Consider the following 57,671-nt stretch of genomic DNA (forward strand, 5'->3'; position numbering starts at 1 on the left):
CGTTGCGGGAAGGAGTCAACGAAATCGTCGTTCGTGCCGAAGATTATAGCCGCGATATGATGTTGCCTCGCGGAAAGCAGTATTGGAAAGAAAAAAGCGAAATTATCTTCTATACAAGAACGACGGGCATTTGGCAATCGGTTTGGTTGGAAGCGGTGGCGGCAACTTATTTGGAACGAGTGAAGTTCGATCCGGACATTGATCGCAACGAAATTAAAATGCATTATTTTATTGCCGGCTTAGATGCAATGAAGGATAACGTGACGCAACTTACGAGAATTACGTTCGGCGAAGAGGTGGTCGCGGAAGAGGAGCATCGGGTCACTCATTCTAACTTCACGAGAACGATCGCTTTACATGATTACAATGATCACGGACTTGGCCGCTGGTGGTCACCGGAACATCCCAACCTGTATAACGTCGAGTTTATGCTGAAAGTGGATGGGCAAATCGTCGATCGCGTAACAAGCTATTTCGGCATGCGTAAAATATCCGTCGAACACGGTAAGCTATGTCTGAACAATAGGCCCTATTATATGAGACTCGTGCTGGATCAAGGCTATTTTCCTGAAGGGATACTGACAGCTCCAAGCTTCGAATCCTTGAAGGCGGACGTAGAGTTGACCAAAGCGATGGGCTTTAATGGCACGCGTAAACATCAGAAGATCGAAGATCCGCTCTTTCTCTATTTGTGCGATACGCTAGGATTGCTCGTATGGGGCGAAATGGCCAATGCCTATGCGTATTCCGAACAGTATGTAGAAAGGATTACGCAGGAATGGCAGGAAGCCATCCGCCGCGACTATAATCATCCTTGCGTCGTTGTCTGGGTGCCGATCAACGAGAGCTGGGGCGTTCCCAATATTTTAATAGATAAGCAGCAACAACATCACGCAATGTCTATGTATCATTTGACAAAATCGCTGGATGCGAGCAGACCCGTCATTTCGAACGACGGATGGGAGCATGTCAAATCCGATCTCTATACCGTTCATGATTACGAGTGGAGAGAAAGCGTTCTTCTGCAACGGTATGCCGCAATCGAAGGGGCAATAGATGCTCCCCAAAAAAGGGAAATGCATGTTGGAGGTTATGCTTACGACGGAGAACCCGTTCTCGTAACCGAATTTGGCGGCATTGCCTTTAGGCGCAGCGAATGGGAAGGCTGGGGGTATTCCGGGGCAACCAGCGAGGAAGATTTCGAGAAGCGGCTTAGGGCTGTCTTCGGCGCGCTGCAAAGTTCGCCGCTCGTACAGGGCTTCTGTTATACGCAGATCACGGACGTGGAACAAGAAATTAATGGCTTGTTAACCTATGACCGAAAGCCGAAGCTACCGTTGGAGACGATTCGTTCGATTGTGCTCGGGCAATAAGCCATTCCATAGGTTGTCCTGGTATATAAAATCAGGACAACCTTCTATTTAAGGGAGGCATCTAAAGGTAAGAAACGCCATCCGCATCGCGTAGATCCCTTGGAAGCGGGTAGGTGACGTCCTCGACAAGACGAACCGGCACGGTGACGCGCTCTACTTGGTAGGTAGACTCCATCTGACGAATCAAGATATCGACGGCATGATTCGCAATGCTTTCAATATTCTGCTTGATGAAGGGGACGAACGGCAATTTCGGATCATCGTAAGAAACGAGTTTTATTTTGTCCGGGATCGTACGGCCGATTTGCTGTAAAACGCCATAGGCAAGCGTAGCGATAACGGCATCTATGGCGACGACGGCATCCATCTCGGGATGCGTTTCGAAGAACCGTTTCAACCGAGCAATCGTTTCTTTATCGTTTCTGCCTTTACCCGCGAAAAACCAAAATTTTTTGTCGATGGGGAGCTCGCGATCCGTGAAAGCTTTCTCGAATCCGGCGATGCGTTCATGCGCATTAGAGTTCGTAGCTTGCTGCGTTAGAAATCCGATATTTTTGTGCCCTGCATCGAGCAATCCGTGAATCATCTTCACCGTACCCACAATATTATCCGAAGCGACGCTACTGCTCGTTATACTCGGAAAATAACGATCCACGAGCACGTGCGGAAACTTATTTAACGACAGTCTCAAAATTTCCTCGTTGTAACTTTCATCGATAGCCGGAAAAATAAGATATCCTCTGACGCCAAAAAGCCCGAACATCCGAATGGCTTCCATTTCCTTTTGCATAGTGTCGTCCGTTACGCGTATGAGCGTTTGATACCCTCTTTCGTGGAGCAACGTTTGAATGAAGTAGAACAGCAAACTTTCTATCGGCATATGAATCGAGGGGAAAATGATGCCAACGATTCCCTTTAAGCCGGATTGTATGGAGTGGAGCAGATCGGTGTCGCTTCGTCCGGCAACGAATGTTCCTTTTCCTTTAATACGAATAACCATATTCGCATCGGCCAAAGCGGCGAGAGCCTGTTTCGAGGTAATTTGGCTGACTTTGAAATATTGAGACAATTCTTTCTCCGATGGAACTCTGTCGCCCGGGCGAAGCTTTCCGGATAAGATTTGTTCCTGAAGATATTGCTGTATTTGCCTATATAAAGGCTTGGCGCTCATGAAACGATTCCTCCAAATTTATGTACTAAGATATACTAATTATAACATGACACTAATAGATGTGGTTATGCTTAGTTAAAGTGATCTTAAAGGGATAACAACAATTTTCATACTAAGCTTATTATAGAATGAGGCTACCCTGCGCTTTATACTTAAAGTGTAAGTAAGCGATTACAATAAATAAACAGGAGGGTTAATTTCATGCAAAAATGGAAACGAGGCAGTTGGCTAGTTGCAATGTGCGCCACGCTGCTGCTAGCATCCGCGTGCGGTAACAACGGCAATTCTACCAATAATGCTAGTCAATCGGCCGGCAACGCGGAATCGAGTGCGCCAAGCAGCGCAAGCGCGTCGACGCAAACGGAGTCCGAAGCACCTGAAGGTAAGGTCACCATTACGTACTGGAACGGATTTTCCGGCTCTGATCGCCCGGTTTTAGAAGCGCTTATCAAGAAGTTTAACAGCTCGCAGGACCAGGTTGAAGTGAAGATGGAGATCATGAGCTGGGACGTTCTTTATCAAAAGCTAACGACCTCGTCCGCTTCCGGGCAAGGGCCCGACTTTATCGCGTTCGGTCCGGAAAATATCGCCAAATACTATGATCTTGGCGTAATCGCTCCCGTAGACGACTTCTACTCTAATAGTATGATCGATACCACGTTGCTACCGAAAGGGTACGATCAACTGTTGCATTATAAAGACCACTTCGTCGGATTTCCGATGAACTACTTCGCTCACGCGCTGTATTACAACAAAGACATGGTGAAAAACGCCGGACTTGATCCGGAAAAACCGCCGACCACTTGGGATGAAATGGCAGACTGGGCGGTTAAAATGACGGATTCGAAAAAAGGGCAGTACGGCATGACTCTTCCGTCCGGATGGGTATATATTCCGCAGCTGATGTGGGCTAACGGAGGCGACGTGATCGATTACCAAACCAAAACTTCCATGATTAATAAGCCTGAAGCCGTAGCGGCGGTCAAATATTGGACGGATCTTGTGCTGAACAAAAAAGTCGCGCCGGCACCGAACAGCGATAATCTGAAGATGTTTGCTTCCGGTAAACTGGGCATGATGTTCGATGGTCCTTGGATGTCTCCGCAGTTCAAGGCGGCTAAGGTTAATTACGGCGTGGCTCTTATGCCTGCCGGTCCTGCAAGACAAGTGACTTTCGGTGCCGGGTTGTCGATGCATTTGACGAGCAAAGGCGCGAAAGACGAGAAAATCAAAAACGCCGTCTATAAATTCGCGCAATGGTGGTTCGAAAAGGATACGCAAAAAGAATGGGCGATCAAAATCGGATTCCCGCCGATCCGTACGGATCTTGCGAGCGATCCTGAAATTATCGAAGAAAATCCGGATTTGAAAATATTCATGGAATCGGCCAACATCGGTCAACCGTGGCTGGTCGGCATCGTGAATTCCGGTAAAATTCTATCCGAAGTATTCCAGAAGTATTTCGATCAAATTTTAATGAAGAAAGCGGATATTCAAAGCACGCTTGATCAGGCATCGGCCGATCTCGATAAAATACTGGCTACGGAACGATAATCGACTCGCAATTGAAGGAAGGGAAGTCCGAGAGTCAATCTCGGATTTCCCGCTTCCTTATTTGAGAAAGGAGACATCTATGAAATGGAAGGCATTGGCTTGGAATAAGTCTGCCGTCGGTTATTTGTTCATCTTGCCTAGCGTGGCCGTCATGACTCTTTTTGTCATTGTGCCGCTTTTGTTTTCACTGCTCTCGAGCCTATACAGCTTCGATATCATGCTTCAAAACTTCAAGTTTATCGGCTTGGATAACTTCCATACGGTTCTTGACGACGATCGTTTTTGGAACAGTCTAAAGAATACGGTCTACTTCGTTTGCGGAAACGTTCCTTTGCAAATCGTGATCAGTATTTTGGTTGCCGTTGCGATCAATAAGAAATCCCGGCTTAATATCGTTTTTCGTACCGTCTACTTTCTTCCCGTGGTTTGCTCGATGACGATCGTAGCCATGGCGATTCAAATGATGTTCGATTTCAACATCGGTATCGTTCCGGCGCTTTTGCGCGAGTGGGGACTGCCGGTCGTCGACGTGTTTAACGATCCGACATGGGCGATGCCGGCAATCATTCTAATCAGCGTCTACAAAAGCTTTGGATTTACGATGATTATTTTGCTTGCTGCGCTACAAGGCGTACCGGAAAGCTTATACGAGGCGGCTGAGATCGACGGGGCAGGCAGAGCGGCCACCTTCTTCCGCATTACGCTTCCGTCCATCGCGCCATCCATCGCGTTCGTCGTCATCACCTCCATCATCGGCTCGTTTCAGGTGTTTGATCAGGTCTATGTCACGACTAAGGGCGGACCCATGTTTAAGACGGAAACGATCGTACAGTATGTCTACGATAAAGCTTTCGTAACGAACGAGATGGGGCCGGCCATTGCAAGCGCCATTTTGCTTTTCATCATTATCCTTATTGTCACGTTGGCTAACCTGCGTATTGGACGGAAGTCCGAGCAAAATTTCTGATGATGGAGGTAACAATGAAGTGGAATCCGCGATGAATCGACGACAAAGCGTCGACCTTGGCCGTTGGATAATCGGGTTGCTCTTGATTGTTCTTGCGGTGGCCACGATATTTCCGTTTATTTGGATGGCGAGCACATCAGTCAAGCCAATGGGGGAAGTTCTGGGATCGCCGGAACGCTTGCTGCCCGTAACTTATGATTTCAGCACTTACACGAAAATATGGTCGGAAGTTCCTTTCGGCCGGTATTTCCTGAATTCTCTGGTGTTCTCATGCTCCGTGGTTGCCATTGCCCTATTTCTGAATTCAATGGCCGGTTACGCTTTTGCCAGACTGCAATTTAAGGGAAGAAATTTGCTGTTTATTCTCATCCTTTGCACCATGATGATCCCGTTCCAAGTTACGATGACGCCGTTGTTCCTGATCATCTATAAGCTGGGGATGATCGACACTTACCAAGGGTTAATTATTCCCAGGGCAGCGGATGCTTTCGGAATCTTCATGATGCGTCAATTTTTCCTCACGCTTCCCAAAGATCTGGAGGAGTCGGGAAGAATAGATGGCGCTAGCGAATTTCGGATTTATTTTAGAATCATGTTGCCGCTTTGCAAGCCGGCTTTCGTTACGCTCGGCGTATTTATATTCATGGGTAACTGGAACGATTTGCTGTACCCTCTGTTGCTGACGAATTCAGAGCAGTTTCGGCCGATTCAGGCGGCAATCGCCTTGTTCGCCGGAAAGTACGGAACCGATTACAGTTTTGTGCTTACAGGGTTGTTGCTTGCGTCCGTTCCAACGCTTGCGGCTTATTTATTCGCGCAACGATTCTTTGTCAGCGGAATCGCCATGACCGGCATCAAGTAGTATATCGGAGGGATTAGTTTGGCGGACATTTGGTCCAGAGAAAGAGCTTGGAACTGGTATCGGGAACGCGGATGGATCGTAGGATGCAACTACATTCCGAGTAATTGCTTGGGAATCCTTGAGATTTGGCAAGCCTATAACCACGATAAAGTTCGGAAAACAATGGAGAAAGAATTAGCGCTCGCCGCATATACCGGCATCAACAGCGTGCGTATGCTTCTTCCGTACGAGGTATGGAAGTACGAGCATGAGGGCTTTATGGCGCGTTTTGACGCCTTTCTGGATCTGATCGAAGCATATGGCATCTCGTTGATGCCGATTTTTTTCGACGACTGCGGAAGAAGGCCAATCGAGCATGCATCCGTTAAACCGCGTTTCGGTAAGCAACCCGAGCCGGTGCCTGGCTATCACGGAGGTTTTCCGCCGAGAAGTCAAGAACAGTCAATCGACCCGAGTTATCATATGGCGGACAATCGGGACAATTGGCCGGATATGGAGCGGTTCGTTAAAGAACTGGTAGGCAAGTATCGTAACGACAAAAGAATTCTTGCGTGGGACATCTGGAATGAGCCGGGCAATTCCGGGTCGGACGGACATGGCAATGTGAACAAGAGTATGGATGCGATGGAAGCGGCCTTCGCTTGGGCACGCGAAATGGACCCTGTTCAGCCATTGACGGCAGGGCCGTGGGACTTTTACCACGATTACTTTGATCGATGCCGTCCGGGCGAATTGACTCCTATCGAGGAGCGGGCAGTAGCGTTGTCAGATGTCGTATCCTTCCATTATTACGGTCCGATCGAGCTCTCCGTACAACTGATCGAGGCTTTCAAAGTATACGGACGGCCTCTGTTCATAACCGAATGGCTGCATCGGCCGTTTAAAAACGAAGTAAAAGACCATTTGCCACTTTATCGCAAGGAAGGTATCGCATGCTTCCATTGGGGGCTTGTCAACGGAAAAACGCAGACGCATGAGCCTTGGGATTGGATCCAGCATATGGATTTGGATTTTAGCTCCTGGCAACACGATCTCTATCATCGGGACGGAAGCCCTTATCGGCATGATGAAATCGAGATATTTCGAATTTTGACCGGCAAACATAACCATTTGAATGGAGATGACGCTATGAGTGCAAAAGGAACGATTTCTGCAAAATGGGAAAAGCCCGTGCTGATTCATGAGCTTCCTGCCTTTGAAGATCTGGGTCTTGACGCACGTTATTCGCATCCCGGAAAATTCGGTTCCCAGTATGGGCGAATGGTCTTATTACGGGATGGATCATGGCTGACCGTATATACGATTTACGACAATAACGGTTATACGTATGAAGCAAGCGGCGGCAACAAGCTGGAGTTTGCAATCAGTCATGATAAAGGAAATTCGTGGGAGCGACTGTCCGAACTCGGTCATCCTTCGAGGGATTTAGATAATGGACAGCTTATCGAACTCGACAATGGAGACTTATTGCTGAGCTGCCGTTCCGTGCGATGGCATGAATCTTATCAATTGCACGTGTATAAAAGCACGGATGGAGGCCGTACTTGGGCATTCTGGTCGACGATCGACGAAATGAACGGTTCGCCGGGGAGTCTAGGCAATCCGGATAAAGGAGTCTATGAACCGCATTTCTATCGCTTAGACGATGGTCGCCTTTCCGTTATGTACGCCAACGAGAAACACGTCATTGAGCCGCCCTACTACAGCCAAATCATTTCGCAAAAAATATCCGAAGACGACGGTAGAACTTGGGGCGAAGAAATTTGGGTGGCATGGGATCCCACGAGTCCTCATCTCCGCCCGGGGATGTCCGTATGGACAAGATTGCAAGACGGCCGCTATATCGTCGTCTTCGAAGTGGTACATCTTGTCATGTATCAATGCGTGTCTGCGGCTATCTTCTATAAAATTTCGAACGATGGCATTCACTGGGAAGCAGGTAACGGTACGATCATTCCCGCGCAGCACGGCGGGCCTTATTTTGAACAATTACAAGACGGCACCTGGATGGTGACTTCGAATTCGGGACAAATTTCCGTCAGCCGGGACGAAGGGGAGTCCTGGTACACGGTTGAATCGTTGCCTTTTACAAGTCATCTATGGCCAAGCCTTTATGCGTTGGACGACAATCGGTTCCTCTTGTTGAATTCGGCAGCCCGCCCTAATGAAGGACATAACATTCAGATGTGTATCGGACAACTTGAATAAGAGAAGCAACGAGCCCGCAACCGATCGAGGTTGCGGGCTCGTTTTTTGTTGTACGGATTTACGGGGAGTCATCCAATTAACCTAAGCTTAGTCTATATCCTGTATGTAAGCGTAACTAAAATAATAAATGTAAGCGAATATAAAAGGAGGATTCAATGATGAGGAAACTTGCAATGACAATGCTGACGTTGGCGATATGGCTAGTGCTTTGTTCCGGAATGGTTTCGGCGGCTGGCGGACCGGCAACCTCTACTAGCACCGTTACGGTAAATAACATATCCGCGTTCACGGATGCCGGAACCGATGCCAGAGGAATATCTCCGGGCACCTTCGGTTCCCAGTATGGTCGAATGCTACGTTTAACAAACGGCGATTGGTTGGCAGCCTATACGATTTACGACAATAACGGCTATACGCGCGATGCTAACGGAGGCACGAGACTACGCGTTTCGAAAAGCACGAATAATGGCGCAACTTGGACCGTTGTATCCAATATCTCGGATCCCGGAAGGGATCTCGATAACGCGCAAATGGTGCAAATGCCGAACGGCGATGTTTTGTTGGCCGCCCGATCGGTACGTTGGCAGGAATCCTATAAATTATATGTATACAAAAGTACAAATCTTGGAGCAAACTGGTCCTATTTGAGCACCATCGATCAGAATAACGGAACGCCTGGAAGTCTCGGTAATCCGGACAAAGGCGTATACGAACCTCATATGGGCTTTCTTGCGGACGGGCGTCTAGCCGTATTTTACGCTAACGAAAAGCACGTTACGGAATCGCCATCGTACAGCCAAATCATATCGGAAAAAATTTCCTCGGATGGGGGCGCAACCTGGGGAAGTGAAATATACGCTGCCTGGGATCCGTCCAACTCGTCGGCCCGTCCGGGGATGCCGGTGTGGACCAAGATGGCAAACGGAAAATATATTTTAGCTTTGGAAGTGTGCGGTACGCAGGGCTGCAACATTTTTAGTAAAACTTCAAATGACGGTTACACATGGTCAAGCGGAATCGGAACTCAGGTCCCGGATCAATTAGGCGCTCCGTATGTCCTTTCCATGAGTGATGGCAGACTAGCGATCGTATCTAATGTAAACACCCTCTCTTTTAGCAATGATTACGGAACGACTTGGTATAAAAACGATACCTTCCCGTGGGCAAGCAGCTTGTGGGCTAGCGTATATCAGACGGGACCCAACGAAATCGCGATTATGAACTCCGCTTCGCGGGCAGGGGGCGGAAATAACATTCAACTCGCCTTTATGAACGTGAAGAGTACGTTCTCGTATGACTTCAATGATGGCAACGATGCCGGTTGGAGCAAATACGGCGGTACTTGGACGGTTTCCGGCGGTGCCTACACCGTTTCTTCAAGCAGCGGAGATAAGTCGATCGTGGACCCTTACGTATCGCTCGTTAATTACAGCGTTGAAGCCGACGTGAAGCTAAATAACGCGGGGCAAGCGAGTATCATTTTTAGCGCAGCCTCGCCGAGCGCCGGAGCGGACAATTTTATCGGATATGCGGCAGGCATTGATTCCGGCGGTTCGGTATGGCTCGGTAAGTTTAACAATAACTTTACTTCCCTTGGCAGCGCGTCCGCCACGATTTCAACGGGAACCAATTATAAGCTCAAAATCGTAAAAACAAACGGACGAATTCAAGTTTTCCGCGACGGGGTGCTGAAGTTGGATCAGACCGACACCTCTTATTCCAAAGGAACAATCGGTCTTCGCGGGGGATTCGGGAATAGCGCGACTTTCGATAACGTTGTCGTAACGCCTTTCCTTTACGCGAACGATTTCAGCAGCGCGACGAATCCCGGTTGGACGAATTACGAAGGAACATGGAGCTTTTCCGGGGGAACGTACAACATGACGTCCGGCAGCGCCCCTAAATCCATACTTAGTCCGCTGGTTAATAACGAGTCCTATACGCTTCAAGCCGATGTTCGAATTAACGGGACCGGACAAGGAAGCCTGCTTTGGAACGTACAAAATCCGGGAAATGGTGCAGATACATTCAAAGGATACGGCGCGGGAATCGATACGGGAGGCACCGTATTGCTTGGAAGGTTCAATAACTCTTATACGCAACTAGGCAGCGCTTCGAATACGATTGCGTCTAACGTTTGGTACAACTTAAAGGTCGTCATTACAGGAAATCGAATGCAAGTTTACGTCAACAATGCATTGAAGATCGATGTGTCTGACTCCACTTACAAAAATGGCGCGATCGGTGTTCGTGGAGGATTCAGTAATAATGTAAGTTTCGATAACCTAATCGCTTATTAATGTGCTAGTGCTTGTTTACGGGTATTATCCGTCGTCACTCTAGAATAAGCTGACTTTTACTGCGGAGTAAGGATATGGGAAATATCGAAACGCGGCTAACCTCTTCGGGGGCAGTGCCGCGTTTTTGCGTTGATAAAAGTGCTTATTCCTTTCCTTAGTGCCATGTAATCGTCATTTTGAAGCGTTTACAATTAGTGAGCACGCTTATTGAAGTTAGCTTACATAAAGATTCTATGAACAGAGGAGAGTTGATGAAATGAGAGGGTATCGCAGACTTCTATTGTCGTTTCTATCTTTAACCCTTGTAATAAGTTTGATATCGAGCGTATTTTCCGCGGGTGTTCACCAAGCTGCGGCGGCCGCATCCGATCCGGGGACCTTCATTAAGGGAGCCGATATTTCGACGCTGCAAGCGATCGAGGATGCCGGCGGCAAATACTTCGACAACGGCGTCGAGAAGGATTTGCTGGACATTCTCAAGGATCACGGCGTGAACTATATCCGACTGCGGGTATGGAATAACCCGGTTCAAGCCGGAGCCGACCCGAACGGGGTTTATTATAACGATAAAACCCATCTTGTCGCCTTGGCTCAGCGGGTGAAATCCAAAGGTCTGAAGCTTCTGGTAGATTTCCATTATTCCGACTTCTGGGCGGATCCCGGCGCTCAGGTCAAACCGGCGGAATGGGTTCAATATACGACGATCGCCGACCTGAAAGGCGCGCTGTACAATTACACGGCGGATGTCATGCAGACGCTGGAGGCGGTTAACGCTTACCCGGATATGGTGCAGATCGGCAACGAGATCAACCCGGGCATGCTGCTTAAGAACAATGCCGGCGACAGCTCGAACGCGTCGCTAAACGGTACGGGAGCGAACCTGGTCGAATTGATTAAGGAAGGGGTCCGCGCGGTACGCGAGACGACTCCAGCAGGAGCCGACCGAGTCAAGATCATGATCCATGTCGCGCATAGCTGGAGCTCTACGGATACGACTACGAATAGTTCCTACACGACTTTTTACGATAGGCTGAATAACAACAACGTCGATTTCGATGTCATCGGCCTCTCTTATTATCCTTACTGGCACGGTTCTTACAAAGCGTTCAAGAACGATATGAATTTCTTGTCCGCGAAATACAACAAAGAAGTGGTCATCGCCGAGACGGCTCATCCTTTCACTTTGGAAGACGGAGACGGATGGGAAAATATCGCGAAACAGACGGAAGGGGATACCAATGGGTTCCCGATTACGCCTGCCGGGCAAAAAGCGTTCTTAGAAACGGTTATGAATATGGTAGCCACGGTGAATAACGGCAAGGGATTAGGCGTTTTCTATTGGGAACCGGCGTGGATCCCGGTACCGAAGAAAGCGGGAGTCTATCAAGCCGGCTGGAAAGTTAACGAAGGCAACGCCTGGGATAATCAAGCCTTTTTCGACTTTCAGGGCAATGCGCTTCCTTCGCTTGACGCGTTCCGTTATTTACCTGGAAGTTTCCCGACGAAAGAGATCGCTACGATTATGCCGCTGGCGGGCGTAACGACCAACGTGAAGGTCAAGCCTACCCTCCCGGCTTCGGTGTCTCTTGTCTATAACGATGGAGATATGGGAAGCGTTGCCGTGACCTGGGATTGGAACGAGGCAGCGTTAGACAAGCTGAAGCAAGTGGGCACGTTTAAGTTATACGGTTCGGTTGCGGGATCTCCTATTCAAGCTTCTGTAAACATTACGACGAATCCGTCCGGTTCCGCTAATCTAGCGCTTAATCCGGGATTCGAGACAAGCAGCGGATCGGGTTCCAATGCGACGTTCGCAAGCTGGACGCCAACGAATACGACTGGAACGGTTTCCGCCGGAAACGGTAACGGTAATATCCATGGAGGCGCGAAATCGGTCAGCTACTACACGACGAAAGTAACCTCCTTCTCCTTAAAGCAAACGATATCCAACTTGACGCCGGGCAAAACCTACGTGCTTAAAGCGTGGAGCTCGGGAGATTCTTGGATTCCCGCGGGCGCCGACAAGCTGCAGCTTTTCGCGGATGACGCGGGCACCCGGATCAATAAGGACATGATTAACTACGCATGGAACGATTGGCGCCAGTATTCCTTGGAGATCGTTCCGACTAGCACATCGATTACGATCGGTCTGGACGTCACGACTCCGGCCGGCAACAAATGGGGCGTCTTCGACGACGTTGAATTCTACGAGGCGGTTTCGATTGCGAAATGGGGATCCGCGAAGACGTTGACCGCATCGCAAGTAGATCCGACCGGAATGAGCCTGAACTGGTCCGGGATCGACGATCCTGCCAGCGTGACGGGATATAAGGTGTATCAGAACGGCAAGCTGATCGCCTCCGACATTACGTCGACCAACTATCGCGTGACCGGGTTGTCGCAAGATACGTCTTATACCTTTAAGGTAGAAGCAAGCTACGGTTCGGACATTTGGACGTCAACCGGGCCTTCTGTCACCGTCAAGACGGAACCTTTCATGAAAGGCGTGGATATATCGACGCTTCAGGAGCTGGAGTCGCTTAACGTAAAGTTTTACGACAATGGCGTTCAGAAGGATCTGCTGGATATTCTGAAAGATAACGGAGTTAACTATATCCGCTTAAGAATATGGAACAATCCCGGCAGTAACGCGAGGTATTTCAACGATAAGGACAAAACCATTGCGATGGCGCAAAGAATTAAAGCCAAAGGGATGCGTTTCCTGCTTGATTTCCATTATTCCGATTTCTGGGCGGATCCTGGACAACAGAACAAACCCGCCGCTTGGAAAGATTTAAGCTTTACGGATTTGAAGAAGGCGCTATACGACTACACCGCGGATATTCTGAATTCGTTAAAGGCAAAGAACGCTTATCCGGACATGGTGCAGATCGGTAATGAAATCAATAACGGAATTTTGTGGGATACGGGCAAGACCCCTAACTTCGATAATTTAGCGGATTTGTTGAAGGAAGGAATTAAAGCCGTTCACGACACGAACCCGGCAAACCATGACACTAAGATCATGCTGCATCTTGCCGAGGGCGGAAACAACGAAATCTACGAAAATTTCTTCGACAATATGAAAAGCCGGAACGTCGAATACGATGTGATCGGGATGTCTTATTATCCGTACTGGCATGGCACTTTCGATCAATTGCAGCACAATATGGACGATATGGCCGAGCGTTACGGCAAGCAGGTTGTCGTAGCGGAAGCCGCCTACCCGTACAAGGTGTCCGCTTCCGGAGGTTTGGTCGGACAACCGCAGGTAGATATCGCCGGGTTCCCCGCTACGGTGGAAGGACAGAAAACGTACTTGCTCGCAACGATGAATGCGGTGTCCAAGGTCAAGAACGGCAAAGGAGCCGGCGTCTTCTATTGGGAGCCTGCCTGGATTACGGGTCCGGCGAACAACTGGGCGAATTTGGCGCTGTTCGACACTTCGGGCAATGCTCTGGATTCCCTAAAGGCTTATCAATATTTACCGGGAGATTCGATCCCGTTAAATAGAGTCAATGTGTTCGCATCTTTGGATTGCACGGTACCTAAACATACGACTCCGACGCTACCGGCAACGGTTAAAGTTCTATATAGCGACGGGTCGATCAAGGACGAGGCCGTTGTATGGGATTCCTACGATGCGACCAAACTCGGGATCGTAGGCAGCTTTACCCTTAACGGAACGATAGCGAATACGAATCTACGAGCGGCGATCAAGATCGTGGTCGTCCCTTATCAGAATTTGGTCAAAAACCCGGGATTCGAAACGGGAACGATGAGCGATTGGACGGTAACGGGAAGTAATCCGGAAGCGACCAGCATCGAGATTAATGCCGGAAACGCGCATACCGGCCAAGCGGCATTCCATTACGCAATGGGCAATAGCGGCGGAGATTTCAAGGTCCTTCAGCAATATACCGGTTTGGCGAACGGAACTTACAAGCTAACGGCATGGGTTTCGGGAGGCGGGGGCGACAACAAGCTTCAGCTGTATGCGGAAGGATTCGGCGACGTGAAGAAAACGGTTAACATCGCCAATACCGGCTGGGCTGCATGGAAGAAATATACAGTAGCCGATATTGTCGTCACGAACGGAACGGCTACGATCGGAGTGGACGCGCAATCGGCAAGCTCCGTATGGGGACAAATAGACGACATTGAATTTTATCAGGTCGTAGATGCTTCCGAAATTAAGGTGAGCGCCGTCGGAGGAGTAACGGAATTGAACGGCTCGCGTACCCTGCGGATGGTTGCCGAAGTAACACCTACTAACGCAACGGATGATACCGTTGCTTGGAGCGTGACTTCAGCGAACGGTTCGGCTACGAACGTGGCGGTCATCGATGCGAATAGCGGCGTGTTGTTCGCCAAAGCGAACGGAGTCGTGAAGGTAAAGGCGACTTCCAACGGTTCTCCCGGCGTATCGGGAGAGACGCTGATCACGATTTCCAATGTTGCGCCATTAACGTTAGTAACGGGCAGCAATTTCAGTTCCGTTACGGGAGGACAGGCGGCAACGCAAGCGGCAGCTCCGTTTGACGGAAATACGACGACGTATTTCAATACCGGTGCGAATAACGCATACGTCGGCAAGGATCTCGGAGCGGGCAATGACAAACAAGTAACGACGGTGAGATTTTATCCGCGCACGGGCTTTGAGAATCTAATGGCAGGAGCAATTATTCAAGGTTCTAACTCGGGCACGAACACAGGGTACGATAATCTGTATACGATCTCCGGAACTCCTGCCGCCGGATGGAACGTAGTTTCCCTAAGCAACAATAAATCGTACAGATACTATCGGTTGGCGCCAGTCAACGGACAATCTGGCTCTAACGTAGCGGAGCTAGAATTCTACTACGGGGTAAGCAAAGCAACGTTGGTCGATAAAATTACAACCGCGCTTGCGTTAAGCGAAGCGCAGTATACAACGGAGACGTGGGCTACGCTTCAAACCGCATTGACGGCCGCAATCGGCGTGAATGCGAATATCGAAGCCGCGCAGGCGGAAGTTAATGCTGCGGCAACGGCATTGCATTCGGCGATTGCCGGTCTAGTCGAACAAGAGACCGAAACTGGCGAACCGGGAGTTAGCAAGACGATCCTAGTCGCTAAAATCACGGCGGCTCAAGCACTAGATAGCACGCAGTATACGACGGAGACATGGGCTACGCTGCAAACCGCGTTGACGGCCGCAGTAAGCGTAAATACGAACACCGATGCCACGCAGTCGGAGGTTAATGCTGCGGCAGCGGCCTTGCAAACGGCGATTGCCGGGCTAGTCGAGAGCGAGCCTGAAGTAGGCGAGCCGGAAGTCAGCAAGACGGCTCTAGTCGAAGTAATCACGACTGCGCAGGCATTGGATAGCACGAAGTTTACCGCGGAGACGTGGGCTACGTTGCTAACCGCGTTAACGGCCGCAGTCGACGCGAATGAGAATACGGAAGCCGCGCAGTCGGAGGTAGATGCCGCGGCGGCAGCCTTGCAGGCGGCGATTGCCGGGTTAATCCGGGTTTCGGATAACAATAATCCATTGCCGCAAACGCCGGTCACACCGGTAAGCCCGGGAACGATAGCGTTAACTTCCGCAGAGCTTATTCCCGATGCCAAAGGAAACGTAGCGGTCAAGCTTTCATCGGAATCCAAGGAAGTGAAGATTCCATTGTCGGCTATCCGGAACGAAGCAATCAAGAATATCAACCTGCAAGGAGAAAACGTCTCGTTCGGTATTCCTTCCGCGCTGTTTAAGCAGCTTGAGGCTCTCGTCTCAAAGAATGATGCGGCCGGAAGCTCAATATCCTTGACATGGTCTCCGCTTTCTCCTTCGGCGACCGAACAGTTGTTGAACCAAGCTAGCACGCGAATGGCGGCGCAGGTTAAGGCAGTCGGAGAAGTATACGAGTTCAATTTCTCGATTACGACGAATAACGGCGCTACGCAGCTTCTCGGTAAGTTTAACGAACCGATGACGCTACGTCTGAAGGTTGCTGCCGGAGCGGATCCTAATGTTACCGGCGTTTACTACATCGGTAATGATGGCAAGCTTGAATATGTCGAAGGGTATTTCGACAATGGAGAGTTAGTCGTTCAAGTCAATCATTTCAGCAAATATGCGGCGCTTGAATTGAAAAAGACGTTTAAGGATGTCCAACCTAACCATTGGGCAGCGCAAGTCATTGCCGCATTGGCAGCCAAACAAATCGTTAACGGCGTCGATGCCGCAAGCTTTGAACCGAATCGTAACATTACGCGGGCAGAATTCACGGCATTGCTCGTTCATGTCCTGAAGCTGACCGACAAGGGAACGAAATCGTTTACCGACGTTCCGGAAAACGCATGGTATGCCGATGCGGTAGCATTAGCTTATCAAGCGGGGATCGTAAATGGCCGTAACTCGAATGCCTTCGATCCGGAGGGGCTGATCTCTAGGGAGGAAATGGTTACCATGCTTATGAAAGCTTACGCATGGAAACACTCCGCTCCGATAGGAAATACGACTAGCCAGACTCCTTTCACGGATACGAGTTCGATTTCCTCATGGGCGAGAGAATATGCGCGTTTAGCGCACGATTTATCGCTGATCAACGGTAAAGGCGCGGGAGTGTTCGCTCCCAAAGCGTTGACTACCAGAGCGGAAGCGGCGCAGGTGATCTACAATCTGATTACTCACTAGAAGTAAAATCGGAGGCACTCCCGCGACAATTGCGGGAGTGCCTTTTTATCGAATTCCAATATTGACTAAATTCGTCATGCCCACTAGGCTATAGTTATTCTGCCGATAGGAGCGAGTCATATGTCTACGCATACTTTGCCAAGATGCACGCCGGAGGAGCAAGGTGTGTCCTCCGAAGCTCTAATTGAGTTCGTGGACTCCTTGGAGCAAAGCGGACAGGAGATTCACACGTTCATGCTCATTAGGGCCGGCCACGTCATCGCCGAAGGGGGATGGAAGCCGTATACGCCGCAATCGTTACGTCTTAGCAACTCCGTCAGCAAGAGCTTTACGTCGGCGGCCGTCGGATTTGCCGTGTCCGAAGGAAAACTGTCGGTCGACGATCGGGTGCTTTCCTTCTTTCCGGAACGAACGCCTTCCGAGCCTTCGCCAGGTTGGTCCGATATGACAGTCAAGCATTTGCTGACGATGTCGACCGGACAGACCGAGGATCCGGTGTATCGTTTTATGGAGCGCGAGGACGGAGATTGGGTACGCGTATTCATGGATACCCCGGTCCTAGAAGCGCCGGGTTCCCGGTTTCTCTATAATAGCGGCGCAAGCTATATGCTTTCCGCGATCGTTCAACAAGCGACGGGACAAACCGTAATGGATTACTTGACGCCTCGATTATTCGAGCCTTTGGGCATTCGCGACATCCATTGGGAAGCTTGCCCAAGGGGCGTTACGGTAGGCGGTTGGGGTCTGAGCGTCTCCACCGAGCATATCGCGAAGTTCGGGCAATTGTACTTGAACAAAGGCATTTGGAATGGGAAGAAACTGTTGCCGGAGGCATGGATCGAGGAATCCTCGCGTAGCCATATTGCCAATGGAGACGATCCGAATAACGATTGGTCCCAAGGGTATGGTTATCAATTCTGGATGTGCAGACATGGCGCGTACAGAGCGGACGGAGCGTTCGGACAAGTCGCGATCGTGATGCCCGAGCAGGATGCCGTTCTGGCTTTCACCGCGGCCGTCACCGACTTGGCACCGGTGATGGACCGTGTGTGGGAGACGCTGCTTCCCGCTCTTAACGAGCGCAAAGAAGCGATGCCCGCCAACGCAGCAGGACATGCGGCGCTTGCCGATAAGCTCGTCGCGCTTGCCTTGAAGACGGAGGGAAATCGGGTCAGCCCCGACAACCGGAAAATCGCGAGGCATTTCATCATGGAACAGAACGAAGCTTGTATCCAAGAGTTGACGATACGTATCGATTCTCTAACGTATAAGCTCGACATCGTCCAATCGGGAGTCGTTCGCCGCGTCGAACTCGGGCAGAACGACTGGGCAATCAACGAGTGGAATACCCGAAACAGGAAAATACGATTCTCGGCATCCGCAGCCTGGGAGGACGAGAACACGTTCGTAATGACGGTAAGACAATTGGAGACGGCTTACAAAGAGCGCTTCGAGTTTCGTATTGACGGCGATAAGCTAGCGGTAACGCATAAGAAAGAATTCGATGTGTTCCCCTCTCGCATATTTGCCTTGTCTGGGGAAGCGAGAGCGGCGTCCAAGATTTATAACGAAGTAAAAACCGAAGACAAGCTTCTTGCGATCACCTTCGACGATGGACCGAACCCGGAGTGGACTCCTCTATTTCTAGAAGTATTCCGGAAGCATGGCGCTAAAGCGACTTTCTACGTGTTAGGAACGAACATGGAACAATACCCCGATCTCGCGAAGCGAATCTACGAGGAAGGGCATGAACTGGGCAATCATAGTTACTCCCATCCCCATCTTCCCGAGCTCGGGAGGGAAGAGCAATTCGAGGAGCTGTTAAGAGCGGAGAAACTCATCGTCGAAGCGATCGGAACAAAACCGAACACGTTCCGGCCTCCTTTCCTGGATGTCAGCGACGATTTGCTTTCGGTGGCCGAACAATTCGGTTATCCCATCATTCATGCTCTGAACACGGATTCGCGCGATTGGGAAACTCCGGGCGTCGAGTATATTCTGGAATCGTCGCGCGCCGGGGTTCGTAAGGGGGCCATCCTGTTATTCCATGACGGGTTCGGGGACCGTTCCCAATCGTTGGAGGCGATTTCGATTCTGGTTCCGGAGCTGATCGAACAGGGCTATAGCCTCGTGACGGTAAGCGAATTGCTGGGAATCGCGTAAGATTGGGCGTAAACGGGACGAAGCGGGGAGTTACCTCTGCTTCGTCCCGTTTTTTGAACCGATGCTCATTCGGATTCTTGGTCGCGGCCAGAACCGAATCCAAAAATATCGGACGCGATTCTATGAAATTAGAACTATTTTTTCCTTTCACGATTCGTTAAAATTATACAATTAAGTACTTACAGTGGCCTGATCTTGTAAGTCAAGTCAGGCAGAATTTGATTTCAAAGGCGGGCGTTGGACTCATGAGATGGTCATCGATGCTGTTATCCCCGTTCCGATTCCGCAAAGTCAGAAGTCGATTCATGGTCGCCATGATTCTGTTGTCCGTATCTCCTCTGTTTCTCCTCGGTTATATTTCCTTCAATATCGCGAAAGATACCCTAACGCTTAACAATGAACAGACGAATATCGACCACTTGCAAACGTCCAGCGAAGTGGCCGATTTGATTTTCCGTAACATCGTGAGCCTGAACCGCTCTATCGTCTTGAACGACGAAATTCGCAACGACCTGCGAGACAGCAAGGTCAATTCTAGCATGCAACAGATCGAGATGAACGCAACGACCATCGATAGGCTGCAAAAGCTGATCAATAGCAATTCCTACGACACGCGTTACGTCGATTCGCTTTGCGTAATCGATCTCTATTATCAAACCTATTGCATGGGAAGATCCGACGACGCGGGTATCTATGAGACGCCGACTAAGAAGCATGACATAGAAGAAACGGATTGGTACAAAGAAGCCGTCGATGCCAAAGGCAGAGTCGTATTTTTCAGCAATAACGTACTCGGAGACAAGTCCGATGTTTTCTCGACGGTTAAGCTGTTCCGCGACTCCGAGGATCCGCACGGCAGACCGATCGGCCTGTTAATCGTGAATCTATCGAAGTCCATGTTCAGCCGGGTATTCATCGGAGTTCATAATAACGGCACTTTCATGGCGGTGGATTCCGCGCAAGGCGCGCTTAAGGTGGTCTATAAGGATGCCAAGTCCATCGCATTGCCTGTCATGGAAGGCAGCTTATCCGATACGGTGAACAAATTGCGCGGCCAAGGTTATTTGGTTAGCGAGTATCGGAACCAGACGACGGGATGGACGTTAATGCATCTTATTCAGAAGAAGGAGCTGCTGAAGCAGTCTAATCGAATCGGCACGGCGACCGCCCTGATCGCAACAGCAATCGCGTTAGTGGCGTTGCTGCTGTCGGTCATTATCTCGGGCACGATCACGAAGCCGCTCATTCAGATCAAGAAAATGATGGTGGACTGGAACAAAGGAATAAGAGAATTCGACGGCAAATTCTCGAAGGACGAGGTCGGTACGATCGGCGAGACGTTCAAGCGCATTTCTTCGGAGAACGAGGAGCTGACCGAGAGGCTTATCCACTCGGAGTTGAAGGAGAGGGAGGCCGAGTTGCGTTCTCTTCAGGCGCAAATCAAGCCCCATTTCCTCTATAACACGCTGGATTCGATCTATTGGATGGCCCGATTGAAGAAGCATGAGGAAGCTGCCCAGATGGCGCTATCCTTGTCCGAGAGCTTCAAGCTCAGCCTCAATAAAGGCAAAGAGACGATTCCCGTCTTCAAGGAGCTTCAGCATATCCAACATTACATGACGATCCAGAACATTCGGTACAACAATCGCTTTACCTATCGCGCGAATATTGAAGAATCGATCATGAATACCGAAATTCTGAAGCTGATCGTTCAACCTCTTGTGGAAAACGCGATCTACCATGGTCTCGAGCCCAAGCTTGGAGACGGGAAAATCGAGGTGTCGGGGAGAAAAGACGGAGATTATTTCGTGTTCGTCGTCGAGGACGATGGGGTAGGCATCGAAGATATGTCGGTTACCCAACAAGGTTACGGACTTACCAATGTGAGAGAACGAATAGTGCTTTACTACGGGGCGTCCAGCTCTTTCAGAATTACGAGCGGCGCCGGCGTAGGCACGAAGGTTGAAGTGAGATTCAAACCCTATAACGAGGAGGCGTAAGCCATGCTTAAAGCCGTTGTATTCGACGATGAATATATCGTGATCGAAGCGTTGCGGACGCTCATTGATTGGACGGGTTTAGAGGTTGAACTGGTCGGGACGGCGGGCGACGGCGTCGCCGCCCTTGAGATTTTCAGACAAGAGAAGCCCGATATTGTGCTGACCGACATCCGGATGCCGGGGATGGATGGCCTGCAGCTGATTCAGGAAATCATGCGCGAAGCCGAAGATACCTGCTGCATCGTATTCAGCGGCTTCAACGAATTCGAATACGTGAAACAGGCGATCCAGCTAGGCGTTATCGATTATTTGGAGAAGCCGATTACGGATGAGAGCGTGGAAAGGTCCTTGCGCAAGGCGGCGGGCAGAATCCTTAGCCAACGCGAGACGAAGGAGATTCGCAGGAAGTGGGAGGATAGTCAGCGCGAATTGATGGAGAAAGCGCTCTTGGACGGTCAAGCGTTGGACGAGGGTCAACAGCCTAAGAGCTCCGCGGTCGAACGGGCTCGCGCTTATATCGTGCAGCACGTGAACCGCGACTTATCGCTGCAGGAGGTAGCCGAGCACGTGGGCATGAATGCCGCATACTTGAGCGTTCTGTTCAAGGAGGAAACGGGCGAGACGTATATCAAATTTCTGACCCGTTACCGGATGGAACTGGCCAAAATGCTGCTGCGCAAGGGACTGAAAGTGAATGAAGTAAGCGAGCGGATCGGCTATCATACGTACCGGCATTTCTCGGAAGTATTCAAGAAATCCACCGGCACTACCCCCGGACAATTCCGGGACGACATCTAAAAAAATCGGACGCTTAACAATGAAATGACCCACTGATCGTTGCCCGGGGCGGGATTTATAATGAGGGTATGGGAACCCGGGCCCTGTTTCTATCATGATTTGCCGATCGATAATCATTCAGGGGGACACTGATCATGGGAATGTCGAATACAGGAAAATCGAAAAAATACGTAACCGTTTTATCGAGCGCATTGTTGTTTGCCGGATTACTGGCCGGTTGCGGAGGCTCGAATAACAACGACAATGCTTCGCCATCCGTTAGCGCATCGCAGTCCGAGAGCGCTTCGCCGGCGGAGACCGAATCCAGCAAACCGCAGGAGAAGGTTACGATCTCTTTGCTCGTCGATAATTCGCAAGATGCGGTTAGCGTAGCCAAGGCTTTGGTAGATGCCTTCCAAGCGAAAAACCCGAACATCACGGTCGAGACGGAAACTCGTCCGGCCGGCAGCGAAGGCGACAACTTCGTGAAGACGCGTTTATCGACCGGAGATATGAATGACGTCTTTTTCTACAACTCCGGTTCGCTTATGCAAGCGCTTAATCCGGAGCAGAATATCCTGGATGTCACGAACGAGCCTTGGGAGGCCGACGTCATCGACTCCTTCAAGCAAACCGTGACCTTTAACGGCAAACAATATGGAGCTCCGACGAACGCAACGATGGGCGGCGGTTGGTTCTACAATAAGAAAATCTACGCGCAACTCGGACTTTCCGTACCGAAGACTTGGGCCGAATTGATGGAGAACAACAAGAAGATCAAGGAAGCGGGCATTACCGCAATTATCGGAACCTACAAGGATACGTGGACTTCGCAGCTCATCATGTTGGCGGATTATTATAACGTGCAAGCGGAAGCTCCGAACTTCGCGGCCGACTATACGGCGAATAAAGCGAAATATGCGACAACGCCCGCCGCATTAAGAAGCTTCCAGAAGCTTGAAGAGACGGTAGGCTACATGAACAAGGATTACTTGGCCGCAACTTTGGATTCGGGTATCAAGATGCTAGCCGAAGGCAAGGGCGCACACTATCCGATGCTCACCTTTATCATCCCGACCATCGCGCAGAACAATCCCGAGGCGATCAACGATATCGGATTTTTCGCCCAGCCCGGCGATGACGCGGACAAGAACGGAGTCACGGTATGGATGTCCCCGGCGGCTTATATTTACAAAAACTCTCAACACGTCGAAGAGGCGAAGAAGTTCCTAGCCTTCATCGCCTCCCCGGAGGGGATGGCCGCGGTCGGAACGGTGTCCCAACCGACTGGCCCTTACGTCGTCAAAGGCGCTGCGATGCCGGACAATGTCCCGCAAGTCGTCAAAGACATGCTCCCTTATTTCGATTCCGGCAAAACGGCTCCGGCGCTCGAATACGTCTCTCCGATCAAGGGACCAAGCCTTGAACAGATTACGGTCGAGGTAGGTGCAGGGAAACGGAAGGCGGCGGACGCGGCTGCCATGTACGACAAAGACGTAGAGAAGCAAGCGCAACAACTCGGACTCGCCGGCTGGTAAAAGCCACAAACGTCAAAAGGACATCTTGCTGTTGTCCTTTTGACGTTTATAGGGTCGGTTTCCAATAAACATTTGCAAGGGGAATCGAAATGAACAAGGTATGGAAAAGAACCTACACCTACTACTTCCTGCTGCCTGCGGCGATTATCTACCTCGTCATTTTCATATTGCCGACGTTCATGTCCTTTTTCTTCAGCATGACCCGTTGGACGCTACAGGATTGGACCTTTACCGGGCTCCAGAACTTCAAGACGTTCTTCTACGAGTCGTCGCTCAATATCGGCTTCAAGAACACGTTCGTCTACGCCGTCGTTACCTGCGGCTTAAAGGTCGTATTCGGGCTGCTTCTGGGCGTCTTCCTTACTTCGAAAATACGGACCAAAAACTATCTCAGATCCGTCGTGTTTTTCCCCACCTTGGTAAGCACGATTGCCGTCGGCATCGCCTTCAGCACGCTTATGCATCCGACGGAGGGTTTGATCAACACCACGCTGGCTTCCCTAGGAATATCCGGTCCGGATTGGCTGGGGGATACGCGAATCGCGTTGCTGTCGGTTGCCTTCGTAGACGTCTGGAAAGGCGTCGGCTTCGCAACGGTTATCTATATCGCGGGCATCATGTCCATTCCCGAGGATTATTACGAAGCTTTGCAGATTGACGGAGGAAATTCCTGGAACAAGTTCTGGAACATCATCCTTCCGTTGAGCCGATCGGCTACAAATACGGTCATCATCCTTGCGTTCATCGGCGGCTTGCGCAGCTTCGACATTCTATGGCCGATGACCCGCGGGGGTCCCGGCTTTGCAACGGACGTTATTGCCTCCATCATCTATAAACAATATCAAGCCGGCTTCTATGGCTTGGCAACGGCAGGTAACGTCATCTTGTTCCTTTTCGTGTCCTTGCTCGCCTTCCCGCTGTCGCTCTACCTGAACCGAAAAGAGGTGGACCTGTGATTCGCAAACTCAATCGTTTCAGCGTAGAAGCCGGAGCGGTTCTGGCTTCGGTCGTTATTTTCTGGATTCCGCTTTATTTCGTGCTCGTTAATGCCATGAAGGATAAGAGAGGCGCTTCTCTGCGCAGCATGGCTTGGCCGACCTCTAACCACCTCTGGAGCAACGTCAAGGAAGTCATTAAAGCGCGGGATCACATGCTGATTCACGCCTTCATTAACAGTACTACGTTGACGGTCTTATCAATCGCCATATTACTGATCGTGTGCGCGATGGCCGGCTTCGTCATGCAAAGGCGCTCCGACCGGTTTACGCCTTGGATTAGCTTCTTCGTGCTGGCGGGGTTGATCATCCCTCCTGCTATCGTCCCTACGATCTGGGTGCTAGAAAAGCTGCACCTCTTCAAGACGATGCTAGGAATCATCATGGTAGAGGTAGCTTTAGCGTTCCCGTTCGGCGTGTTGCTGTACCGAGGCTTCATGGGAGCGATTCCCCGGGAGATCGACGAAGCATCCGTGGTCGATGGGTGCGGCGGGTTTCGATTGTTTTTCCAAATTATTTTTCCGCTGTTGAAGCCCGTGAACGCGACGATCATCGTGACCTCGTCGGTAGCGATTTTCAACGATTTCACCAACCCGCTCTACTTTTTCCCGGGCTCCAAGAACGCGACGGTACAGCTAACGCTCTACAACTTCATGAGTCAATTCGTGTCGCAATACAACCTGCTCTATACGAACATTCTGCTTATCACCCTCCCTCCGCTCGTGCTGTTCATTATCTTCAATAAGAAGATCGTGGCGGGGATCACGGCGGGGGCCGTAAAGGGGTGAGGATTAGGGCCCGCCCCCCAACGATGAACGATATCTTTTTTGGGGATGGCGGGTTTGATTTTTCCATTTAGGAGGACTGTCTGCAAGAAACGATATCGAAAATACGGGAGGAATAAATGATGTCGGGAAAATTGAGAAAGACGGTAACCTTTGCGTGTTTATTATTCGCTCTATTATTTCCCTTTTCGGGTGCTTTTGCCTATACGAACTATATGACGCTTCCTAGCGAAAACGCTAACGATGGGATAGGAGACCCTTTTGTAATGAAATACAATGGGACGTTCTATCTTTATACGAGTACGGGACAGGGGTATACCGGTTTTAAATGCTGGAGCTCGACCGATGCGGTTAACTGGACCTACGCGGGAATATGTTCTGCCGAGGCCATCACGAACGATGGTTATGCTCCCGAAGTGGTTTATTGGAACGGCACGTTCTACATGTATACTTCTCCGAAGGGCCAAGGTCATTATGTGTTAACCAGCAGTAGCCCGACAGGGCCGTTTACCCTCGCCACCGGCAACTTGGGGCACAGCATAGACGGGTCCGTCTTTATCGACGACAATGGCAGCTGGACCTTCTACAGCGCGGGCGGCGACGGCATTCACGCGGCTCCCATGAGCAGTCCCACGTCGATCGGAACCGATGTGGTTCTGGGAGGTACGCAAATGAGCGGACAGTGGACGGAAGGCCCGACGGTTATCAAGAGAAACGGCACATATTATCTCACCGCTACCGGAAACCATGTCCTCAGCCCCGGATATCGGGTAAATGCCTTCTCGAATACGACGGGACCGCGTCAAGCTTTTACCCCGAATAATACGAATCCGATACTGTTGAGCAGCGAAGGCTCCAATATAGGCTTAGGGCACAACAGCATTTTTATCGGACCGGATCTGGATACGTATTATACGGTTTATCACAATTTAACGGGTGCTCCGGGAGGTTTGCCGATACGGAAAGTTAATTTCGACGCCATCGGTTGGAACGGCGACAAGATGGTCATGTACGGGCCTACGAATTGGGCGATGCCGAACCCTGCTTTGCCGAACTTCGAGGATCGATTCCAGAGAGCGAGCGTAGGAACCGGATACTCCAATCTGAACGGAGGCACTTGGGGGATCACGAACAATTTCATGTATCAGAGCGCTAAGGGAAGTACGGCATTTTATATCAACTATGAAAATACGTTTACGACCGCAAGCGACTACACCGCGGAATATAACGTGAAGGAAATTTCCAAGGGAACGTCGGGACCTAAACTCGGCGCCGTATACGGATACGTGGATGCAAGCAACTACGGCGTCGCGATCTTAAACGGCAATTTAAATCGGCTCGAGACGGTTACGTTGGTAAACGGGGTATGGGATACGCAAGTGAATACGCCCCTGCCGGCCGGCTTCGACATTACCAAATTGCATACGATTCGCATCGAGAAATCCGGAACGACTTATAAGTATTTCGTCGATAAGATGCTGCTCGAAACGAAGGTCACGACGAGATTGGGAGCCGGCAAGGTCGGGTATTTGTCCTGCGACGACGAAGCTCAATTCGGCTATATCGCCGTCAGCAACAAAGTGAACGGAAGCGGCATCTTCGATATGTACAAACCAATTCCGGGCACGATTCAGGCGGTTCATTACAATTCCGGCGGCGAAGGCGTAGGTTATCACGATACGACAAGCGGCAACGCGGGCGGAAAATATATCCGAAACGATAACGTCGATATCCGCGACAATCCCGAAGGCGGACACAATATCGGTTGGAACAGTACGGGAGAATGGTATAAGTATAATGTAAACGTTAAAGCGAACGGGTCGTATAACTTAGGTTTACGATATGCAACGACCTATACCGGAACTCAAGTGCGGGTATGGCTAGACTCCACGGACGTCACGGGCGTGGTTACCCTTCCGAGTACGGGCGGCTGGGATAACTGGCAAACGTATACGATCAAAGGCTTGAACCTGACGGCAGGAAACCACACCCTGAAAGTCGAAACCGTAACGGGCGAATTCGATTTCTATACGTTGCAATTTAATAGCGCGGATAACTCGTCCTTCACGAAGACGGACAACTTCGCCACCGCCTTTAGCGCCGATTGGAACTGGAGCGGCGGCAACTGGGCCATCGAAAGCGGAGAAGCAAGCATCGATAATATCGGCAAACGGACGCTCGGAAGCACGGGCTGGTCGGATTACACCGTCGAGGCCGATATTAAAGGGATCGATGCTTTAAACAGCGGGATCATGGTTCGGGTGCAAAATCCCGCCCAGGGCGGCGCCGGCAACGATCCCGGTCTTGGAACCGACTTCTACCAAGGATACTTTGCCGGCATATCGCCCACTCAAATCGTGCTCGGCAAACAGAATTACAACTGGACCACCTTGAACACCGCTGCCGGGACCTACAATCTCAACACCTGGTACCATATGAAAGTAGTCGTCAGCGGCAACAACATCAAAGTCTATGTCGGAGATATGGTCAATCCCAAAATCGATTTTACCGACAACGTTAATCCGTTCATCACCGGGAAAGTAGGCCTCAGATCCCACTATGCCCATACTCACTTCGATAACTTCAGCGTGACGCATTAATTTTCCGAGCATCAGGAGGAGCACGATCATGTCGATCATCGCCAAGAGCACGCCATGGAAAGGCAATTGGATTTGGGGAGGCTCCGAGGAAAGCCCGCGCAACGAATGGCGCTGGTTCAGAACCTCGTTCGTCTGTCCTTACGGTCTGGAAAGTTCGGCTAAGGCCGTATTATGGATTACGGCGGACTCCCGTTACGAAGTGTACGTCAATGGTACAAGAGTCGGAAGAGGCCCCGTTCGTTATTTCTCGACGGATATTTTCTATGACGGCCATGAAGTCGGGCATCTTCTTCGACGCGGCGAAGTCAACACGATCGCGGTTCAAGCGATGCATTTCGGCGTCTCTAACTTCGCCTATATAAGGGGACGGGGAGGGCTGCTCGCTCAATTAGACGTATTCTCCGGCAATGACGAAATCACGCTTGCCAAGACGGGGGACGACTGGAAGACGTCCGTTCATGCGGGGCAAGACCCGGCCATTTCCCGCATGTCCTGCCAGACGGCGTTCGCGGAACGAATCGACGGAAGACGGCTTGCGGAAGATTGGACGTCTATCGATTATTCGGATGCCGACTGGCAGCAGGCGACGGTTATTGGCCCGGTAGGGATGGAGCCTTGGGTGAGGCTCCATCCGAGGGACATTCCGTATTTGACGGAGGAGCCCGTTCTGCCTACGCGAGTGACTTCTTTAAATAGAGTCGTTCCCTATCGGCTTACGGCTTTTATCGACGCGTACCGCTTGATGAAGGCTCCCGGCGAAGAGAATGCCAATCATATCCGATTCTGCGGCGCTTTCGCGACGATTATTCGCTTGCGAGAAGAAGCGGAAGTCAAGGTCATGCTCCACATTGGCGGCCTCGGTATCGTCCGGCTGGGAGAGCGGCTTTACTCCGGAGAGGAACTGGCAGGCGAGCCGCCTCTTGCTTGCATTCGCGCCAAATTGCCGGCAGGCGACCATTTGTTGCTCTACACCGTGTACGGCCCGGAACATGGCCATAGCAACCGGTTCGGAGTCGACGCGGACAAAGAGATCGAGTGGATCTCTCCTGTCGAAGCGGAGCTTCCCGAGACCGGCGAGCCGATGTCTCCGTTCGTTCGCGTCGGACCTTCTTTTACGTATACCTGCATCGATTACGTAGACCAGTATGCGTTGCTTTCTTCGTGGGAAACGGAGAAGATCCGCTTCGCCGATCGAATCGCTCCGCTATCGAGCATCGGCGACCTGCGGGAATCGGGTTATCCGCTCGAGCCTGTTCCGCACGGCTTAGCTAATGGAGAAGATGCGTTCATGCCGCAGTTCGCCAAGCGCGAATCCGAAGCGTATTCCGTTCCCGCCAGTCTGCAACGTATCGCCGTCGCTTCCGCGGACCCGGGCGTTGTACCCGTATTCAATAATGGAGACACGGAGTTCATGCTCGATTTCGGCAAGGAGTGGAGCGGGTACCTGGAATTCGAACTGGAAGCCGAAGAGGGACTTACGGTCGATTGGTATGGCATCGAATATCGGAAGGACACATATGTTCAACATACGTTCGGCTTAGACAATACGCTTCGTTACGTGACGCGCGAAGGGTTTCAACGATACGCGTCTCCCGTCCGAAGAGGGTTCCGGTATTTGATCGTCACGGTCCGCGGTGCTACGAAACCGGTGCTCGTCCGCGGCGTCCGGCTCGTGCAAAGCAACTATCCCGCGCCAGAGATCGGCGCGTTCCAGTGCTCGGACGATAAGCTGGGCCGGGTATGGGACATTTCCAAGCATACGACGAAACTCTGCATGGAAGATACGTTCGTCGACTGTCCGGCCTACGAGCAGACCTTCTGGGTAGGGGATAGCCGCAACGAAGCGCTCGTCAATTACTATACGTTCGGCGGGACGGACATCGTGGAACGATGCCTCCGGCTTGTTCCGGGATCCGGGTTTCAGACGCCGCTATACGGAGACCAGGTACCTAGCGCTTGGACGTCCGTCATTCCGAACTGGACGTTCTTCTGGATCGTGGCTTGCCGGGAATACGCCGAGCATACGGGCAACCGCGCGTTCGCGGCGGAAATGCTGCCTTCGATCTTATCGACGTTAAGAGCGTATTTGACGCATCTAAACGCCGACGATCTACTGGACATGAAGGGATGGAACCTGCTGGACTGGGCGCCGATCGATCAACCGGATGACGGCATCGTTACGCACCAGAACGTCATGCTCAAAAAGGCGCTGGAAGAAGCGGTAGCAATTGCCGAGTTCGCGGGAATACCCGAAGAGTCTAAACAATTCGAGGCATTCGCCGCTAGAATGAAATCGGCAATCAACAGGCATCTCTGGAGCGATGAGCGCCAAGCTTATCTCGATTGCATTCATCCGGGAGGCCGCCGCTCGACCGTGTTCAGCATGCAGACGCAAGTCATGGCGTTGCTGGCGGGCGTTGCGGAAGAGGAACGATCGGAGACGCTGAAACGTTACTTGACCGCCACCCCGGAAGGATTCGTACCGATCGGAAGCCCGTTCATGTCCTTCTTCTATTACGAAATGTTAATGAAAAGCGGCAACGTGCAATGGATGCTCGACGACATTCGCGATAACTTCGGGTTTATGCTCGATAACGATGCGACGACGTGCTGGGAGATGTACGGGCACACGACGATGAACCGCGCGAACGAGAATGATTTGACCCGTAGCCATTGCCACGCCTGGTCCGCGGCTCCCGGCTATTTTCTGGGCGCGTATGTGTTAGGCGTACGACCTGCCACGCCGGGATGGGCGAAGGTCATTATCGAACCGTTGAATGGCGATTTAAGTTGGGCCAAGGGAACCGTGCCTCTGCCGCTAGGCGGGTGCATCGATGTCGAATGGAAAGCCGAAAACGGGGAGATCTCCTCGCTCGTTGTTACGGCTCCCGAACCAACGGAGCTCGATATTCGAGTTCCAGAGACTTGTACCGTCAGCATTAGACGGGTAAGACAACTTCCGGAATCTAACTGAAATAATCAGCGAGACAAAAAAAGAACCTTGATGGCCGCCGGATAACTAGGCGCATCAAGGTTCTTTGCCTTTAACGAGCTTAGTCGCTCCCAGTGGGAACATGGATTTCGGACGATTTTGCGGCTTACATCTGTTTCAATAGATATGGTACAGTTATACCGACCAAGTTTTTGGACGGAAGGCGTGAACCCGCTTGATCAAGCTCGGAAGACACAATACCCTTCGCAATCAAATTTTCATAGGTTTCCTGCTGGTCATGATTATCGTGCTGGCCTCGGTAGGAATATTTACATACGATCGGGTGTCTTTGCTGTTGCGTAACAGCGCGGAGAGGCATATTCAACAAACTGCCGTCCAAGCTACGGGGAAACTGGAGGCGCTGCTGCGGCAGATCGACACGATCGCGGCCCAAGTAGCGACGAACGACTCGGTTCAGCGCTTGCTTATGCAGGAGCTGGACGGCAGGCGGGCGAGCTTCGGAGAGCGTCAATCCTTGCAGCAAATCTCGAGAAACTATCAAGCGTACGCGACCGGCATACGTTCACTAGAGCTATACACGACGGATTATAGACGAATGTTCCCGCTCGATGACGTTAGCTTGAATAGCCGCATTCCCGACGAATGGATCAGCAAAGCGGACCGCGAGATGGGCGGGCTAGTCTGGCTAGGGCTTGATCCGACCGACCCCGACGTGGTCATCGCGATACGCAGGGTAAGACTGATCGACCGATCTTTCTCCCATGGCGGGTATTTGACGGTACGCATCGAAAGAAGCTATTTCGAATTGACGGATTCCTTGACCGAAGGAGACGGTTCGCGGGAGGCTATGGTGCTGCTGGACGAAGCCGGTCATACCATCGCCTCCGACTTCCCGCCGGCCGCGGGAGTGGAAGCTCATCTGGCTTCCGGGGATGACGAGGTCGCGATCGGCGGCGATTCTTACAAGGCCATTCGGCAACAGTCGGCAACGACGGGGTGGACGCTCGCCATATTAACGCCGGTCGATTACTCTACCGAAGGTATCGCCGTTCTTCGAACGGCCATAGTGCTTGCGGGCAGCATCGGTTGCTTGTTGTTCCTCATCTTCACGTTTATTTTGTCGACGATGATTACGCGCCCGATCTTGAATCTGATGAAAGCGATGCGCGGAGCCCGCCTAGGTTCGCTTAAGCCGAATGAAAGCACGTCTTCCACGATGGAGATCAACGAGCTTAACCATACCTATAATCAGATGGTCGCTTATTTGAACGAACTGATCGAAGTCGTCTACCAGAAGGAAATCATCCAAAGCCGAACGGAGCTTAAAGCGCTGCAGGCTCAGATCAATCCGCACTTTTTGTTCAACACTTTGGAAGCGTTCTATTGGGAGCTTGAGGAGAAGGGGGAAGACGAATTGGCACGCATCGTCGTGGCCATGTCCGGGCTGTTCCGTTATGTGATCAGTCGTCCCGACGAGGACGAATGGGTGACGATTCGGGACGAGCTCGACCATGCCGAGAGATACTTGCAGATCATGGAGATGCGCATGGTCGACCGCCTCTCCTGGGAAATCAACGTCGATGCCGCCAGCCAAGGCGTGCCGATACCGAAGCTGCTCGTGCAGCCGCTCGTCGAGAACGCCATTTTGCACGGAATCGAGCAAAGGACGGGGCCAGGAAAGGTCCTCCTAAGCATAGAAGCTTCCAAACAACCGGGTTATACCGCGGTGTGGGTAAGCGATGACGGGCCGGGCATGGATGAAGCGTCCGTTCTGGCATTAAGAGAAGCGTTAGCGGAAGGTCGTTCGTTGTCATCCAAGGGAACCGGCGTCGGTCTTCTGAACGTACAGTCAAGGCTTAAGCTCTATTATGGATCATTTACGAATGGTTTAGATATCCGGATTACGGAAGGCGAAGGCGCCTCGTTCGGCTTCGAAATACCGAATGAACATGGGGGGACAATCCAACGTGAAGACGATCTTGATCGTGGACGATGAACCAAGAACGAGGCAAGGCATTCGCAAAACGTTGGAGGCATGGTCTTCCGGCGAGCATAGGATCGTAACGGCCTCCAACGGCGTCGAAGCGCTCGCGTGGCTGGAGAAGAACGAGACCAATTTGCTCGTGACCGACATTCGGATGCCGGAGATCGGCGGGCTCGACCTGGTCGAGAAGCTGAACGAAATGGCTTATCCGCCCGTCGTCATCGTGATTTCCGGCCATCCCGAATTCGACTACGCGCAGCGTGCGCTCAGGCTTGGCGTCGTCGAATATTTGCTGAAGCCCTTGGATAAGGCGAAGCTGGTACGGGCGGTGGAGCAAGCTTTCAAGAGAGAGGAAGACCTTCACCGGATCGGCCGGATGGAGAAGCTCGTCGATCCTAAGCTGCTGGAAGCCGGGGAGCAGGAAATGAAATACAGTCCCCCTGTCAGGGAAACGATTCGATATTTGGAAGAGCATCTCCATGAACCCGTATCGATGCGCGAAGTCGCGGAGCACTTGCACTTGAACGCCAGTTATTTCAGCGTCCTGTTCAAGGAGCAGACCGGACTCACATTCAGCGAATATTTAACCCGCAAAAGAATTCAGCGGGCCAAGGAACTTCTAGTTAGCACGCGTATGCCGATTGCGGACATCGCGGAACGGGTCGGTTACCAAACGGCCAAATATTTCGTAAAGGTGTTCCGTTCCATAGAGTCCCTTAGTCCCGGACAGTATCGCCAAAGAGACGCGGAAGAGGAAGAAACGACCCCATATTAGCGAGATTAGTAAAGCGGTTGCAAACAGTGGAAGCAGTACAAAAGGGGGTGTAAACGTGTTCAAGACAAAATCGAAATGGACCGCTCTGCTTTTAACGCTTAGCTTGACACTCGTCATGGCCGGTTGCGATGGTAAAAACAATAAAGGGAATGTGAGTTCCCAAGGGACGGACAACGCGGGCGGAGAGAAAGTAACGATCAACTTCATGCATTTGTGGCCGGCAGGCTTAGCCGCCGGACAGAACAGAATCGTGAACCAAATTATCGACGCTTATCAGAACGAACATAAAAACGTCACGATCAAGCAGGAAGTGTTGGATAACGAGCAATACAAGAGCAAGTTAAAGGTATTATCGGCTTCTAATCAATTACCGGACGTTGGCGTTACTTGGGCGGCGGGTTTCCTGCAGCCTTACGTGGAAGGCAAGCTTTTCACCCCGGTGGACGACTTGCTTAGCGGTGAGCTGAGCGGTAAATTCGTCGCCGGTACGACGGAAGCCTATGCGATCGACGGGAAAACGTATGCGGTTCCGCTCGAATTCAACATCGCCCCCGTTTACTACAACAAGGTTATTTTCGCGAAGAATAACCTAGAAATACCGCAAACCTACGAACAATTCAAGCAAGTCGTCAAAACGCTGTCCGAAGCGGGGACGGCACCGATCGCTCTCGGCAATAAGGACCGTTGGACGGGCTCGCTTTGGTATATGTATTTGGCCGATCGCATCGCGGGGCAACAAAAGCTAGAAGACGCTATCAACGGTTTCGGCTCGTTCTCGGACGAAGGCTTAAAGAAAGCGGCCGCGGAAGTGCAAGCGTTGGCGGACGACAACGCTTTCGTTAAAGGCTTCAACGGCTTGTCCAACGAAGAGGCGAAGTCGGAGTTCCTTAACGGCAAAGCCGCCATGTACTTGATGGGCACGTGGGAGCTTCCGAACTTCACGACGAACGAAGATATTACGCAAGAGTTTCGCGACAGCGTCGGATTTTTCAAGTTCCCGACGGTCGAAGGCGGCAAAGGCGATATCAACAGTTGGGTAGGCGGTCCCGGAGTCGGCCTGTTCGTCTCCGAGCGCTCCAAAGTGAAAGAAGAAGCCAAGAAATTCGTGGAATACTTCGTCACCAAATGGGGCGAGCAATCCGTTACCGGCGCCGGCGTTATGCCGGCTACGAAGGTAGACACGGCGACGCTTAAGCTTCCGCAGCTCTACATCGACTTGTTCAACGAAATGAACAAAGCCAGCAGCATCACGTTGTTCGCCGACGTCCAGTTGAAAGCGAACGCGGCGGAAACCCACCTCAACATGATTCAGGCGCTCTTCGGCAAAGCCGTGACGCCGGAGAAATTCGCGGAAGCGCATGACGCGGCCATCTCCAAAGGGAACTAAAGGGGTGGGCCGACTTGGATACGAAAAAAGATGGCCCCTGATCATTCAGGAGCCATCTTTTTCGTTGTATTGTTTCCGAACGATTAGAAGTTCTCGACTTCCTTGACTTTGCGGCGTTTGCCCGTAATCAGGTAGATGACAGGCAACACGATCAAGGTAAGCAAGGTAGAAGTCGTGAGTCCGCCGATGACGGTTATCGCGAGTCCGCTGGAAATCAAGCTAGAGGATGCGGACGTCGACAGAGCGAGCGGCACGAGCGCAAGTATAGTCGCGCATGCGGTCATCAGAATCGGTCTCATCCGCACTTTGGCGGCTTCGACGATCGCTTCGGTCAAGTCCATTCCGGTCTTGCGGTTTTTCTCGACGCGATCCAGAAGCACGACCGCGTTCGTGACGACGATACCGACCAGCATCAGCAAGCCGATCATCACGCTCATGGACAAGGATTGACCCGTTACGAGCAATCCGCCCAATGCGCCCACGGGCACGAACAAAAGCGATGACAAGATGATGAGAGGCGTAAGCAAGCCGCCGAACGTCATGCTCATGACGAGGAATACGAGGCCGATCGCGGCGCCGATCGCGATCCCGATGCTGGCGAATCCTTCGTTGATCATCTGGAGTCCGCCGCCGAATTTGAGCTCCACGCCGCTAGGGAGCGCCAAGCTCTCAATATCTTTCTGCACTTCTCCCGTCACTTTGGCGGTGTTGGAGCCTTTGATCTCCGCGCTGATCTTCGCGAAGGTTTTGCCGTCTTCATGGTTCACGCTATTCGGCGCGGAAGATTCCGACAGATCGGCGATATCCTTTAACTTCACGATTCCGGTCGGAGTCGGAATGGAGATATCCTCCAACTGCTCCTTGGAAGCGATCTGCTGCTTGTAGGACATCGAAATCGCTAAATTTTGTCCGTCCAAGACATAGGTTCCCACGTTCATAGGCCGTAATTGCTCGTTAACGATTTGCATGATTTGGAAGGAGGAAATATTGGCATCCATTCCATGTTGGTTCAGGGACAGAACCCATTTCGGCGTGACGTCGCTGAGGTTATTCGTCACTTGTTTGAGCTCAGCGTTCTGAAGCAGTAATTGTTCGACTTGTTTCGCAGCATCCGCCAATTGTTCCGAATTGTTGGAATAAAGGCTGACATCGATTCCGTTGCCTGTCGGAGGACCGGATTGTTGGGCACCGGATTTGACTTCTACCGTCGTATCCGCCACGGAAGCCGTTACTACCGGTTGCAGCTCCGTTTGCATGCGTTCCAGCAACGGGTCGATATCCGTACCTTCGACGAACGTCGCATTGATCGAGGCTTTATTGCTTGATCCCGTCAGCGCGAACCGATTTTCACCTTTACCGCCGATATCGACCTTGTAATCCACGATTCCCGGCAATGCTTTTACATAGGCTTCGACGTCTTCGCTGACCTTCGCGGTTTGATCCAACCCGCTCTTCTCGGGAAGCGTTAGGTTGATTTGCGCGGTCGGAGCGGGCGTCGAAGGCAAGAAAGTTACGCCGAGCAGCGGAATCGTCGCCAACGAGCCTACGAGCAGGACGATCGCGGTTCCGACGGACAGCGCCTTTCTTTTTAATGCGCCGCGAAGAATTTTCTCGAATTTCCGTTGCAGGAAGCCTTCTTCGGCATGGGCTTTGGCTTTCTTGAAAAACTTGGCGCCCAGCACCGGAATGAGCATTACCGATACGAGCAGCGAAGTGACGATCGATATGACGACCGCGTAAGAGAAAGGCCGGAAAAATTCGCCGATAATTCCCGTTACGAAAGCAAGCGGCAAGAATACGACTACGGTGGCCAACGTCGACGAAGCAACGGCGCCGATTACTTCCTTGGTAGCCTTAAAGGCAAGTTCTTTGCCTTTCATTTCGCTGCCCTTCTCCTGACGCCACCTGTAGATATTCTCGATGACCACGATACTGTCGTCGACGATTCTACCGATCGAGACGGCAATGCCTCCGAGCGTCATGATATTAAGCGTATACCCCATCTCGTTCAAGAAAGCGATCGTCGCGAATATCGAGATCGGCAACGAGATGATGGAAATCAGCGTAGCTCTTACGTTCCGCAGGAACAAGAAGATGATAATGACGCAGAATAACGTTCCGAACAGTCCCTCTTTAACCAAAGAGGATACGGAATGTTCGATTTCCGCTCCGGAGTCAGAAATGACGCGAGTATCCAAACCGCCTGTTCCCTCATAGGTTGCAAGCGTATCCTTCACTCGATTGGCGACATCCGCCGTATTCGCGTCTTGATCTTTCATGACCGATATCGTAAAGCTCGTATTTCCGTTGAACCGGGTAATCTCGTTCTGGGAAGACACCGTCGTAACCTCGGCGATATCCGACAGTTTCAAGCCCGGTGCCAGCTTCAAATCCTCGATTTGCTTCAGGGAATCGAGACTGCCGACCAAACGAATCGGGATCGCGGTTTGATTCTGCGTTACGCTTCCGAGCGGGAGCGCGTAATCGAGCGACTGAATGGCTTTCTGAATGCGATCTAACGTTAACCCGCTTTGGGCCGTTTTATCCTTGTCGACTTGAATCCGAATTTCTTCCGATTGGGTGCCGCCCAACGTTACGGAATTGACTCCTTCGAGCTTGCGCAGCTTAGGAACGACTTCGTTCTCGAGCTTGAGCTGAAGAGCCTGCGCATTGTCTTTATCGGAGAAGACGGCGGCTTCGTAGATCGGTTGGGAGTTAATGGACAGCCGTTGCACCGAGACCTCGGCGCGATCCGGCAAGTTCAGTTTGGCAAGAGCGGCTTCCACGTCGGCATTGACGGTATTCATGTTCGTGCCGAACGGGAATTGAAGAAAGATGCTTGCCCGATTCTCGGACGACGTGCTCGTCAACGAGTCGTAACCCTTCATCCCGAGCAAGCTGCTTTCGACGGGCGAAGTAACCTCTTTTTCGACTTCTTCCGTAGATGCTCCGGGGTAATTGGCTTGAACCAATACGGCGGGGAATTCCAGATCGGGAAAAGTCTGTTGCTTGATCTGCGTAGCGGAGTACAGGCCGTACCCCAGTACCAACATACATAGGATAACGACCGCTACCCCGTTTTTAATGCTTATTTTACTTAACCAACTCATCTGATTTCTCTCCTCTCTATCTTCGACTACTATAACCGACCAATATGGATTCAATATGAACTCCCGTTTACAAAATAAAAAAACCGCAAGCCGGGGCTTACGATTCCTTCGATTATATGAGCGGGGACGACGATTACGGCTCGTTCGTACGATAGCGCATAGGAATTCGAACTCTATATTCGCATCCTCCCATGGAAGATTCGGATATTTCGATCTCTCCATGATGGATATCGATGATTTGCTTGGCGATCGACAGCCCGAGCCCGTTTCCTTTGACTGAGCCGTCGCGGGATTTATCCGCCTTATGAAAGGGCAGGAAGACGTCCAAGCGCTCCTCCGCCGGAATTCCGGGACCGTTGTCCGCAATTGCGACGACGAGAAGATCGCCTACTACCGCCGCGGTTAATTGTATTATTCCGTCATTGGGCGTGAACTTCAGGCTATTGCCTAACAAGTTAATCCATACTTGGTTCAATTGATCTTCATCCGCTTGCACGAGAATTTGCTCGAACTCGACTTCAAGCGAGATCCTTTTGGCCGACCATAGGGGCTCGAGAGTGATCATCACTTTTCTTAGTTGCTCGTCCAGCCGGTAAGATGTCGTCTTCAAGGGCGAATCTTTAAGCTGCAGATGGGATAATTGCAAGAGGTTCTGGCTTAACCGGGATAAGCGTTCGCTCTCTTCTTCAATGATCGTCAAATAATGAAGTCGGCGTTCTTCGCTTAATGTTTTATGTTTTAATGCTTTCGTAAAACCGGAAATCGAGGTTAACGGCGTTTGGAATTCGTGAGACACGTTCGTGACGAATTCCTGCCGTATCCGATCCAGATTCGCCAGTTCGACGGCCATTTCGTTAAAGCTGGTAGTCAGTTGACCGATTTCGTCTTTGCGTTTGGTATGCAGACGGGTATTGAATTTTCCTTTGGCCATTCGTTTGGTCGCATGGGTCAGCCTTTGCAGCGGTTTTACGACATAGCGGGCAGCGACGACAAATAATAAGCTTCCGATAATAAGTACCGACAGGAGCACGGTTTCAAGTACGTTCTGGAATAGTCTTTCAAGTCTCTGCGAATCCAAAGTGAGAAACAAGGCATAAGATTTCCCGTGATCCTGGAACGGGATGCCGACGAGGGAGTGATGGTCCTTCCCCTCATTCGCGTTGCGCAAGATGCTTCCCGAAACGACTTCTTTAATTTGGCCGGCATCCACTTGCATGGAGGGTTGTTGCTCGCTTAGAATCGGATCGCCGTTCGGATCGAAGATCTGGAAGCGAACATTCGAAATACCGGATACGCCTTGCATAAAAGGCTTTAATTGCACCGAAGGAGTCGATTGATAGGCTTGGATGATTTTTTTGCCGTTAGCGATGAGGTTCTCGTTCATCAGATTTTTAATCTGGCTCTTATAGAGCAACGAAGCGACGACAAACGATAGGATCAAGCTGGCAATGACGGCACCGACGAAAATAAGGACGACCCTGACGTACAACGACTTAATCACGGTACACCTCCAGCCGATAGCCGAGGCCTCGAAGCGTAACGATCTTGAAATCCGCCTCGATGTCCGAGAAACGTTCCCGCAATCGCTTGATATGCACGTCTACCGTACGCTCGTCCCCGTCGTAGTCCATTCCCCAAATATCCTCGATGAGGCTTACGCGAGTAAACAATTGTCCGGGATAACTCCCGAGCTTGTACAGCAGCTCGAACTCTTTCATGGGCAACGTGATCGGTGGATTGTTATTGCGAATGACTTGGTAGCTCTTGCGGTCTAAGAGAACGTCGCCGAGCTTGACGGTTTGGGAAGTCGATACGCCGTAGCGTTTCAGAAGGGCTTTCACCCGCAGTACGAGTTCGACGGGATCGAACGGTTTGACTAAGTAGTCGTCGGTACCGAGTTGAAATCCTTTGATCCGATCCGGGGCTTCCCCTTTCGCGGTGATCATCAGAATCGGGGAATTTCCAAGCTCGCGCAGCTTCTGACATAACTTCCAACCATCCATAAGGGGCATCATAATATCGAGAATGAATAGATCTACCGAATAATTTTCCGCGTAATCCCACGCTTCGGCTCCGTTGTTCATTTCCACGACCTCGAAGCCTTCGTCTTCCAAATACAAGCGAATCAACTCGCGAATATGTAAGTCATCATCAACGACCATGACCTTAGGCATGTTTTAACCCCTTTCTCTTGCTAGTCTATCCTACAATACCGAAGTGAACTCAGTATGAACAGAGCCATATACGTCGAAGATGATTGGCATGGCTTATTCGACATAATAAAAAGGATTACGCAACATCCAAATTGAATTTGTTTGTAACCGCGATCTAGAGGCAGGTCGCCTGTTCCAGGTAGACTTTATTGATTGATACGTTCAGAAAGCAGGTACCAGATCATGAATTATCCGCAGGAATTGCTTGAAGGCTATTCCGGTTGGGACAACGATTATCCGATTCGCGTTCACCGTAACGGGTCGCCCGTGACGCATAAGGAAGATTGCATCCTCGGGCTTCATTGGCACGAGCATTTCGAGATCATCGACATGCATGTCGGCAGTGCGGTTTTTTATATTGAAAGCAAGCCTTACGAGGCTGTTGCCGGAGACTTGTTGTTCGTACCCGCCGGCGGCTTGCATACCGGGTATAGTCTAATCGAAGGTAAGCTCGAGTACGTGGCGATCGTGTTCAACGAGGCGTTGATGCGCAGGCCACATACGGATCAGGTATATGAGCGATATATAACGCCTTATTTGGACGGCAGAGCAGTGCTTCCGGTAAAGTTATCGGCGGACGATGCGAGTTCGGAGCCTGCTCGACGACTTGTTCGTGAGGTGACGGAAGAATTGGAAGGCAAGGCGCCTGCCTATCAGCTCGTTGCCAAACACAAAATCGAGCTGCTGTTCGCGCTGCTCTCCCGCCGATTCTTGCCGCAGAAGCTCGTTGATAAGCCCGTCCAGCCCCGCATCGCGGAACCGTTCAAGCCGTTGATCAAGCATATCGAAACCCATTATTCGCAGTCCCTCTCAATCAACCAAGCCGCGCGTATGGTGAACTTAAACCCGTACCATTTTTGCAAAGCGTTCAAGAAGCTCACCGGCCGTACGTTCGTGGACTACGTGAACGGTCATCGGATGAACGAGGCTGATCGCCTGCTGCGGGAGACGGACCTTCAAGTGACGGAGATCGCGGAGCGGGTCGGTTGCGGCAACGCCAACTATTTTACGAAGCTGTACAAGAAGCATAAAGGGATGCCGCCTTCGCATGTTAAGAAACAGCGATGACGAGGTTGGGAGCATCGGTGCCCCGGGGTTCTCGATGCACAGGTGATCGCCAACGTTACGATGATTTTTATCGTAAGGTGTGCAATTTCGTGGAAAAACCCTGCCGTTACGATGTTTTTCATCGCATGAGGAACATAATTGGACATTTTCTGCCTGATTCGTCTACGTTACGATGTATTTCATTCTATCAGGCTGACTTTTTGAAGGGAATTGTAGCGTTACGATGTATTTCATCGTTACGCTAAGATGGGCGAGCGATAAATTCTCCGGTTATCCGGGAACAGATTGTTGTTTTATCGCGATTGGCGGCAGTCATGCGGGCACCTGCAAGCTCGCCTTCGGATAACTTTCGGCGCGGTATGACCGCGAGTTCGGCTGGACACGATGAGGTTGGAAGAAAAAATTGCTTCTGTATGTATGCGCTCGTATGTTATCCTTACTCGTTAAGACTTGATCGGGAACTCAAGCATTTTATCTTAAGGAGACGCTATGACATTTAACGAATTGAAACTCATACCTGAAATTCTTAAAGCGCTAACCAAGGAAAACTATACGACTCCGACTCCCATTCAGGAGCAATCGATCCCCGCGGTTTTGGCCGGCAAGGACTTGTTAGGGTGCGCCCAGACGGGAACGGGGAAGACGGCCGCTTTTTCCCTTCCGGTTATCCAATTGCTAAGCCAACAGCCAAGCAAATCCGGATCGCACCGCCGCGTCCGTTCTTTGATCCTGACTCCGACAAGGGAGCTTGCCCTGCAGATCGCCGAGAACATCGAAGCGTACAGCCAATTCCTTTCCCTGCGCTGCACCGCGATCGTGGGCGGCGTGTCGCAGAAAGCGCAGGAACAAGCGCTGAAGCAAGGCGCGGATATCGTCATCGCGACGCCGGGCAGACTTATCGATCTCATTAATCAAAAGCATATCGATTTGCAGCATGTTCAAATTCTAGTGCTCGATGAAGCCGATCGAATGCTCGACATGGGTTTTATTCACGACGTGAAGAAAATCATCGCCAAGATGCCTAGCAAAAGGCAGACGCTGTTTTTCTCGGCGACGATGCCGCCCGAGATCGCGCAGATGGTCAAAACCTTGCTCGTAAATCCGGTGAAGGTGGAGATCACTCCGGTTTCCTCGACGGCGGAAAGAATCGAGCAGACGGTCTATTTGGTCGACAAGGAAAATAAGCAGAAGCAATTGAATCTTCTGCTGCAGGACCCCTCCATCGTATCCGCTTTAGTATTTACCCGCACGAAACACGGAGCGGACCGCGTAGCGAAAGGGTTGAACAAAGAAAATATTACCGCGCAGGCGATTCACGGCAATAAGTCGCAGAACTCCCGCCAACTCTCCCTTAGCAATTTCAAGAGCGGAGCGACGCGCGTGCTGGTAGCGACGGATATCGCGGCAAGAGGGATCGACGTGGACGAGCTCTCGCACGTCATCAACTTCAACCTTCCCAACATTCCGGAAACCTACGTTCATCGAATCGGCCGAACGGGCAGGGCGGGACTGAGCGGCACGGCGATTTCCTTCTGCGAGTTCGAAGAAATCCCTTATTTGAAAGCCATCGAGAAACTCATCGGCAAGAAAATTCCCGAGGTGAAGGATCATCCCTATCCGATGGTGAACGAATTCGTGCCTTCGAAGCCTGTCCAACCGTCGAGGCCAGTACAGTCCGGCGCGAAACAGGTCCGCTCCGCGAAGCCAAACCCATCTTCCAAAGCGGCATCCGCCACGGCCGTTGCCGACGCGAAACCGGCCAAGCCCAAAGCGAACCCGCCGCGAAAGCCCAAGTCCGAGTGGTTCCAGAAGAAAAGCAAGCCCAGCCAATAAGCTGTGAGGCAGTAAGGGCAAGACACCGCGAAGTGTCTTGCTCTTATTTGCGTTCACGATATTTGTCTTGTTACAAAACAACACTTTATAGACTCTGGAAACGTTAACGTGCTATATTTGATTCGGAAACAATCGATGTAATGTTTATTTATAACATATGGAGCTACGACGAAGCCCCTATTATAGAAGAGTTGGAGTGAACCCGGAGATGAATAACGGATTAAATGCGCGTCAACTGCAAATCATGGAGCGAATTCAAGAGCTTGGAGAAATCAAGATCCCGGAGCTTAGCGAAGCCCTGCAAGTGACCGAGATGACGATTCGGCGCGATATCGAGAAGCTGGAGTCGCTAGGTTCCGTTAAGCGCACGTTCGGAGGAGCCATCTTCGTCGGGAAGGACGTTGCCCTGCAAGACAGGACGGGGATTAGAATCGAGGAAAAACAGCGGATCGGCAGAGCGGCGGCAAAGCTCATCCAAGCGGGAGATTCGATCTTCATCGACGGAGGTACGACGACGTTGGAGGTTGCCAAGCATATCCCGAAGGGCTTAAACATTACCGTGGTCACGAACGCGATGAACGTGGCCTTGGAGCTGGCGGGCAAAGAAATCCAGACGATGGTCACCGGAGGGATGCTTCGCGAGTCGACTTCGTCGCTCGTCGGACCGGTTGCGGCTCAGGCTCTGTCCGGAATGGCTTTCGATCGCGCGTTCTTGGGGGCGACGGGGATCGACGAACAGCATGGATTCAGTAACTCCAATCTCTACGAGACGGAGATCAAGAGGCTGGCCATCCGGCAAGCCAACGAGACGACCGTCGTACTCGACCACTCCAAATTCGGAGCCAAGGTATTGGCTTCATTCGCCTCGCTCGGGGCGATTCGTCGGATGGTGACGGATCGGCTTCCTCCGGAAGGGTTAGCGCTTGCCTGCCAAGAAGCCGGGCTGGAGCTGATCGTCGCGGATGATACCGGGGGAAAGCAACAATAAGACAACAAGAGGCATAACGGGATAAGGAGGAATACAGATGAAGCGATTATTTCCCCGACAAAAATACATTCGTATTTTTTTGGCGTTGTGCATTCTCTTTTCCCTCGTATCCATTCCTTTCGTCTACGTCATCTCCCGTCAATTTTCTACTTATGCGATGAAACAAATCGATAAATCCAATCAGACGGAAGTCGTGCACGCCCAGGAGAATTCGCAGTTCGTGTTTAAGAAGATGATCGGCTACGGCTTGAACATGTATCAGGACAAGAGCATCCAACGTTGGTTAACCGATAAGACGGAGACGCCCGAACACCAAGTAGACGCGATGAAGGCGGCAGCGAATTATACGACGACGGAACCGTTTATCGACAATATTTATTTGTTTAACATGCGGTCGGAGCATGCCATAAACTTAAAGTTCGGAATCACTTCCTTCGCCGGATTCTCGGATCAGACCATGCTCGATATCGTGAAGCAACCGAGAAAGTCATACCTGAATTTCCTGATCTACGAAACGAACGGGCAGAAGAAGCTGGCGCTGGTCATCCCTACGGTGCCTTCCGGCCAACTATCATTCGGCTATTTGGTCATGCTCTTGGATATGGATCTGCTTCAACAATATCTGCTGAAGGATAACCGCTCGACGGGCACGAGATCTTTTATCCTGAATCGGGACGGGCAGGTCATGCTAGGTTCGGGCGAAACGGCCGATTTGTACGCCGAATTGTCCAAGAAATCGGGTCAAGGAACAGGAAGCTTCGCGCAAACCTACGATGGCGAATTATGGTCGGTTCAATACGCGCAGATCGAGCCGCAAGGCTGGATCATTTATCAGATCGCCAAGTACGATCAAATTCTGGCCGACTTTAATTCTTTCAGGAACAAGATGCTGACGTTCGCCGCTTCCTTCGTCGTCCTCCTGTTGGTCATCCTGTTCTGGAATTCCCGGCGCACTTACAAGCCTTTCTCTCAGCTGGCGGATCAATTGGAGATGAAGTTCGGCTTGCAATTGAAAAGCCAGAGCAACGAAGGACCGCGGGAAGAGTATAAGGTCATCCGGTACGGCATCGAAATGCTGGCAAGCCAGGTAGACAAGATGGATACGTCCATGCGGGAGCATAAGAGCGTCATCAAGCTCGAATACTTACGGCAATGGATCGTTCAAGGCAAGCTTATCGCCCCCGTCGAACAATATCTCCGGGAGCAGACGGCTTTGTTCGAAGGCGACGGCCTTCATCTCTGCGTCATTCGCATTAACGAATACAGCTTGTTCGAGGACCAATACAATTTCGCTTCCCGGAAGCTGATGAAGTACGCGATAGGCAATATCGCGGAAGAGATCATGAACCGTCATCGGCATTCGGTATCCGTCGATCTGGGCGGAGATCATCTGGCATTGTTAATTTCAGGTTCGGATATGCCGATGGACAAGCTAGTTGAGATCTTGGATGACGTATCCAAGCAGATCGGGAAATGGACGCGAATCGGCGTTACGATCGCGGCGAGCGGAGTTCATGCGTTCGGAGACGATCTGCGCGGAATCTATAATCATATTTACGAGCTGACCATGCTTAAATTCATATCCGGGGAAGATAAAATCTATCTGGAGCAAGATTTCGAAGCTTATATGGAGCGGGTCCAGCCTCTGCCCGACGAACAACTGCTGGAAGAGCTCATCAAGAGAGTCCGCATGGGGAAAGCGGAGGAAGTCACGTCAAGCCTGGACGAGATATTCGGGCATATGCAGACGATGCATTACGCGGACAGTAAATTTCAACTTTCGCTAATCCTGTATACGCTGTTCAAAACGTTCAATAAACTGCCGTCCGTCGAGAACGTCGAAGGAATCGAAAGCATACTGGAAAGGTTCGATACGCTCGGCGGAGTCAAAGGATGGTTAGCGCAGGAGCTTCTGGCGATCATCGACGATCTCAGCAATAAGAAGGGGTCGAGCCGGAGGGACGAGATCGTGACCGAAATCGTGGAATACGTGAAAACGCATCTGCACGATCCGTTATTGACGATAGACGAAATCTCGGAGCACGTTTCGTTGTCCACGCGATATATTCGGCAGCTATTCAAGGAAGTCTACGAGACGACGCTCTCGGACTATATTATGGAAGAACGAATCAATAGGGTGAAAACGCTGCTCGAAACGACCGATTGGACGGTTACGGATATCGGCGAAAGATCGGGATTCCAGACGAAGAGCAACTTCTTTACGACGTTCAAGAAAGCGACCGGCATGACGCCGAGCCAGTATCGGGACATCGGATAGCGTCACCAACCAATAAGCGCCTTCAAGCGCCTTCGGGGTTCGCCCCGGAGGCGCTTTTCTTATGCCAATTCAAGCCCCGTGCCGGATCCGAGACCTCGCAACCGGAATAAGAACCCTCCTAATCGCCGATTTCAGCACCGTTTTTCCGTTATCAGAACTATACGTTAGGACGGACATCCGCCTATGATGGAGCCATGAGAGGAACATACTAACGAACAGAAGCGGGTGGGAAGGTTGAGTTTTCTCCAAGAGATCAGAAAAAATAAGTACTTGTATCTATTAGCGCTACCTGGCTTCGCCTTCTTGATCGTATTCGCTTACGTTCCGCTATCCGGACATCTAATCGCCTTCAAGAAATATAGACTGGCGGACGGATTGTGGGGCAGCAAATTCGTCGGGTTCGACAACTTCAAGTTTTTCTTCATGAGCGCCGACTGGTACAAGGTAACGTTTAATACGGCTTTTATTAACGGGTTGTTCCTTGTATTCGGACTCGGGATCGCTCTTCTGCTGGCGCTGTTTCTGAACGAAATTCGCCATGCGTTATTCAAGAGGCTGGCGCAATCGTTTATTTTCATGCCCTATTTCATTTCGTGGCTGGTCGTCAGCATGATGGCCTTCGCTTTCCTGAATACGACCGACGGCATAGTGAACAGAACGCTCGAAGCTTACGGGATGGAAAAAATAAACTGGTATCTCAAAGCCGACGTGTGGCCTGCGATCCTGACGGTGATCTACGTATGGAAGTTCGCGGGCTACTATTCGATTATTTTCCTCGCGGCCATTACGGGAATCTCGGGCGAGTATTACGAGAGCGCGCGGATCGACGGGGCGACCCGTTTCCAGCAAATCGTCCATATCACGCTCCCGCTGATCAGAAGCGTCGCCATCGTTCTCGGATTGCTCGGCGTCGGACGAATCTTCTATGGAGACTTCGGAATGATCTACGGCATTATCGGCGACAATAGCGCCTTATACCCGACGACCGACGTCATCGACACTTATACGTATAGAGCGCTTCGGGTATTGAGCGATTTCAGCAAGTCCTCGGCGGTTATCCTCTACCAGTCGATCATGGGCTTGATCACGATCGTCGTATTCAATCAGATCGCCAAAAAAATAGACAAGGATTCCGGATTGTTCTAAGGAGGAGCGGCAACCGATGACCACTCGGGTGAAAGAAGATAAATCGATATTGGAAAGAAGCTTCATAATCGGCATATATGCATTCGTCGCGCTATTCGCGCTCCTGTGCATCGTTCCGTTCTGGTTAGTCGTCATTAATTCGTTCGCTGCGGAAAGCGCGATCAAAATTCACGGCATGCAATTGTTTCCTAAGGAATTTTCTCTCTATGCTTACGAATACACGATGGCCGGCAAGCAGATCATGAGCAGCTACATGGTTACGATTACCGTAACGGTCGCCGGAACTTGCCTAGCCTTGCTGATTACCTCGATGTACGCTTACGTGTTGGCCCACCCGAAAGTGAAGTATCGCCGGATTCTATCTTTCATGACTTATTTCACGATGGTTTTCGGCGCGGGTTTGGTCGGCTTCTATATTCTGATCGCGAGCACGCTGGGGCTGAAGGATACGATATGGGCCTTGATACTTCCCTATCTATTAAACCCTTTCTTCGCGTTCATCATGGTGTCGTTCTTCCGGACGTTGCCTTACGAGATCAATGAGGCCGCCACGATCGACGGCGCCAACGACTTGTCCATCTTCTTCCGGATCATTCTTCCGATCTCGAAGCCGGTCATCGCTACGGTAGGTTTATTCTACGCGCTTCAATATTGGAACGACTATTTCCTGGCGCTGCTCTTCATAGACAACCACAATCTTCATCCGTTGCAGATCATGATTCGCCAGATCATCTCGAACGTGAATATCAGCTCGTATGTCGGAGGCAGTACGAATTACGCCCAAGCGGTGCCGACTTACGGGGTGCAGTTGGCGACGGTGTGCTTAACGATCGGCCCGATCATTTTCCTGTACCCGTTCATTCAGAAATTTTTCGTCAAAGGCATTACGATCGGCGCGTTAAAAGGTTAGGCTTGTTCCGGAGGGATCCGGTTAAGCATAGATAGATCCATACCTCGGGAGGTTGACGCAATACTATGAAAAAGACGCTTGCAGTAGGGTTATCGGTATTATTGCTTATGCTTGCAGTACTCGGTTGCAGCTCCAAATCGAATAATAACGGGTCTTCGGCAACGAACGACGCATCGGGAAGCAAGGCTCCCGCATCGGGGGATAAGCTCGATCCCGTTACGCTCAAAATCATCTTGCCGGGAGATCGCCCCGCGGATATGGACCAGGTTATCGCGGAAGCCGAGAAAAGGATGGCGGACACGATCAACGTAAAGCTGAACCTCGTATTCGTGCCGTGGTCCGATCTAGCTTCCAAGACGCAAGTCATGCTCGCCTCCGGCGAGGACGTCGACCTGATCTTCGATGCTCCTTGGTTGCACATGGAGCAAATGATCGCGGCCGGATATTACGAACCGCTTGAGGACTTGCTGGCGCAATACGGCCAAGACGCTGTCACGGTGCGTTCCCAGCAAATGTTCGATGCCAACAAATTCCAAGACAAAATCTACGCGCTTCCGCTCGGCAATTCCCATCTCGACGGAAGAACGTACGTGGTCCGCAAAGATCTTAGGGAGAAATACGGCATTCCTCCGATCAAATCTTACGAGGAACTGATCGCTTTCGCGAAAAAAGTCAAAGAAAACGAGAAGTCGATCATTCCGATCCTGACGAGCGGCCAACCTGGAGCGAAAGATCAATCGTGGGGAGCGTTTCGTTCCTTCATGACATTCGATCCGGAGATTCTGAGATCCGACGCGATCGGCCAAAGCCTTATCCTGAACTACAAGAACAACGACGGCAAAGTGTACAACCTGTTCGATCAAATGGATCCGACGGTATGGTCTTGGATCGAAGAAGCTCGCGAGCTGTATAAGGGAGGATTAATCCATCCCGACATTCTGGCCATCAAGGACGTCATGTCCGTATTCGAATCGGGAGACGTGGCCGTCCTTGCGACGAACAGCTTCGGCGTTCCGCAACAGATCGCGTCATCCCTTCCGAAGAACGTCCCGGGCGCCGAAGTCGAAGCCGTAACGTTCATTCCGCTGGAGAAGGGCAAAGTCACGACGAACTTCAAGCAAGCGAACTTCCAAGCCATTCCGAAGGTAAGCAAGAACAAAGAACGCGCCATGATGTTCCTGAACTGGACGGCGAAGAAAGAAAACTACGACTTGCTCGCCTACGGAATCGAAGGCCAAGATTACGAAGCGGTCGGCGACGATCAATACAAGACGCTTCCGGACAGCAAGTACGGTTACTTCCCTTACGCTTGGGTATGGAACCCGACGTTGGACCGTTTGAACGCGGGCTTCGATCCGGAATCGATCGAGCACTACAAATTCAACGCCAACGCTGACAATCTAATCGCGAGCAAGCTGACCGGTTTCTCCTTTAATCCGGAGCCGGTAGCGAACGAAGTATCCTTGTACAGCGCGATCGAGGACAAATACTATTCCTCGCTGTTCAACGGCGTAACGGACCCTACGGACACCTGGAACAAGCTGAAGGCCGAAGGCGAAGGTTACTTGAAAAAAATCCAGGTCGAGCTGCAAAAGCAAATCGACGAATTTCTTAATAAGTAAGCCCAACAACTTAGAATGAGGAAAAGCGGGTATTCGGCAAATATTGCCGGGTACCTGCTCTCTATTCCGGAGAGGCGACCGCTAACATGACAAACAAGCTAACGGGCTCTCGCGTAATGTACGGAGCCGATTACAATCCCGAGCAATGGCCGATTGAGATCATCGAACGGGATATCGTACTGATGAAAGAGGCCGGCGTCAACGCCGTAACGATTAACGTTTTCGGTTGGGGGATGATTCAGCCCTCGGAAGATATATACGATTTCGGCAAGCTGGATCGCGTATTCGATCTGCTGGAGCGGAACGGGATCGATGTCGTGCTGGCTACGCCGACTGCGGCGCCTCCGTCTTGGATGTTCCAGAATGATCCTACGATGCTAAAGGTGAACGAGGACGGCCAAAGAGTCGCGCATTGGAGCCGGCAGGCGTATTGTCCGAATCATCCGTCGTATCGCCGGGAAATACGCAATATCGCAAAAGTGCTGGCGGAACGTTACGGGAAGAGAACGAACTTGTCGCTGTGGCACATCAACAACGAATGCATCCTTCAATGTTATTGCGAATATTGCGCCGAGGCATTCCGAGTATGGCTACGTGAAAAATACGGGACGCTCGAACGGTTGAACGAAAGCTGGCAGCTTTGGCAGTGGAGTCTCGCCAAAAGCGATTGGAAGCAAATCATGCCCCCGATCGGAGGCATGAGCCATACGAGCGTAAGCTTGGATTACAAGCGATTCCTATCGGACAGCAATTTGCAAGGTTTCTTGGCCGAGAAGGAAGAGATCGCCCGGATCACGCCCGATATCCCGATCACCACGAATTTCTATTCGATCGACTTTCTAGGACAGATTCACCACGAGTGGGCTCCCCATCTGGACGTCATTGCCTGGGATAGTTACCCGCCGCATAAGGATTACGCGGTGTGGGCGGCATTCCAGCACGATTATTTCCGCGGCTTGAAGAATGCGCCGTTCCTGCTGATGGAGCAAGCTTCCAGCAACGTGAACTGGAAGCCGTACAACCCGGCCAAACGACCGGGAATGATGAGCTTGCAGAGTTACCAAGCGGTGGCCCGGGGAGCGGAAGCGATCATGTATTTTCAGCTCCGGCAAAGCCGCGGCGGCGTGGAGAAATACCATAGCTCGCTCGTAAGCCACGGAACGGAATCCGACAACCGGATCTTCCGGGAGATCAAGAAGCTTGGCCATGAACTGGAGAAGCTGGATAACGTGCTCCGCACCCGTATCGAAGCCAAAGTAGCCATTCTATTCGATATTTCTTTGATGTGGCTGGTCGAATGGAACAAAACGAGCCGGGATATCGATTACCGCGACACCGTCACCGCATTTTACCGACCGCTCTACGAAGCCAACATTCCTGTGGACGTCGTTCATCCGGGCTCCGATCTATCCGGCTACGACGTCGTTATCGCTCCGATGCTGTACATGTTCGAGAAAGGCGTTCCGGATAACTTGCGCGCTTTCGCGGAGCGGGGCGGCAAGCTGGTCATGAGCTACAACAGCGGGATGACGAACGAGTGCGACGTCGTGGAGTACGGCGGCTTTCTTCGTCCGATCGACGACGTCTTCGGGATTATCGTCGAGGAGGTCGATGCGCTGGAGCCCGATATGTGCAACCGGATAGAACGTTCGGACGGAAGCCGCTACCGAACCGACAAGTGGGGCGAGGTCGTTCGCTTGAACGGGGCGGAAGCGATCGCCGTGTTCTTGGACGATTATTATGCCGGACAACCGGCCATTACTCGCAATCGCTATAGGCAAGGCGAAGCCTATTACGTCGCTACTCATCCCGAGGACAAGTTCATTCGGGAGCTGCTGCTGGGTATCTGTTCGGAAGCAGGGGTATCGCCGCTATGCCCGAATGCGCCCGAAGGCGTAGAAATTACCGTGCGCGAGGATGAAGGCAGACGGTTCTTGTTTATGCTGAACCATAATCCGGTCTCGATCGAGATGGACGTGCGTGGGGATAGGGATTGGGCAGAGGGCATCGCGTGGCAGGACCTGCTTCGCGGAGAAAACGTCGAAGGGCGGATAACTCTAGCCGCATACGAGACCGTCATTCTGGAAGCGACGGCTCCGAGGTGAGGGGGAAGAAACGACATGGTCATGAATCCTCTCTGTAGCGCTACCGAGTTATCGGTAGACGGAATTCAAGCCGTGCGGTTGGAGAACGAATGGCTGAAGGCCGTCATTCTGGTCGGTAAAGGCACCGATATCTGGGAGCTCGTCTATCGACCTCTGAATCTGGAATTGCTAATGAAAACGCGAGCCGGATTAAGCCCTTTAGCGGGTCGGGACTTAAGAGAGAATAGACTGATTCACTATGCGGATCCGTATCCGGGCGGTTGGCAGGAAATTCTTCCGAATCGGGCATCCTTCGGTAACGGGAGCGGCGAGGTAAGCCGCCGGGAGGAAGGAGAATCCGCGGGCGTTCCCTGGGAATATTCCATTGATCGGGGAGACGGGAGGGACGTTGCGCTTCGTTGCCGGCTAGCCCTTCCTTACACTCCGCTTACGGTAGAGAAGACGATATCGTTAAAGGCAGGGGAAAGCGTCCTTAGGATTGACGAGCGGGTCGTGAATACGGGCGACGCGCCCGTGCATTTCATCTGGACGCATCATCCCGCGTTCGGAGCCCCGCTAGTCGACGAGCATTCGCGGATCGTTCTCCCGGAGGGGGCGGTGGCGTTTAATATTGATCGCTATGAGCAGAACAAGGAACAATCGCCCGCTCGTTTCGAAGAAGAGATCGCTTCGGTCACTCTTCCAAGCGGAACGAAGAAGAACCTGCTTCGTGTCGACCCGCGCGGGTCGGAAGGCGAAGCTTGTTACGTGCCTTTAATGGGGTTGAAAGAAGGGACGGCCGGAATCGATAATCCGAGTTTGAACGTGGGACTGCGGATCGATTGGGATCACGAGGCATTCCCTTGCTTGAGGTATTGGTCCAATACCGACGAGAACATGTACACGTTAGCCTTGGAGCCCTCCAGCTCCTGGTTTTCGGATATCGGGGACTGCATGCGACATGGGAATTGTATTTCTCTCAAACCTCGGGAAAAAAAGCGATTTTGGTTGAATATTCGAGTTGAACAACCGGGAAGACAGGAATAACTTCTAAGCGAATTTTCGCAAGCGCTTTCTTGGAGCTGAATTTCCTAAATTCTATGATGGAGGTTGATTCGAAAATGGTAGTCAAAAGTAAAAAAATCGTAAGTTTGCTCCTTGCTTTTATTCTCGCATTCGGTAATATGCCTGCGTTGCATGCCGCGGATGCGGTGCCAGAGGTGTGGGTTAACTTATTGCAAGCGGATATGGATACTCATTTTGACGGGGGCATAAACCCGTTTACGATGGATAAGACCGATACCGGAGGATCTCAGAAAATTGTGCAGATTAATGGCAATAACGCAGTTGAATTCCGCGATTCATCATCGCCGGGCGGGAATTTAGGAAGCTATTTTTACTTTCAGTTAACGAAAGGCAAGCTCATATCGAGAATCAATGAAATCTATAGCATGCCGGTTGGGACGGAACCGGTGGAGTTTGTTCTTGAATACAAGCTCTTGCGCAGCGTTGCAAGCGATAAGCCCGTTCCCAATAATATCAATGCCGAATTGCAGTTCGGTCCATACGACGATGCTTTTTTTGTTCCGCGCTTTCCATTGGGTTCGCCGACTCCGAGCATAACGGGAACAGCGGCCTATAAAAATACCGAACCGAATGCGTTTAAGACGGTAAATGACAGCGATATCCCCGGCTATCGATTTAAGATCAAGCCTAATGGCGGGAAGAAGCTGATTACGAGCTTTAAGATTGCCTTCGGTGTTCGCGTCAATACGGACGGTACCGATGAAGCCATCGTTGTCGATGATTTGGCCGTATACGAAGTAACGCACGATGGGGGTGCGGATACGGAACCGCCTACCGCGCCTACCGGCTTAACAGCTGCAGCCATTAAGGATACGAGCGTCAACCTGTCTTGGACGGCTTCAACGGACAACGTTGGGGTTACCGGGTACGATATCTACCAGAATGGTCAATTGGTAGGTAAGGTGGGCGGTGATGTGACGAGTTATACCGCGAATGGGATGACACCGAATACGACCTACATTTATACCGTTAAAGCAAGGGACGTTATGGGAAACATTTCGGCTCCCAGTAATGTGCTTTCGGTAACGACGAACCCATCAACCAGTGGATTACCCGAGCCGTTCGGAAACCAGGATATTGGTGCTGTCAAGCTCGCCGGCAGCGCGAGTTATGATGAGGGTACGGATACGTTCATAGTAACGGCTTCCGGAAAGGACATCTTTGATAACGCTGACGAGTTCCATTATGTTTATCGGCCCTGGACGGGCGACGGTCAGATTATCGCTCATGTCACGAGTATGGAAAATTCAGTCGCTTGGACTAAAGCGGGCGTGATGATTCGCGGGAATATGACGAGCGGTTCTCCGCATGTGATGACGGCGGTCTCGCCGGGGAACGGAGTGTTTTACGGGGATCGCTTAGTATCAGGGGGAGCTTCTACCGTTACGAAAGGGAGCACGGCGGCAGCTCCCTACTGGGTGAAGATGACGCGAGAGGGTAATCTTATCACTTCCTACGATTCGGAGGACGGGATCAACTGGAACCTGATCAAGCAGCAGAACGTGAATCTGCCGGAGACGGTATACTTCGGGCTGGCATTGACAAGTCACAGCGTTAATTTACTCAGCAAGGCGAAATTCGAAAATGTCAGCATCGGCGATCTTCCGCCTGCGGAAAGCAACTATTCGCCTTATCCCGGCACGATTGAGACTCGTAGGGATTGGCTATGGAATAAAGTCAAGACGATGTCGACAAAAGGCAGCCTGCCAATGAATATTGTCCAGTATGTGGCACAGATCATCGATGGACAACGTGTATCCGAAAACCTTAAGAAGCTGGACGATATGTTCAAGGCACATGATTGGGAAGAGTATAAGACGGTTTCCAAGATGTATGCTTATCTATTGGTCGGAGATAAGTTCGACGATGCGATGAAGCAACATGTGAAAGACTATTTCGCAGGATATAAGTATGCCAAGCTGAATCAAACGGAGAATCTCAGAATCAGTAACTATGTATCGGGTTATTTAGTAGGCCAATACCTTCCGGACGTTGTTGATCTAGCAGAACCATACCCTCGAACCTTTCCTTATAATGAAGGGAACGGTAACTCCGGGGCTACATTGAAAAGCATAAACAGAGCCAATATTGAAGAGATGATAGACAAAGGCGTAAAGTATGGCTGGGCGGAATATGAAAGCCCGGAATATACGTTTATGACTTATATGTGCTTGAATGCCGTATATCAATATACGGATGAACCGGATTTTAAGCAAAAGGTAAAGATGGCTATGGACGTGATGTGGTTTGAATGGGCTAACGATTGGATCGATGGCACCTTTATTTCCACATCGAACAGAGCGAAGGGCGATAGTGTTTCCGCTAGCGATCTCACTTGGAGAGCGGCAGATCACACGGCTTTATCGTGGATGTATTTCGGCGGACACCGCGCGCAACAGGGCATTGGGGAGTCGGATTTAATGGTTCCTTCAGCCATACGGCCTTATCTGGAATATATGGGGATGGTCTATGCACCCGGTATGACTTATACACCGCCGGAAATGGCGATTCAAATCGGCCGGAAAGCGGATAAGGATTATCTTTCACGCAAGACGAATTTGATGAATTCAAGCGGTAACAATCTGAAAACGTACCGTACAACGTATGTGAAGCCGAATTGGGGTATGGGGACGGAGGTTACTTATAATCGCGTCGATAACTGGATTGAAGATATCCCCGTTGTCGTTCGCTGGCATTCCGATTTACCCAATCCTTTATTTAGAATGAGTGTCGATCAGGGCACGAGCACAATTGGAAACTATGACCAACCTGAGAATCATCGTATTATGCAGGATGGCAAAGCGGCTGTAGGTGTATATCAATCATTAAGCGGACCGAACGCAACCGATAATTACCTCAACGCTATGTTTCCGGACACAGGATCAATCAAGACGAAGGACGAGCAAGGCGGGTGGGTGTTTAGCGATACAGGGCCGATGTATTTTGCCTATAAGATGATCAAACCGTATTCCTGGTACCACCAGACGCCGTTCGAAGTGGCGAACAAGGTCAAGACTACGGGATCGCAGCATCCGACCGCATCTTTGTCGTACAGTTATAATATTCTTCGCAGTCAGGCGGACAAAAATGGCTGGGTACTGGAAACGGCGGACGCTTCGGAATATGCGGACTTCGCCAGCTTCAAGAATGCTGTGCTTACGCGAACGACGGTAGACAGCTCGCATATCGACGAAGCTATCCCGCGCCTCATCTACAAGAATTTAGACGGGCATGTCATGGACATTACTTTTGATCGAGCGAAAGATCCATACAACAATACGCACAAGATAGACGGAGTTGCAATCGACTATAATGCGTATAAGCTCTTTGATACGCCGTGGCTGCAGCAGGAAAAGAATTCAAATATCTTCACCGCTAGCTATGGCAGCGAAATATTAACCTATGATTTTGCAAATTGGACGATTACGAATACTGATCCTAATGTCATTGTCGATGTAACCGGAGTGTCTCTTAATGCATCTGCGCTTACTGTCGGGGCAGGAAAAACGGCTGATTTGAAAGCAATTCTAGAGCCGGGTAATGCCACGAATAGGGCAGTAACTTGGAAATCGCAAAATACGAATGTTGCAACGGTCAGCGCGAATGGAAAAGTGACGGCAATCGCACCGGGAAAGACAGTCATTACCGCGACAACGGAAGAGGGCTCCTTCACAGCGGAGTGTACGGTAACCGTAGTGATCGAACCGCTGCTGGCGGACAGCTTTGAAAATGGACTTATTAATTGGGAATCGTATAGCAACTTAGTCTGGCAAATCCAGGGCAGCGGAACGAATGCTCAACTAAAGGGTTCGACAACACTGACGGGACCTCAGCGAATTATGGTGAAGGCCTCCTTGCTTCCCTATACAGTGGGCAATTATAGCATTGCGTTCACTGCAACGACAGATAGCTTCCGAACCATGTTTCGATATGTGGATGGAACAAATTATTATTTCTTGGAGTTTAAGAATAAAAACTTTGTAGCAATGTGGAAATATGCGAATTCAGGTACTCCCGTTCAGGTTGGGACGACTGTGGATATTAATGCGGTTATTCCAGGCTTCGATCTAGCAGAAAGTCATCGATACAATATCGAAGTCAACGGGGAAGTATTCAAGCTATCGATAGATGAAACTTTGATTACGACCTTCAATGACTCGTCGCTTCAGGCAGGCGGGGTTGGGTTCGCGCTGAAAAGCGTAGGTCCGGCCGTTAACCTGCTCGTAGACGAAGTACTTATTAAGCCGATCGTTGCAGATGCGGTG

At 51.1% G+C, this 57,671-nt stretch carries 32 protein-coding genes (2 of these 32 cut by a window edge); 28 read left to right on the forward strand and 4 right to left on the reverse strand.

The window, feature by feature from the left end; all coding sequences use genetic code 11:
- Positions 1 to 1,373: the 3' portion of a glycoside hydrolase family 2 protein gene (locus tag D7Z26_RS14280; protein WP_120977661.1), read on the forward strand. It extends 418 nt beyond the left edge of the window; 1,373 of the gene's 1,791 nt are visible here — the last part of the coding sequence; its start codon lies beyond the left edge, outside the window; it ends in the stop codon at positions 1,371 to 1,373.
- Between the two features lie 61 nt (positions 1,374 to 1,434).
- Here the strand turns inward: D7Z26_RS14280 and D7Z26_RS14285 are convergent, their stop codons facing one another.
- Positions 1,435 to 2,544 (reverse strand): GntR family transcriptional regulator, encoded by a 1,110-nt coding sequence (locus tag D7Z26_RS14285; protein ID WP_120977662.1) that lies wholly within the window; start codon positions 2,542 to 2,544, stop codon positions 1,435 to 1,437.
- Positions 2,545 to 2,745: 201 nt separating this feature from the next.
- On the opposite strand from D7Z26_RS14285, the gene D7Z26_RS14290 reads away from it, so the two are divergent.
- The 17 genes from D7Z26_RS14290 (at position 2,746) to D7Z26_RS14370 (ending at position 35,068) form a co-directional block, all read left to right on the forward strand.
- Positions 2,746 to 4,098, forward strand: a complete 1,353-nt coding sequence (locus D7Z26_RS14290; protein WP_120977663.1) for an ABC transporter substrate-binding protein — start codon at positions 2,746 to 2,748, stop codon at positions 4,096 to 4,098.
- Between the two features lie 79 nt (positions 4,099 to 4,177).
- Positions 4,178 to 5,065 carry a carbohydrate ABC transporter permease gene (locus tag D7Z26_RS14295; protein ID WP_120977664.1) on the forward strand — a complete coding sequence of 296 codons (888 nt, stop codon included), beginning with the start codon at positions 4,178 to 4,180 and terminating at the stop codon, positions 5,063 to 5,065.
- A 31-nt stretch (positions 5,066 to 5,096) separates the two neighbouring features.
- Complete coding sequence (locus tag D7Z26_RS14300) at positions 5,097 to 5,927, forward strand: carbohydrate ABC transporter permease (RefSeq protein WP_233566913.1); 831 nt, start codon at positions 5,097 to 5,099, stop codon at positions 5,925 to 5,927.
- Between the two features lie 18 nt (positions 5,928 to 5,945).
- Positions 5,946 to 8,135 carry a sialidase family protein gene (locus D7Z26_RS14305; protein ID WP_120977666.1) on the forward strand — a complete coding sequence of 730 codons (2,190 nt, stop codon included), beginning with the start codon at positions 5,946 to 5,948 and terminating at the stop codon, positions 8,133 to 8,135.
- Positions 8,136 to 8,293: 158 nt separating this feature from the next.
- The gene (locus D7Z26_RS14310) at positions 8,294 to 10,435 is read left to right on the forward strand and encodes a family 16 glycoside hydrolase (protein ID WP_120977667.1); all 2,142 of its coding nucleotides are present in this window, start codon (positions 8,294 to 8,296) and stop codon (positions 10,433 to 10,435) included.
- Positions 10,436 to 10,691: 256 nt separating this feature from the next.
- Positions 10,692 to 17,111, forward strand: coding sequence for a glycosyl hydrolase 53 family protein (locus tag D7Z26_RS14315; protein WP_120977668.1), 6,420 nt, complete (start codon positions 10,692 to 10,694; stop codon positions 17,109 to 17,111).
- A 120-nt stretch (positions 17,112 to 17,231) separates the two neighbouring features.
- Positions 17,232 to 19,274: a serine hydrolase gene (locus D7Z26_RS28005; protein ID WP_120977669.1), complete on the forward strand. Its 2,043-nt coding sequence runs from the start codon at positions 17,232 to 17,234 to the stop codon at positions 19,272 to 19,274.
- 245 nt (positions 19,275 to 19,519) lie between these two features.
- The gene (locus D7Z26_RS14325; RefSeq protein ID WP_120977670.1) at positions 19,520 to 21,274 is read left to right on the forward strand and encodes a cache domain-containing sensor histidine kinase; all 1,755 of its coding nucleotides are present in this window, start codon (positions 19,520 to 19,522) and stop codon (positions 21,272 to 21,274) included.
- 3 nt (positions 21,275 to 21,277) lie between these two features.
- On the forward strand, positions 21,278 to 22,072 hold the full coding sequence (locus D7Z26_RS14330) for a response regulator transcription factor (protein ID WP_120977671.1): 795 nt from the start codon (positions 21,278 to 21,280) through the stop codon (positions 22,070 to 22,072).
- Positions 22,073 to 22,206: 134 nt separating this feature from the next.
- On the forward strand, positions 22,207 to 23,589 hold the full coding sequence (locus D7Z26_RS14335; RefSeq protein WP_325050455.1) for an ABC transporter substrate-binding protein: 1,383 nt from the start codon (positions 22,207 to 22,209) through the stop codon (positions 23,587 to 23,589).
- An 89-nt stretch (positions 23,590 to 23,678) separates the two neighbouring features.
- The gene (locus D7Z26_RS14340) at positions 23,679 to 24,545 is read left to right on the forward strand and encodes a carbohydrate ABC transporter permease (protein ID WP_120977672.1); all 867 of its coding nucleotides are present in this window, start codon (positions 23,679 to 23,681) and stop codon (positions 24,543 to 24,545) included.
- Positions 24,545 to 25,372, forward strand: a complete 828-nt coding sequence (locus D7Z26_RS14345) for a carbohydrate ABC transporter permease (RefSeq protein WP_233566960.1) — start codon at positions 24,545 to 24,547, stop codon at positions 25,370 to 25,372. The genes D7Z26_RS14340 and D7Z26_RS14345 overlap by 1 nt, the downstream gene beginning before the upstream one ends.
- Before the next feature lie 263 nt (positions 25,373 to 25,635).
- The gene (locus tag D7Z26_RS14350; RefSeq protein ID WP_233566915.1) at positions 25,636 to 27,969 is read left to right on the forward strand and encodes a family 43 glycosylhydrolase; all 2,334 of its coding nucleotides are present in this window, start codon (positions 25,636 to 25,638) and stop codon (positions 27,967 to 27,969) included.
- A 28-nt stretch (positions 27,970 to 27,997) separates the two neighbouring features.
- Positions 27,998 to 30,943, forward strand: a complete 2,946-nt coding sequence (locus D7Z26_RS14355) for a family 78 glycoside hydrolase catalytic domain (RefSeq protein ID WP_120977674.1) — start codon at positions 27,998 to 28,000, stop codon at positions 30,941 to 30,943.
- 193 nt (positions 30,944 to 31,136) lie between these two features.
- Positions 31,137 to 32,918: a sensor histidine kinase gene (locus tag D7Z26_RS14360; RefSeq protein ID WP_199731712.1), complete on the forward strand. Its 1,782-nt coding sequence runs from the start codon at positions 31,137 to 31,139 to the stop codon at positions 32,916 to 32,918.
- Positions 32,890 to 33,681, forward strand: coding sequence for a response regulator (locus tag D7Z26_RS14365; RefSeq protein ID WP_120977675.1), 792 nt, complete (start codon positions 32,890 to 32,892; stop codon positions 33,679 to 33,681). Before D7Z26_RS14360 ends, D7Z26_RS14365 begins: the two co-directional genes overlap by 29 nt.
- A gap of 115 nt (positions 33,682 to 33,796) precedes the next feature.
- On the forward strand, positions 33,797 to 35,068 hold the full coding sequence (locus tag D7Z26_RS14370) for an extracellular solute-binding protein (RefSeq protein WP_120977968.1): 1,272 nt from the start codon (positions 33,797 to 33,799) through the stop codon (positions 35,066 to 35,068).
- An 83-nt stretch (positions 35,069 to 35,151) separates the two neighbouring features.
- On the opposite strand, the gene D7Z26_RS14375 is transcribed toward D7Z26_RS14370, so the two are convergent.
- The 3 genes from D7Z26_RS14375 to D7Z26_RS14385 form a co-directional block, all read right to left on the reverse strand.
- Positions 35,152 to 38,178 carry an efflux RND transporter permease subunit gene (locus D7Z26_RS14375; RefSeq protein WP_158602317.1) on the reverse strand — a complete coding sequence of 1,009 codons (3,027 nt, stop codon included), beginning with the start codon at positions 38,176 to 38,178 and terminating at the stop codon, positions 35,152 to 35,154.
- A 133-nt stretch (positions 38,179 to 38,311) separates the two neighbouring features.
- Positions 38,312 to 39,679, reverse strand: coding sequence for a sensor histidine kinase (locus tag D7Z26_RS14380; protein WP_233566917.1), 1,368 nt, complete (start codon positions 39,677 to 39,679; stop codon positions 38,312 to 38,314).
- Positions 39,672 to 40,352 carry a response regulator transcription factor gene (locus D7Z26_RS14385; protein WP_120977677.1) on the reverse strand — a complete coding sequence of 227 codons (681 nt, stop codon included), beginning with the start codon at positions 40,350 to 40,352 and terminating at the stop codon, positions 39,672 to 39,674. Before D7Z26_RS14385 ends, D7Z26_RS14380 begins: the two co-directional genes overlap by 8 nt.
- A gap of 222 nt (positions 40,353 to 40,574) precedes the next feature.
- On the opposite strand from D7Z26_RS14385, the gene D7Z26_RS14390 reads away from it, so the two are divergent.
- The 10 genes from D7Z26_RS14390 to D7Z26_RS14435 form a co-directional block, all read left to right on the forward strand.
- A complete protein-coding gene (locus D7Z26_RS14390; protein ID WP_120977678.1) occupies positions 40,575 to 41,459 on the forward strand; it encodes a helix-turn-helix transcriptional regulator in 885 nt (294 codons plus the stop codon).
- A 489-nt stretch (positions 41,460 to 41,948) separates the two neighbouring features.
- Positions 41,949 to 43,292 carry a DEAD/DEAH box helicase gene (locus D7Z26_RS14395; RefSeq protein ID WP_120977679.1) on the forward strand — a complete coding sequence of 448 codons (1,344 nt, stop codon included), beginning with the start codon at positions 41,949 to 41,951 and terminating at the stop codon, positions 43,290 to 43,292.
- 208 nt (positions 43,293 to 43,500) lie between these two features.
- The gene (locus D7Z26_RS14400) at positions 43,501 to 44,280 is read left to right on the forward strand and encodes a DeoR/GlpR family DNA-binding transcription regulator (RefSeq protein ID WP_120977680.1); all 780 of its coding nucleotides are present in this window, start codon (positions 43,501 to 43,503) and stop codon (positions 44,278 to 44,280) included.
- 37 nt (positions 44,281 to 44,317) lie between these two features.
- A complete protein-coding gene (locus D7Z26_RS14405) occupies positions 44,318 to 46,558 on the forward strand; it encodes a helix-turn-helix domain-containing protein (RefSeq protein WP_120977681.1) in 2,241 nt (746 codons plus the stop codon).
- 225 nt (positions 46,559 to 46,783) lie between these two features.
- Positions 46,784 to 47,704, forward strand: coding sequence for an ABC transporter permease (locus D7Z26_RS14410; RefSeq protein ID WP_325050456.1), 921 nt, complete (start codon positions 46,784 to 46,786; stop codon positions 47,702 to 47,704).
- Between the two features lie 16 nt (positions 47,705 to 47,720).
- The gene (locus D7Z26_RS14415) at positions 47,721 to 48,614 is read left to right on the forward strand and encodes a carbohydrate ABC transporter permease (RefSeq protein ID WP_233566918.1); all 894 of its coding nucleotides are present in this window, start codon (positions 47,721 to 47,723) and stop codon (positions 48,612 to 48,614) included.
- 65 nt (positions 48,615 to 48,679) lie between these two features.
- Positions 48,680 to 50,236 carry an ABC transporter substrate-binding protein gene (locus D7Z26_RS14420; RefSeq protein ID WP_120977683.1) on the forward strand — a complete coding sequence of 519 codons (1,557 nt, stop codon included), beginning with the start codon at positions 48,680 to 48,682 and terminating at the stop codon, positions 50,234 to 50,236.
- An 86-nt stretch (positions 50,237 to 50,322) separates the two neighbouring features.
- On the forward strand, positions 50,323 to 52,341 hold the full coding sequence (locus D7Z26_RS14425; protein WP_120977684.1) for a beta-galactosidase: 2,019 nt from the start codon (positions 50,323 to 50,325) through the stop codon (positions 52,339 to 52,341).
- Between the two features lie 15 nt (positions 52,342 to 52,356).
- Positions 52,357 to 53,367 (forward strand): DUF4432 family protein, encoded by a 1,011-nt coding sequence (locus D7Z26_RS14430; RefSeq protein ID WP_120977685.1) that lies wholly within the window; start codon positions 52,357 to 52,359, stop codon positions 53,365 to 53,367.
- A gap of 74 nt (positions 53,368 to 53,441) precedes the next feature.
- Positions 53,442 to 57,671: the 5' portion of an Ig-like domain-containing protein gene (locus D7Z26_RS14435; RefSeq protein WP_158602318.1), read on the forward strand. Its footprint extends 1,944 nt past the window's final position; the window shows 4,230 of its 6,174 coding nt (coding positions 1–4,230); its start codon is at positions 53,442 to 53,444; its stop codon lies off the right edge, out of view.

It is taken from the genome of Cohnella endophytica (assembly GCF_003628305.1).
GTDB classification, from domain to species: Bacteria; Bacillota; Bacilli; order Paenibacillales; family Paenibacillaceae; genus Cohnella; species Cohnella endophytica.

What these genes read in the sequence shown, in the direction of transcription:
- D7Z26_RS14285 (WP_120977662.1), bottom strand. Translation starts at nt 2,544, where the DNA reads ATGAGCGCCAAGCCTTTATATAGGCAAATACAGCAATATCTTCAGGAA.
- D7Z26_RS14290 (WP_120977663.1), top strand. Translation starts at nt 2,746, where the DNA reads ATGCAAAAATGGAAACGAGGCAGTTGGCTAGTTGCAATGTGCGCCACG.
- D7Z26_RS14295 (WP_120977664.1), top strand. Translation starts at nt 4,178, where the DNA reads ATGAAATGGAAGGCATTGGCTTGGAATAAGTCTGCCGTCGGTTATTTG.
- D7Z26_RS14300 (WP_233566913.1), top strand. Translation starts at nt 5,097, where the DNA reads ATGAATCGACGACAAAGCGTCGACCTTGGCCGTTGGATAATCGGGTTG.
- D7Z26_RS14310 (WP_120977667.1), top strand. Translation starts at nt 8,294, where the DNA reads ATGAGGAAACTTGCAATGACAATGCTGACGTTGGCGATATGGCTAGTG.
- D7Z26_RS14315 (WP_120977668.1), top strand. Translation starts at nt 10,692, where the DNA reads ATGAGAGGGTATCGCAGACTTCTATTGTCGTTTCTATCTTTAACCCTT.
- D7Z26_RS28005 (WP_120977669.1), top strand. Translation starts at nt 17,232, where the DNA reads ATGTCTACGCATACTTTGCCAAGATGCACGCCGGAGGAGCAAGGTGTG.
- D7Z26_RS14325 (WP_120977670.1), top strand. Translation starts at nt 19,520, where the DNA reads ATGAGATGGTCATCGATGCTGTTATCCCCGTTCCGATTCCGCAAAGTC.
- D7Z26_RS14330 (WP_120977671.1), top strand. Translation starts at nt 21,278, where the DNA reads ATGCTTAAAGCCGTTGTATTCGACGATGAATATATCGTGATCGAAGCG.
- D7Z26_RS14335 (WP_325050455.1), top strand. Translation starts at nt 22,207, where the DNA reads ATGGGAATGTCGAATACAGGAAAATCGAAAAAATACGTAACCGTTTTA.
- D7Z26_RS14340 (WP_120977672.1), top strand. Translation starts at nt 23,679, where the DNA reads ATGAACAAGGTATGGAAAAGAACCTACACCTACTACTTCCTGCTGCCT.
- D7Z26_RS14350 (WP_233566915.1), top strand. Translation starts at nt 25,636, where the DNA reads ATGAAATACAATGGGACGTTCTATCTTTATACGAGTACGGGACAGGGG.
- D7Z26_RS14355 (WP_120977674.1), top strand. Translation starts at nt 27,998, where the DNA reads ATGTCGATCATCGCCAAGAGCACGCCATGGAAAGGCAATTGGATTTGG.
- D7Z26_RS14370 (WP_120977968.1), top strand. Translation starts at nt 33,797, where the DNA reads ATGGCCGGTTGCGATGGTAAAAACAATAAAGGGAATGTGAGTTCCCAA.
- D7Z26_RS14375 (WP_158602317.1), bottom strand. Translation starts at nt 38,178, where the DNA reads ATGAGTTGGTTAAGTAAAATAAGCATTAAAAACGGGGTAGCGGTCGTT.
- D7Z26_RS14385 (WP_120977677.1), bottom strand. Translation starts at nt 40,352, where the DNA reads ATGCCTAAGGTCATGGTCGTTGATGATGACTTACATATTCGCGAGTTG.
- D7Z26_RS14390 (WP_120977678.1), top strand. Translation starts at nt 40,575, where the DNA reads ATGAATTATCCGCAGGAATTGCTTGAAGGCTATTCCGGTTGGGACAAC.
- D7Z26_RS14395 (WP_120977679.1), top strand. Translation starts at nt 41,949, where the DNA reads ATGACATTTAACGAATTGAAACTCATACCTGAAATTCTTAAAGCGCTA.
- D7Z26_RS14400 (WP_120977680.1), top strand. Translation starts at nt 43,501, where the DNA reads ATGAATAACGGATTAAATGCGCGTCAACTGCAAATCATGGAGCGAATT.
- D7Z26_RS14405 (WP_120977681.1), top strand. Translation starts at nt 44,318, where the DNA reads ATGAAGCGATTATTTCCCCGACAAAAATACATTCGTATTTTTTTGGCG.
- D7Z26_RS14415 (WP_233566918.1), top strand. Translation starts at nt 47,721, where the DNA reads ATGACCACTCGGGTGAAAGAAGATAAATCGATATTGGAAAGAAGCTTC.
- D7Z26_RS14420 (WP_120977683.1), top strand. Translation starts at nt 48,680, where the DNA reads ATGAAAAAGACGCTTGCAGTAGGGTTATCGGTATTATTGCTTATGCTT.
- D7Z26_RS14425 (WP_120977684.1), top strand. Translation starts at nt 50,323, where the DNA reads ATGACAAACAAGCTAACGGGCTCTCGCGTAATGTACGGAGCCGATTAC.
- D7Z26_RS14430 (WP_120977685.1), top strand. Translation starts at nt 52,357, where the DNA reads ATGGTCATGAATCCTCTCTGTAGCGCTACCGAGTTATCGGTAGACGGA.